Source organism: Yersinia sp. IP36721, from assembly GCF_003634395.1.
Taxonomy (GTDB): Bacteria; Pseudomonadota; Gammaproteobacteria; order Enterobacterales; family Enterobacteriaceae; genus Yersinia; species Yersinia entomophaga.
This window is the reverse complement of record NZ_QCZL01000016.1, coordinates 1-57,671: the sequence shown is the minus strand read 5'-3', so window position 1 is coordinate 57,671 and position 57,671 is coordinate 1. Positions and strand designations below refer to the sequence as shown.

Below are 57,671 nucleotides of genomic sequence, written 5' to 3'. Positions count from 1 at the left end.
CAACGAACTCGCTCTGCTCTGCGCCGTAATCTTCATCCGGCAGATAATAGCCCCAATACCCCTGACGCACCGAGCTGATAAAAGGCTTAATGCCGCTTTCGCGCGCATGAATGCGGCCACCGAAACGCAGGCGAGCGCTGTTCCACAGATAATCTACCAGCGGGTTGCGCTGATGATGGAACATTCCGGCGACCGGTTTCCCCTGCCCGGCCAATAACATGGCGGGAATATCGATAGACCACGCGTGGGGCACCAGCAGAATAACGTTGCGCCCTTGCTGCTGGAGTTCATCTAAAACAGATTCACCATGCCAATGAACACGGGACAACACGTGCTTAGGATCGCGGAAACACAGTTCGGCCATCAGCATCATCGGCTGCGGCGCAGTGGCAAACATCTCATCGATAATTTGCTCACGTTCCGTCTCACTGATATCCGGCAAACAATAGAGAAGGTTTATCCGCGCGCGCCGACGAGCGCCTTTGGCGAATTTACCGGCCAAACGGCCTACACTGGCTAAAAAAGGATCGCGAATTCTTGCCGGTAAATAAGCCAGCGCTGCCATCACGCCAATGCCCAGCCATACGCCCCAAAAACGCGGATGAAGGAATGATTTTTGGAATACCGGAATAAAACCCGCGCTGTCGTTCTTCTCTTTTTGCATCAGGAAACTCTTCGAATAGGCCAATCAGCTAATCATAATTGCGAAGATAGAGAATGCAATTGTCCATCTGACTGTAAAAACTGATATCAGGCTAAAAAACCTGACCTGTTGATCACCAACGTGGCCGTTACAATGAATATCACCATAACGACCACATTAGATTTTATTTATTCCGCTCAAGAATTCCTGAGTGGAATTACCGGTTAGTCGAGCTGCAACTGCGGGATCACTTCTTTCGCAATAGCCAGATAATCGCTGCGTTCTTTACCGCTCAATCCTTCGGAACGAGGCAGTTTAGCCGTCAACGGGTTAACCGCCTGCTGGTTGATCCAGAATTCATAGTGCAAATGCGGCCCGGTGGAACGACCGGTATTTCCAGACAGTGCGATACGATCGCCCCGTTTTACTTTCTGACCCGGTTTAACCAGCAGCTTTTTCAAATGCATATAACGCGTGGTGTACTGGCGACCGTGACGAATGGCCACATAGTTGCCCGCCGCGCCGCTGCGTTTCGCAATCACTACTTCGCCATCGCCCACCGCCAGTACCGGAGTACCGACCGGCATAGCAAAATCGACGCCTTTGTGCGGCGCAACACGCCCGGTAACCGGGTTAATACGACGTGGATTAAAGTTGGAAGACACGCGGAACTGCTTCATGGTTGGAAAACGCATAAAGCCACGGGCCAGACCGGAACCCTGACGATCATAGAACTTGCCGTCTTCGGCGCGAATAGCATAGTAATCTTTGCCGCCGGAGCGCATACGCACGCCGACCAATTGGCTTTGCTCACTGCGCCCGTCGAGCACTTCCCGCGACATCAGCACGGCGAACTGATCGCCTTTACGCAATTTACTGAAATCTAACTGCCACTGTAAGGCTTTAGTCACAGCGCGAATTTCCGAGTTGTTCAATCCGGCTTTCTTGGCGCTGTTAACGAAACTGCCGTCCAGACGACCGGTCATTACGCTGTTACGCCACTCACCTTTTTGCAACTCTTTAGTTTCTTTAAAGGTATTGCCAACGCGATCGTAAGTACGCGTCTCACGGCGAGACACTTCCCAGGTCAGGCGTTGTAAATCGCCGGAATCGTTCACCGTCCAGGAAATTTGCTGCCCGATCTTCAGATTACGCAGGTCGCGGTTTTGCGAAGCCAGTAACGCCACATCGGACATCTCGATGCCGTACTGAGTCAGAATATTGCCAAGGGTATCGCCGGTGGAAACCACATATTCATGAACGCCACTTTCATTAACATCTTTAGCGTCCAGCTCGTCCTGAGGAATCTCATCGTCCGGACTCGGTTGGTCTAGCGGCTCACTGGCTTCGGGAGCCAAAATGTTCGCCTGGCTGGTATCAAGAATAACGCTCTTCGCGATGGGATCGTGTTCTGGGTGATAAACAAATGGCCGCCAAACGGCAACGGCCAAGGTCATTACGGTCAACGACCCCAACATCACTCGATGGGGCCGCGGTAAGTTGTTATACGCCAGAGCGATAGTTCGGACTATCTGCTGCACTTATGAGTATCCTTATAAGTCTTACTTCAGGCAGCTCTCGTATTGGTCAGACAACTGAGACAGAAACTCTGTGTAGCTGTCTTTGCCCAATGCGATGCCGCTACCCAATGGATCCAGCGTGCCTGAACGCACCTGAGTTCCCTTGGCAACGGCATTAATGACGGCCGGCCTGAATTGTGGCTCAGCAAAAACGCATACCGCCTTTTGCTCAACCAACTGTGTTCGAATTTGAAGTAAACGCTGTGCGCCGGGCTGTATTTCGGGGTTGACTGTAAAGTGACCCAATGGGGCCAAGCCAAAGTGTTTTTCAAAGTAGCCATAGGCATCATGAAAAACAAAATATCCCTTACCCTGCACAGGCTTCAGCATATTAGCAATTTTTTTGTCACTTTGCGCTAGTTGATCCTCGAATCGGCGCAGGTTTGCATCTAGTTTGTCCCGATTTTGTGGCATAAGTTCCAATAATCGGTCGTGAATAGCAATTGCCGTCAACTTAGCGATCTCTGGCGAAAGCCAAACATGCATGTTGTACTTACCGTGGTGATGTCCAGGTTCATCATTATTCGCTGCATGATCATCATGATGCGTGTCATGCTCACCTTCATGTTCATCATGCTCGTCGCCTTTCATTAAAAGCGCTGCAACCTGAGTCAATTGAGAAACAGCAATCTGTTTGCTGGCAGGGACTTGCGTCAATGGCTTTATCAGAAAGGCCTCCATTTCCGGTCCCACCCAAATTACCAGCTCAGCCTGACGTAAACGCTGGACATCGGACAGACGAAGGGCATAATCGTGTGGCGAAGCGCCGTCGGGCAGTAAAACCTCCGTTGGCAGCACGCCGTCAGCGATAGAAGCCGCAATAAATCCCAACGGACGGATGGAGGTGACTACCGCTGCTGATGCGCTATGTACCACACCTGCCATCAAAACGGCGCTGGCTAATAGGGTTCTTCGTAGCCATTGGTTTTTTTGTAACATAACGTTATTTCTCTTGAACATGGTAAGTTAACTCGTCCTTTCCGCTGGAAAAGCGGAATATTATAACATTCACTTAATTCTGCAAACGTAATCATCATGTCCACATTGGTAAGTCTGAACAAAATATCCGTTACCTTCGGGAATCGGCGGGTACTCGCTGATATTTCCCTCTCATTACAGCCGGGAAGAATCCTCACTTTGCTTGGGCCAAACGGCGCGGGAAAATCGACGCTGGTTCGTGTGGTGCTGGGATTGATCGCCCCTACCGGCGGTTCCGTGGTTCGGGAGCCTGGATTACGTATTGGCTATGTGCCACAAAAATTACATCTGGACGCCACTCTACCGCTGACGGTGAGCCGTTTTATGCGCCTTAAGCCCGGCGTGAAGCAAGCGGATATTTTACCGGCGCTGAAACGCGTCCATGCTGCCCATTTATTAGAACAGCCCATGCAGAAACTGTCCGGAGGGGAAAATCAGCGGGTACTGCTAGCCAGAGCCTTGTTGAATAAGCCGCAGTTGCTGGTGCTTGATGAACCGACACAAGGTGTCGATGTCAACGGGCAGCTGGCACTGTACGATCTGATTGAACAACTGCGTACCGAATTGGGCTGCGGCGTACTGATGGTGTCCCACGATCTGCATCTGGTTATGGCGAAAACCGACGAAGTATTATGCCTTAATCAACATATTTGCTGTTCCGGAGCGCCAGAAGTGGTTTCTACCCATCCAGAATTCATCGCCATGTTTGGCAACCGCGGTGCCGAAAAACTGGCCGTTTACCGTCATCACCATAATCATCGTCACGATTTGCATGGCAAAATTATTCTAAAAAACCCAGGGAGCCGTGACGCATGATCGAATTACTCTTACCCGGCTGGTTAGCGGGTGTCCTGCTGGCCTGCGCCGCTGGCCCGCTGGGGTCGTTTGTGGTCTGGCGTCGAATGTCTTATTTCGGCGATACTTTGGCTCACGCCTCGCTGCTCGGCGTGGCATTTGGCCTGCTGCTGAATGTGAACCCGTTTTACGCGGTGATCGCCATGACGCTGATATTGGCTCTGGTTCTCGTGTGGCTCGAACGTCGCCCGCAGTTGGCCGTCGATACCTTACTGGGCATCATGGCGCACAGCGCATTGTCGCTCGGTCTAGTCGTCGTCAGCCTAATGTCAAATGTGCGGGTCGACCTGATGGCCTATCTGTTTGGCGACCTGCTTTCAGTTACCCTCAATGATATCTGGATGATTGCCATCGGCGTCGCCGTGGTATTGCTGGTGCTACGCTGGCAGTGGCGGCCGCTGTTATCGATGACCATTAGCCCGGAGCTGGCACACGTTGACGGGGTTAACCTACAGCGGGTCAAAATGCTGTTGATGCTAATTACCGCGTTGACCATTGGTTTATCAATGAAATTTGTTGGCGCACTGATCATCACGTCATTGCTCATCATTCCCGCCGCCGCCGCCCGTCGTTTTGCCCGAACGCCGGAGCAAATGGCCGGGGTCGCCGTGGTGATTGGCATTCTCGCTGTAACCGGCGGCCTGACCTTCTCTGCGCTGTACGATACGCCAGCTGGCCCATCCGTGGTGCTCTGCGCCGCAATGATGTTTGTGCTAAGCCTGTCGCAAAAACCCAGAGGATAAAGCTCTGCGGAGGGAGCAAGTTCGCAGCTCCCTCCGTGCGTTGATTTGGACTTCTGACCTCTTATACTTTTCCTCTTACCTCCTGCTTTATACTTCCTGTTTCTTATTTCGCCTGCTTATTTATCCCGCATTTTGCTGATATTCACCTTTCCCTCCCAAATAGCCTTTGGGCGCAACCGCTTACGCCGTTGTTATTTCAGTTATATTTTTTTGAATTTGATAACATTCTGTACGAAATAAACATGTCGGATACAAAAACCACTCAGTAAGTTTTAATTAGTGTGATCAGCCACAAACATAATATTCACCCAGTGTAATACTCTGCCGTCGTTGCTTTTTGAGAAAACATTTTCACTATTCTATTCGGCTTTCTTTATCGCGCCGGGACGGATTTGTGCGCGCCCTACCCACTCATAACTATTATTCAGAGGCAAACCATCATGGATAAACCCACACCAACCGGTTTATTACAGCAGCCCAAACCCTTCTTTATGATCTTCTTTGTCGAACTGTGGGAAAGGTTTGGCTACTACGGCGTGCAGGGCATTCTCGCGGTTTTCTTTGTTAAACAGCTGGGCTTCTCACAAGAACAGGCATTTGTGACTTTCGGGGCTTTTGCCGCTTTGGTTTATGGCCTGATTTCCATCGGTGGCTACGTCGGCGATCATTTACTGGGAACCAAGCGCACCATGGTGCTGGGTGCAGTGGTGCTGGCCATTGGTTATTTCGCTACCGGTTTATCCTTGTACCGGCCTAATCTGATTTTTATCGCCCTAGGGATTATTGCTGTTGGGAATGGTTTGTTTAAAGCTAATCCAGCTAGCTTATTATCCAAGTGCTACCCGCCAAAAGATCCTCGCTTGGACGGTGCTTTTACCCTGTTTTATATGTCAATTAACGTAGGTTCGTTGCTTTCTCTGTCGTTAGCCCCAATTATCGCCGAACGCTATGGTTACACTGTCACTTACTATCTGTGCGGTATCGGTCTGATCTTTGCTCTGCTGGTTTATTTCTGCTGCCGTCATATGGTTCGCCATATAGGATCCGAGCCGGACGCCCAGCCGCTAAACTGGAAAAACCTGTTTCTGGTGCTGGCCGGTACGGTCATTATGGTATTTGTTTGTGCCTGGCTGATGAATCACGTCATGATCGCCAATCTGGTGTTAATCGTGCTGTCATTAGTGGTGGTTTTTATTTTCTTCAAAGAAGCATTCAAGCAGGATACATTGGGGCGCAATAAGATGTTTGTTGCCTTCATTTTGATGTTGGAAGCTATTGTTTTCTACGTGCTGTACGCGCAGATGCCAACCTCGCTAAATTTCTTCGCAATTAATAACGTTCATCACGAAATACTGGGTTTTGCCATTAATCCAGTCAGCTTCCAGGCACTCAATCCGTTTTGGGTGGTCGTTGCCAGCCCTATTCTCGCCAGCCTCTACACTCGTTTTGGTAGTAAAGGACGAGATTTGACTATGCCAGCCAAATTCACTTTGGGCATGTTCTTATGCTCGCTGGGATTTTTGACCGCTGCGGCAGCCGGTATGTGGTTTGCCGATGCCCAGGGCCTGACATCACCTTGGTTTATCGTTCTGGTTTATCTATTCCAGAGTCTCGGGGAATTAATGATTAGCGCCTTGGGTCTGGCGATGGTAGCAGCGTTAGTGCCTCAGTATTTGATGGGCTTTATTCTGGGGATGTGGTTCCTGACACAGGCAGCATCCTTCCTGATTGGGGGCTACGTTGCGACCTTCACCGCGACGCCGGAAGGCATTACCGACCCATTGGAAACCTTGCCTATCTATACCGATGTGTTCGGTAAGATCGGTTTGACTACGCTGGGGATTGCAGTCGTGATGGGGCTGATGATTCCATGGTTGAACCGAATGGTGAATACGCCAGTAGCCGAGAAAGCCACGGTTTAAAACCTAATTCAGGCACAGTCATTCGGCGGAGTTGTCTCATTCAGGCAGACTCCGCCGCTTACAACATTACTCTTCTCGATCGATACCAAAATGCTTGTAGGCATGATGCGTGGCAATACGCCCACGCGGAGTGCGTTGGATAAAACCTTGCTGAATCAGATAGGGTTCCAGCACGTCTTCGATGGTTTCACGCTCCTCCCCGATAGCCGCCGCCAGATTATCTAACCCTACCGGGCCACCCATAAACTTATCAATCACTGCCAGCAATAGCTTACGGTCCATGTAATCAAAGCCTTCCGCATCCACATTCAGCATATCCAAGGCTTTCATCGCCACATCACCATTAATGGCACCGTCGGCTTTCACTTCGGCGAAGTCCCGAACCCGTCGTAGCAGGCGATTGGTAATCCGCGGCGTGCCCCGTGATCGACGCGCCAGCTGATGAGCACCTTCCGGCGTTAATTCCAATCCCAGGCATTGGGCGCTACGGCTGACAATATGCTCCAGATCCGCAACCTGATAAAACTCCAGCCGCTGCACAATCCCAAAGCGATCCCGCAACGGTGAAGTCAGAGATCCGGCACGCGTCGTGGCACCAATCAAAGTAAAGGGCGGCAAATCCAGCTTGATAGAACGCGCCGCTGGCCCCTCACCGATCATTATGTCCAACTGATAATCTTCCATCGCCGGGTAAAGAATCTCTTCGACTACCGGAGATAGGCGATGAATTTCATCAATAAACAGTACGTCATGAGGCTCAAGGTTGGTCAGCATCGCCGCCAGATCGCCAGCTTTTTCCAGTACCGGGCCGGAAGTGGTACGCAGATTCACGCCCATCTCGTTAGCCACAATATTAGCCAGCGTAGTTTTACCCAGACCCGGAGGGCCAAATATCAGCAAATGATCCAGCGCATCACCGCGCTGTTTCGCCGCCTGAATAAAGATTTCCATCTGCTCGCGGACATGGGGTTGCCCGACATATTCGCTTAATAGCTTGGGGCGAATCGCTCGGTCAATGATCTCTTCTTCACTGATAACGCCAGCCGAAATCAGGCGGTCTGCTTCAATCATCCTCTACCTCTTGCTGTCACTACTATAAGGCTGCGCGCAACGCGTCACGAATTAGTGTTTCACAGTCTGCGCCGGGCTTGGCAATTTTGCTGACCAAACGGCTGGCTTCCTGGGGTTTGTATCCCAACGCCACCAGCGCTGAAACGGCCTCTGCCTCCGTGTCTGCCGCAGAAACCTGCGCCGAGGTGGTAGGCAACGGGATCTCACCGGTGTTATTAAACAGATCGCCGTTCAAGCCTTTGAAGCGGTCTTTCATTTCCACCACTAAACGCTCGGCGGTTTTCTTTCCTACGCCCGGCAGTTTTACCAACGTAGTGATATCTTCACGTTCAACGGCACCGACAAACTGCTGCGCCGACATACCGGACAGAATCGCCAGCGCCAGCTTTGGCCCAACGCCGTTGACCTTAATCAGTTCACGGAATAACGCACGTTCCTGTTTATCATTGAAACCATAGAGTAACTGCGCGTCTTCCCGCACGATAAACTGAGTAAAGATAATGGCTTCCTGCCCGATCTCCGGCAGTTCATAAAAACAGGTCATTGGCAGTTGGATTTCATAGCCAACGCCGTTGGTCTCTAGCAGCACCAGCGGCGGCTGCTTTTCCAGAATGATACCTCTGATGCGCCCTATCACCTTGACTGTCTCCTTGCCCGGCAGGTTTATCGATGAATATATTTTATAGCTGTTTATAACATAAAAAAGGCTGGATGGATATCCAGCCTTCAGCGATTAACCCGGCTTTATCGGGTCTTTGCGCGCCGTTGCACAAAATTAACGCAAACGGCCACGTGCCATGACCAATTGGTTATTACCCAATCGCACCGTATTCTGGCTGAGATGGCAGTGGGTAATCGCAATCGCCAAGGCATCGGCGGCATCGGCCTGCGGATTAGCCGGTAACTTCAGTAATGAACGCACCATATGTTGTACCTGGCTTTTCTCTGCCGCGCCGGTGCCAACAACCGTTTGTTTCACCTGTCTTGCCGCGTACTCAGACACCGGCAGATCCAGATTGACCGCCGCGACGATGGCCGCGCCTCTTGCCTGCCCTAGCTTCAACGCCGAATCAGCGTTTTTTGCCATAAACACCTGTTCAATAGCAAAAAAGTCCGGGTGAAACTGAGTAATGATTTCAGTCACACCGGCGTAAATCAATTTCAACCGGGTCGGTAAATCGTCCACCACGGTTCGGATACAACCACTGCCCAGGTAGGTCAGTTGGCGCCCTTCCTGGCGGATAACGCCATAACCGGTGACACGAGAACCGGGATCGATACCTAATACGATCGCCATACCAGTTTTCACCTTGTCCGTTATCGTTGGGAACCACACCCACCTAAAAATAGGCCGTGCCCAATAATGAGCACGGCGACTTTACTGCTTTAACGCTGTTGCCGCGATGACTTACATGAAATCACGCTGATTGCCGCTCATTACAGCGTAGCAGCGACTTCGTCGGAGATCTCACCGTTATGGTAAACCTCTTGCACGTCGTCAGAATCTTCCAGCATATCGATCAAACGCAGCAGTTTTGGCGCAGTCTCTGCATCCAAATCGGCTTTAGTTGATGGGATCAGCGACACTTCCGCCGATTCAGCCACCAGACCAGCCGCATCCAGCGCGTCTTTTACCTGACCCAGAGATTCCCACGCAGTGAACACGTCAATAGCACCATCGTCATACACGGTCACATCATCGGCACCGGCTTCCAGCGCCGCGTCCATCACGGTATCTTCATCCAGACCTGGGGCGTAAGAAATCACGCCTTTTTTGGTGAACAGGTAAGAAACGGAACCATCAGTGCCCAGGTTGCCACCGGTTTTGGTAAAGGCGTGGCGAACTTCAGATACGGTACGGTTACGGTTGTCACTTAGGCATTCAACCATTACCGCGGTGCCGCCCGGACCATAACCTTCATAAATGATGGTTTCCATGTTGTTATCTTCGTCACCGCCCACGCCGCGTGCGATAGCCCGGTTTAGGGTGTCGCGCGTCATGTTATTGGACAATGCCTTATCGATAGCCGCACGTAAACGTGGGTTAGCAGCCGGATCGCCACCGCCTAATTTGGCAGCCGTAACCAGTTCACGGATAATTTTGGTGAAAATCTTACCGCGTTTGGCATCCTGCGCCGCTTTGCGGTGTTTAGTGTTGGCCCACTTACTATGACCTGCCATAAGAATCTCCGAAAATAGCCTAATTAGACCTAATAAATAACAAACTCTTCAATCGCTTGCTTATTACTCCAGGACTTAGTCAATGCCGCCGCTTCCGGCGAGTTAAGCCACTGGTACGCATGATGTTCGGTAAGTTTGACATCACGCTCTTCGGGTAACGCCAGACAGAACCAGTGTTCTTTATTATGCGTAGTACCCGGTGCATAGCGAGGACGGAAATGCGCGAAGAGTTCAAACTCCACGCAGCGCTGACAGTCGAGCAGCGTCAGGTTTTCACCTGTGATATCAATGCCCACTTCTTCCTTTACTTCACGCTGCGCGGCAGACAATGGGGATTCCCCCTCCTCCAGACTGCCGGTAACCGACTGCCAGAATTCAGGGTCATCACGCCGCTGTAACATCAGCACCCGACCCGTAGATTGGGCATAGATCAGCGCCAAAATTGACTCGGGGCGTTTGTATTTCATTACTCTTTCTCTTCTGCCGGAGTATCGGCTGCGGTTTTCTTCGCTACGACGCTGATCGATAGCTCTTGCAAAGAGGCCGGGTTGGCAAAACTCGGCGCGTCGGTCATCAGACAGGCCGCGGCGGTAGTTTTAGGGAACGCAATCACGTCGCGGATGTTATCAGTACCGGTCAGCAGCATCACCAGACGATCCAGACCAAAGGCCAAACCGGCGTGCGGTGGAGTACCGAATTTCAACGCATCCAGCAAGAAGCCGAACTTCTCACGCTGTTCGTGTTCATTGATGCCCAGAATGCCAAAGACCTGCTGCTGCATTTCGGTGCGGTGGATACGCACGGAACCGCCGCCGACTTCATAACCGTTAATCACCATATCGTAGGCGTTAGCGATAGCAGAAGTCGGGTTCGCTGCCAGCGCTTCTGGCGTCATGTCCTTCGGCGCGGTGAACGGGTGATGCATCGCCGTCAGACCGCCTTCGCTATCGTCTTCAAACATGGGGAAATCAACCACCCACAGCGGCTCCCAGCTATCCAGCTTAGTCAGTTCCAGATCGCGGCCCAGCTTCAGACGCAGTGCGCCCATAGCATCGGTGACGATTTTGAAGCTGTCTGCGCCGAAGAACAGAATATCGCCGCTTTCAGCCTGAGTGCGAGCCAGAATGGCCTCCAACACTTCCGGACTAAGGAATTTGGCAATCGGGCTTTGCACCCCTTCCATACCGGCAGCACGGTCATTGACTTTCAACCACGCCAGACCTTTTGCGCCGTAGATACCGACAAACTGGCCGTATTCGTCGATCTGTTTACGAGTCAGTTGCGCGCCACCAGGTACACGAATAGCAGCAACGCGGCCTTTCGCATCGTTCGCCGGGCCGGAGAACACTTTGAATTCAACGTCTTTCACTAAGTCGGCAACGTCCACCAGCTCCAACGGGTTACGCAGATCCGGTTTATCTGAACCGAAGCGGCGCATGGCTTCCGCAAAAGTCATGATCGGGAAATCACCCAGATCAACGCCTTTGGTGGTTTGCCACAGCTGACGAATCATTTTTTCCATGATTTCACGCACTTGATCGGCGCTCATAAAGGAAGTTTCCACATCGATCTGGGTAAATTCTGGCTGGCGATCGGCGCGCAAATCTTCGTCACGGAAACATTTTACGATCTGATAGTAACGGTCGAAGCCAGACATCATCAGCAACTGTTTGAACAGCTGAGGAGACTGCGGCAACGCGTAAAATTTGCCTTTATGTACCCGGCTTGGTACCAGATAATCACGCGCACCTTCCGGCGTCGCCTTGGTCAGCATCGGGGTTTCGATATCAAGGAAACCGTGATCGTCCATAAAGCGGCGCACAAAGCTGGTGATTTTAGCGCGGGTTTTCAGGCGGTCGGCCATTTCTGGACGACGCAGATCCAAATAGCGATATTTCAAACGCTGTTCTTCGCTGTTGATCTGGTTGGAGTCCAGCGGCAATGGCTCAGAACGGTTGATAATATTCAGTGAGTTGGCAAAGATTTCCACTTCACCGGTAGACATATCTTTATTGATCTGACTTTCCGGACGCGCACGCACAGTACCGGTAATCTGAATGCAGAACTCATTGCGCAGCTCAGAAGCCTGCTCAAAGGCCGCTTTATGGTCAGGATCGAAGAACACCTGAACGATGCCGTCACGGTCACGCATATCAATAAAAATCAGGCCACCCAGGTCACGGCGACGATTGACCCAACCACAAAGTGTGACGCTTTGTCCCACGTGGGACAGATTCAACTGCCCGCAATACTCAGTACGCATACAATGTCCTTTTACTCAGCCGATGCCGCGCCCGTCGAGTGTTCTGAACTGTTCGCGCGGCTATTATTCTGGTGAACCCTTACTCTGGTGAACCCTGTTTTTTGGCACCCGGTTTGAAATCAGTGGCGTACCAACCGGTGCCTTTCAGCTGAAAACCGGCAGCAGATATCTGTTTCGATAACGCAGGCTTCCCACACGCCGGACAGTCTGTCAGTGGCGCATCAGAAAATTTTTGTAGTTTCTCTAATCGATGTTGGCACGCGCTACACGCATATTCATAAATTGGCATAGGTATTTTGGATTAAAGAGTGTTGAAAAAAGGGGGTCATTATAAAGGAAATTCATGGCATAGATAAGAGCGAACGCACAGGTCAGGGACGACAAAGTCACTCTCTGCGGTGATTTAACACATCATTTAACAAAATTCTCCCCGTGATAAGACTGTTCGGCAACATTTGTTGGCATAAACTCGGAGGCACCAGAGGCCATAAACCTCATTTAGCCCATGTCTGTTCGAGGCCAAAGATGATGAAAATTGAAGCAAAAACCAGCGCACTGGTGCTGATCGACCTGCAACAGGGAATTCTCCCTTACGCCGGCGGCCCGTACAGTGCCGAACAAGTTGTCAATCATGGTGCACACCTAGCCGAACAGTTTCGTCAATTAGGCGCTCCGGTGTTTTGGGTGCGCGTGGGCTGGTCGGGAGATTTTGCCGACGTATTGCATCCTCCGGTCGATCGCCCAAACCCGGCTGGCCGTTTACCTGCCAACTGGTGGGATTTCCCGCCGCAGTTGAAGGTTCGCGATAGCGATATTCTGGTGACTAAACGCCAATGGGGGGCTTTTTACGGCACTGAACTGGATCTGCAACTGCGCCGGCGCGGGATAAAAACCATCGTGTTGGGCGGGATTGCGACAAATCTCGGCGTTGAATCTACCGCCCGCTCCGCCTGGGAACACGGCTACGAGCTGGTGATCGCCGAAGACGCCTGTAGCGCTCCGGACACCGAGCAGCATCAGGCCAGCTTCCACCACATCTTCCCGCGTATTTCTCGCGTCCGTAGCAGCAATGAAATTATTGCCGCGCTAACCGCCTGACGTTAAGGTAAGGGTACCTTTTAGCGGCTTCGTTTGTGAGCTGAGCCGCGTTGTTTCTTTCTTTCGCAGCGGCTGACTTATGTATATTGGATTACCTCAATGGCAACATTCGGCATGGAGCCGGTTAGGTTTGCAGGATCTGGCGGATTACAGCCGCTATTTCAACTGCGTGGAAGGCAACACCACTTTTTATGCGCTGCCGAAACCGGAAATTGTGCTGCGCTGGCGGGATATGACACCGGAAAGCTTTCGGTTCTGCTTCAAATTCCCCGCCACTATCAGCCATCAGGCGGCACTCAGTCAGTGCGAGCAGGAATTATTAACCTTTTATCAGACGTTGGAACCGCTCAATCAGCGTATCGGCCAACTGTGGCTGCAATTGCCCGCCGCCTTTGGGCCGCGTGAATTGCCGCGGCTGTTTCACTTTCTCGACCGATTACCCCGTGACTTTAACTATGGTGTGGAGGTTCGGCATCCGGCTTTTTTTGCCAAAGGCGGGGAGGAACTGGCGCTCAATCAAGGTTTGCACCAACGGCAAGTTAACCGGGTTATTCTCGATAGCCGTCCGATCCACAGCGCCGCACCCAATACCGCCGCGGTGCGGGACGCGCAAAGTAAAAAACCCAAACTGCCGGTACATGCCGTGGTTACCGGTCATCAACCTCTGGTGCGGTTTATCGGCGGCGATAGGCTGGATGAAAATCTGAAACTTTTCGCCCCCTGGCTGCAAAAACTGCCGGTATGGGAGCATCAGCACCAGCCTTATCTGTTTATTCATACGCCGGATAATGGCGATTCACCGCAGCAAGCGCAAAAAATCTGGCAACGGCTAGCGGCGTTAATACCTTCTTTACCTCCCGCGCCGGATTGGCCAGAGCAAAACACATTGTTTTAGCAGAAAATTCCCTTGTCCAATCCCGGCAGTTTGTCATGATTTGCATCAAAATGAAGGGCGGCGAGAAGTCGCACATTTAAAAGAGTAGAAACGCCAGAAATCGGTGAAAAATGAGAACTGACGCTCATTTCGACAAAATGCAAGGCTGAATGGTGGCAGGTATTTATTTCTACTCTATAAACAACAGCGATCATAGATAGTAGACTTTCGATTTTTCTAGCGACAGTGACGACGTTGACGGTTATCATTATTCAGCCAGTTATGGTTGGGCTATGGAGTTAAAAATGGTTAGCTCGCTTTATGTTGTGTTGGGCGCACTATTACTAATTAAGCTTTCATTTGATGTGGTGAGATTAAGAAACCAGTACCGGGTAGCCTATGGCGACGGTGGGTTTTATGAGTTGCAAACGGCCATACGGGTACACGGCAATGCCGTAGAATATATTCCGATCGCCGTGGTATTGCTGGTTATGATGGAAATGAACGGCGCAGAGACCTGGATGATTCATCTGTGTGGATTAATGCTGATTGTCGGTCGTTTATTACACTATTACGGGTTACGTCACCGGGAAATTCGCTGGCGACGTTCAGGGATGAGTGCAACTTATGTTTCATTGATACTAATGATAATCGCTAATATCTACTATTTACCGTGGGAACAGATTTTTAGCTTAACTTAATCCCCGGTTTCACTGTTTATGCGTTCTTTTATCGGAACCACAGTTAGTTCGGGCGGTTTATCACCGCCTTCATGTTCCAGCTTTCTCACCGTAGCTTATCCGGTTTTCCCCTTCCCGTGTTACCCCGCCTCTTTCCCTCCCGCTGTTCAGACACGCTTTCATGCGGTCAACCACGATTCTATTTTCAGTTTTTATCCAAACAGAATTGGGTCCACACCGCGGAAAAACTTTCGGTTTGCAGCTGTAAAAAGGTGCCGGATGGTGTGCCATTGGAAACATAGCGATAATAATCATCGTCTTCACCTGCGGGATCCTGATAGTTCAGGTAGCCGCAAATCACTCCTAACCCCTCGGAGGGACTGATATAATCTCCGAGGAATTCAGCTCGTTCTGGATGTTTGACTTTCTTCAATACCGCATTATGCACCTGGGCAATTTTCCGGCTAGTGGTGGACAGCGTATGCGTCTGATAGCCGTTGCTATCTTCCTGATACCAAGGCTTGGTCGACATATAATAAGCCCAGCCGATGGTTGAACTACACGTCACTAAGATTAAAAATAAGACGCTCAAAGAGACCGCCGTCGCACCATTGATCTGACATTTCTGCCCAAGGTGCCAGTTTGAGGTCGTTAATCTGGGGTTAAGGTAGATGCCTGCGCCATAAATTATCAAGCAAATAAAAAGCATGAATACCAGGTAAAGCGGCATATAGCGCAGTACATAGCTGCTCAAAACCACCACCACTAAGCCGATTAAAAAGATAATCTTTCTCATCATCCATCCCTGAATTATTCCCGCAACGGATAATAACACCAGACATCACTGGTTGCTGTTAAATCCACCGGTTATATATTCAACGATAACCGAACCCATATAGCAGCGACTCAGGCCGCTATAGCCACGGAATAACCAGGAGTAAGCGACCAATCCCTTTAAATTATCAAGGACAAATTTTCCTGTCACTCAGGTTTAACCGGTTTTAGCAAAAACCGGTCGTTTCTGTTAGAATACGCGCCTTCATTTTCCAGCAATCTCAATGACCGTCATGCCAAATCGCGATACCAAACCAGCAACTGATGCTATGCCGGCAAGCCAGCCGCACACAGAATCCACGCAACCGCCGCGGGATAGCCTGTTTTCTGCGCCCATTGCCAAATTGGGTGATTGGACTTTCGACGAACGCGTCGCGGAGGTTTTCCCCGATATGATCCAGCGTTCGGTACCCGGTTATTCCAATATTATTTCGATGATTGGCATGTTGACTGAGCGCTTTGTACAACCTGATAGTCAGGTTTACGATCTGGGCTGTTCTTTGGGCGCGGCAACCTTGGCCATGCGTCGTAATATTCAGGTTCCCGGCTGTAAAATCATTGCCGTGGACAATTCCCCTGCCATGGTTGAACGCTGCCGTCGCCATTTAGACGCTTTCCGCGCCGATACCCCGGTGGAAGTGGTCGAGGCGGATATTCTGGATGTGAAACTGGAAAACGCCTCAATGGTCGTGCTGAATTTCACTCTGCAATTCCTGGAGCCAGCCAATCGCCAGCGCTTGCTGAATCAGGTGTACGCGGGGCTGCGTCCCGGTGGTGCACTGGTGTTATCGGAAAAATTCAGTTTTGAAGATGCCAACGTCGGCGATCTGCTGTTTAACATGCACCACGATTTTAAACGGGCGAACGGCTACAGCGAGCTGGAAATCAGCCAAAAACGCAGCATGTTGGAAAACGTTATGCTGACCGATTCGGTGGAAACCCATAAAGCGCGTTTACGCCGCGCCGGTTTTGAACACGCCGAAGTATGGTTCCAGTGCTTTAATTTTGGTTCGTTGATTGCTCTGAAAGCAGGAGAAGCCCAATGATTGAATTCGGTGATTTTTACCGACTGATTGCCAAAGGGCCACTTAGCCCGTGGCTGGAAACCCTGCCGGCGCAGCTAAGCTGCTGGCAGCGTGAATCCCTGCACGGTAAGTTCAAAACCTGGTTTAACGCCGTTGAGCATCTGCCGCTGTTGACACCTACCGAACTGAATTTGAAAGACGGCGTGCGCGCGGACATCACCCCGCCGCTGTCAGCCGGTCAGCGCGAGGGCATGGAAAAAATGCTGCGCGCGCTGATGCCGTGGCGCAAAGGCCCGTTTTCATTATACGGGCTGGATATCGATACCGAATGGCGATCAGACTGGAAATGGGATCGCGTTCTGCCCCATATCAGCCCGCTGGCAGGTCGAACGATTCTTGATGTCGGCTGCGGCAGCGGCTATCACATGTGGCGCATGATCGGCGAAGGCGCGCATTTGGCCGTAGGCATTGACCCAATGCAGCTGTTTTTATGTCAGTTCGAAGCGGTACGAAAACTGCTGGGTGGCGATCAGCGCGCCCATCTGCTGCCGCTAGGCATTGAGCAATTGCCGGAGCTGGCGGCCTTTGACACCGTTTTCTCTATGGGCGTGCTGTACCACCGTCGTTCACCGTTAGATCACTTATATCAGTTGAAAAATCAGTTAGTCAGCGACGGCGAATTGGTGCTGGAAACCATCGTAGTCGAAGGCGATAGCCAGCAGGTTCTGGTGCCGGGCGATCGTTACGCGCAAATGCGCAACGTGTATTTCATCCCGTCAGCGCTGGCGCTGAAAGGCTGGCTGGAAAAATGCGGTTTTGTCGATGTGAGAATCGCCGACGTGGCGCTCACAACCACCGACGAGCAGCGTCGTACCGATTGGATGACTAGCGAGTCACTGGCTGAATTCCTCGATCCCAACGACAGCAGCAAGACCGTTGAAGGCTATCCGGCACCGATGCGAGCGGTACTGATTGCCCGTAAGCCTTAATCACAATCGGCTCTCTTCCGGCATAAAAAAAGCCCCGAACATCACGCGTCGGGGCTTTTTTATTTAGGACTATCAGGCGGAACGTGGCAGCGGTTCGGTAATACATAACAGGCTTTTCATCGCCTCCACCACTTCTTCATCCACGCAATAGCGAGCAAATTCATCCACATCGTTATCTGCACACATAGTGACACCGGCTTTACGGTAACGCATGGTGGAAGGACGTGTGCGGCCTGCGGAACTGTGTAATTCCGTGACGCCAATTTCTAAGAATTTCTGCATATTTGACAAGCGCACACCGGCACCGGCCATAATAATCGGCCCCTGGGTCGCGTTCACCAGATCGCGCAGTAAGGTTAACCCCAACTCGGCATTTTGCTGTTGGCCGGAGGTCAAAATCCGCGCCACGCCCAACTGCGTTAACTGTTCCAACGCCACCATCGGATTCAGACACATATCAAATGCCCGATGGAAAGTGACCGCCAGCGGGCCGCTGATCTCCATGATTTCACGCATTCGCGGCAAATCAATGTGCCCTTCTTCATCCAGTACGCCGACGACAACTCCGGCAAACCCCATATCCCGAATTTGTGCGATATCATTTTTCATGATCGCAAAATCACTCTCGCTATAGCAGAAATCACCACCGCGCGGCCGGACTATCGGGTGGACCGGAATGGTTACCGTGGCACGCGCTTGCATCAGCGCGCCCAAACTTGGCGTCAGGCCGCCTTCAGACTGACCTGAGCACAACTCAATTCTATCGGCTCCAGCGCGCTCAGCGGTCTGCGCGCAATCGACGCTATAGCAACAAATTTCTAACTTAGTCATTATCTCTCCCCTTTTGACAAACACATCTGCTACAGCTCATTTCACCACCCGTAAATCAATCATTCCGCCGTCTGATAGATTGGATGCAGAACTTATCACTCAAGCCCAAAGGTCATCTCATCAAGACTGCCGAAAGCCTTACTATGGCATTCAATTCAAAATAATGACTAGAGGTCAGTCACAGTGATAACCATAAGTGATAATCCTGAGCGAGATAAATAACCTAAACACGTTAACTATTGTGCTCACTGTCAATAATTTGCCTTAATGTATAGGGATGGAACTTAATGGTAATCGCGCCGTTGCTTACCGCCAGCGTGGGGTTAGCCAAACGTTCGGCTTCCCCTTTTGGCGAACTGAATTTGAAGGTCACGCCTTCCGGTAGGTCAGACTCTGCCGGTAGCAGGCTCAACGCCCGCGAGTACAGCGTTTCCGGGGTGCCGGCCAATACCAGTTCAATATGCTCCCAGCCTTCATGGGGATAACGCTTATTTCCCGGATAAGGCAATTCTACGCAATCAATTCCCCAAGGCCCAACGGACAACGGCAGCGCTAAATCAAACAGGCAGATAGGGCGGCCATTGATAAGATTTTCTGACATCAGGCTACCGCACTGAAGCAAACCGCTGCGCCAGCGATCGGCTGTAGCGACCTGGTGACAGCGTAGAGAAATGTGGTCGGCGGTGAACTGGCTGAGGTCCAAATTGAGCCGTTGCGCAAAATCCGTCAGCTGTTGTTCAAAACGGGGTAAATCCTGTACCAAATCCTGTAATTCGGTAATGTGTGCCAAGGCTTGCATAAGGTTTTCTCTCCGTTCATCGGGGGGGAAAGCGAATCGGCCATAATTTACCGTTTTCAGCGGCGAACAACAGAGTTTTGTCGATGAATCTCCGCTATTGCTGTTGAAATAACCGATAAAAGCACTGTTTTTGTTCGTTAGGAACATAGCGCTGAGATAGCACAAGCGGAAGGCTTTCCCCCTGCTGACGTCGGCGGGCAAATATGATATAAACCCAGCAGTTTTGTGGTTGGCCCTCCCGCGTAGAGAAACCGCGTGCGTGACGCCAGACCCGTTGATATTAACAGGGCGCATTTTTGCGCCTCATGTCCGTAATTAAGGTAACCCGGTGAATATTCAGGCTCTTCTTTCAGATAAAGTCAGCCAGGCGCTGATTGCAGCAGGTGCCCCCGTCGACAGCGAAGCGCAAGTTCGCCAGTCCGCAAAGGCCCAATTTGGCGATTATCAAGCAAATGGCGTGATGGCCGTTGCCAAAAAACTCGGTATGCAACCCCGACAACTGGCTGAAAAAGTGGTTGAGCTGCTGGATCTTGAGGGTATCGCCAGCAAAGTCGAGATCGCCGGCCCCGGTTTTATCAACATCTTCCTCGACCGCCAATGGGTTGCCGAGAAAGTCGAGTTTGCCCTGGCTGCGCCAAAACTGGGGATTGCTCCGGTTGAGCCTCAGACCGTGGTTATCGACTATTCTGCGCCAAACGTAGCGAAAGAAATGCATGTGGGTCACCTACGCTCCACCATTATCGGTGACGCCGCCGCGCGAACGCTTGAATTTTTGGGTCACAATGTCATTCGCGCTAACCACGTCGGAGATTGGGGCACCCAATTCGGGATGCTGATCGCCTATCTGGAAAAAATGCAGAATGAGAACGCCAGCGATATGGGTCTGTCAGATCTGGAAGCTTTCTATCGCGAAGCGAAGAAAAATTACGATGAAGACGAAGAATTTGCGGCTCGCGCTCGCGCTTACGTCGTAAAACTGCAGGGCGGGGATGAATATTGCCGCGCCATGTGGCGTAAATTGGTGGATATCACCATGACGCAAAACCAGATTTCCTACGATCGTCTGAATGTCACTCTGACCAAAGACGACGTCATGGGTGAAAGTCTGTACAACTCAATGCTGCCGGGCATTGTGGCCGATCTAAAAGCGAAAGGTCTGGCGGTTGAGAGCGAAGGCGCTACCGTTGTATTCCTCGATGAATACAAAAATAAAGAAGGCGAGCCTATGGGCGTCATTATCCAGAAAAAGGATGGCGGCTACCTTTACACCACCACAGATATCGCCTGTGCCAAATATCGTTACGAAACGCTGGGTGCCGACCGGGTGCTGTATTACATCGATTCCCGGCAGCATCAGCATTTAATGCAAGCCTGGACCATCGTGCGTAAAGCCGGTTATGTTCCAGAATCCGTGCCGTTAGAACACCATATGTTCGGCATGATGCTGGGCAAAGATGGCAAACCATTCAAAACCCGCTCTGGCGGCACCGTTAAGCTGTCTGAACTGTTGGACGAAGCTATCGAACGCGCAGGTAAGCTGATCGCGGAGAAAAACCCGGATATGCCTGCGGATGAACTGGCCGAAGTGGTAAATGCGGTCGGTATCGGCGCGGTGAAATACGCCGACCTGTCGAAAAGCCGGACGACCGATTACGTCTTCGACTGGGATAATATGCTGGCATTGGACGGCAATACCGCGCCTTACATGCAATATGCTTATACCCGCGTAGTTTCAGTGTTTAAACGCGCTGGTGTGGTAGACGCGAGCAGCCTGACGCTGCCGTTAGTCATCACCGAAGACCGCGAAGCCGCACTGGCAACCCGTTTGCTTCAATTCGAAGAAACCATTACTAACGTCGCCCGCGAAGGCACTCCGCACGTTATGTGTGCCTATCTGTACGATGTGGCCGGTTTGTTCTCCAGCTTCTACGAGCACTGCCAGATTCTGAACGCCGATAGCGAAGAAAGCCGTCAAAGCCGCCTGAAACTGGCGATGCTAACCGCCAAGACGCTGAAGCAAGGTTTGGATACTTTGGGTATTGAAACGGTAGAACGGATGTAAAACCGATGGTGCGCGGGCATTGATTGTCTGCGGAAAATTGGTGATGTAACGATTGATCATGTGATCATGTAAGAGAAAATAGCCCACTTAACGAATAACTCCGTTAGCGTGGGCTATTATTTATTTGATCTAAAAAGAATAACCTCTTATCGCTCCCGCTTATTTAACCGTTTTATGGCTGATAATCGCGCCGCGAGCATCGCTGACCTCGGTCGTCCCTTTATCCACTTTAATGAACGGTGAATCCCCAGAAAGAATATCTTTGGTGCTGCCGCTCAACAGGCTGCCTACGGTGGCTGCCACATCGGCGCTGCCGCCGCCGTGATAGCGTTTGCCATTCATATCACTTTGCTCAAGACCGCCGCTGTTCAGGTCAACTTGCCCTTTCTGGCTACCGATCTGGCCGCCGATCAGCTGAGTTTTACCTTGTACGGTCAGGTTCACGCCCTGCTTGCCACTTAGCGCAGTTTGTTCACCAACGGCATCGTTTTTCACCACATCGGCGGTAACCTTAAAGTGCCCATCACGGCCTGCCGGGCCTAAAAGACTCTCTTTGGCCACATTGCCCGCTTTACGTGCACCTTTATCCCACAGCGCGCTGCCCTCTTTCTCATTGGCGAGCGTTTCCGGCAAGGTCACTTTATCCTCGGCTTTACTGAAGCTGACGCCGTTGGTGGTATCTTGTTTGCTGTCCAGACCGCGAGCGGTTTGGTTATATTTCTCCTCGGCTTTATCGAAGACTTTGTTCGCGCCGCCTTCCAGCGTTTCTTTTACTTTATCCGCGTAACGTGGCGTACCGACTTTAGAGACTTTGGAAACCACGCTGCTGTTCGGATCGTTGGTATGACTTAATCCAACGTCAACGCCAACTTTCAGACTTTGTTCGGTGTCTCTGCGGCTTTCAATACGCAAATCGCCGCCCACGCTGCCGTCCACTTTATCCGCTTTGACTTTCGCGCCGGCCAGAACCGTATCCGCATCGCTGGAGAAGCTCAGATCGCCGGTCGCAATCTGGGTATTTTGCTGAGTGCCTGCCTGTTTACGATCGAGACCGAAGGTCGCGCCGACGCCCGCCGTGTGGGTTTTCTTCCCGCTGGCGCTGTCTACCGCGCCCTGCTCATCTTTACCGAAACTTTGGCCGAGTTTACCGTTGGCTTTGCCTCCCAGATTCCAGTTATCTTTGTGCTCTCCGCTTTTAGCAGATTCCAGCACAATTCCGCCATTATCCGCATTCAAAACGGTATTTTTGCTGCTCACCTGCGTACCTTCCAGGTGAATGGCTTGCTCATTATCACCGTTGGCCTGAATATTCAGGTTGCCGCTGCTAGTGATACCACCGCCTTGAGCGTCGTTGGTCGATTGATCGACTTTGGCGTAATCTGCGGCAAAGCCGAAGTTACCGCCAGCGCTGGTTTTTTTATCGGTTTCCCCTTTGCTGCCACCGGCGTCCAGATTGCCGGAGAACTTAGTGCTTTTCTCCCAATGGCTGGACTGTGCGGCCTGCAAATCAACTTTATTCCCGTTCAGCGTGACATCGCCCACCGGCCGATCTTTGCTGCCGATTTCACTGCCTTGCAGCGTTAAATCCTGTCCGGCATTCAATTCTACGCCTTGCAAGCCCTGTAATTGGCTCACGTTAGCGTGAGACGTCTTGCTTTCCCCTTTGTCATAGTCACCGCCCAAACCGCCGCCGAAGCTTTTGCTATCTGCGGTGAAACCACCTTTGCCAGAAGCCTTCACGTTGAAGCCGCTATGACTTTCGGTTTCGCGGTCGGTCGCCTGTTCAAAAGCTATATCGCCACCGGCAGTGACGTTGACTTTACCTTTTCCAGCGTCGAGAGCGGTTCCGGTATAGCGCGCGTCGTCTTTAACCCGAATCGTGATACCGTCTACCGCGCTGATGCCACCGGCAACGGCTTGCTCATTGATTTTATCGCTGCGAGTCGTCCCTCCCTGACCTTTAGCATCCACGACCACATCGCTACCGGTCGTGGTGTAAACCCGCACGCCGGCGCTGCCATTCGTTTCACGACTAACGGTCTGATCGCGATTCACCGCAGCTTCGTGGCTATGGCTTTCTGCATCCAAGGTGACGCCGCCCTGATTAGCTTTGTATTGCGTTCCCTGATCGCGGATTGCTCCCCCTGCATTGATAGAAATATCACCGGCATTCACCGTATTCACTACCGCTTGCTCGCTGTTTTTACGCACATCACTGCTGCTACCGCTGGCGTTAACATCAATCCCAACGTTCGGCGCACCTATTCCGCCGATATCATTAAGCGTACCGCCAGCATCCAGGCTGGCAACCTTGCCACCGGCGCGCTCTAACGGGCGAGTGATGGCGCTATAATCGGCGTTTACACCGATATCTACGCCCACTTTCAACGTTGTGGTTGTGCTGTTATCGCTATTTTTAGCCGCCAGATTGTGGACATTATCGGCATCAACCTGATATTTCCCACCAATCTGTTGCTGGGTGCCCTGATGAGTCAGGTCGCCCTTGGCCGCAATCACCAAATCTCCGCTGACCTGAGTCCCAGAAACCAGCGCTTTGCTGCCATCGCTGTGAGTTTTGCTGCTTTCATGCCCCACCTGAATACCACTGCCGGCTTTATCCATCCCGCCCACGTAATAGAAACCGCCGCCGGTTTTGGCGTGGCTGCTTTCACTGGTGGTTTGATCTTCTGCTGCTGTAAAGGTGACATTGTTGCCGCTGACTTTGGCATCGCCGTGATGAGCGACCAGCTGAGAGCCAGTGAAAGTGACATCTTTACCCGATGCTAACGTCACGCTCCCCCCGCTCAGGGTTGAAGATTTGTTTTCACTGCGTTCGGTATTTTCGGTATCGCGAGTGTGATCCAGATTAACACCCGCGCGATATTGCTTATCTCCGGTTTTCTCCGCGTGGCCTTTCAGGCTTAAAGCGGTTTTCTCTTCATCGATTTTGTGTTGCAGTTCGGCTGCTTTCACATTGACATCACCCAGAGCGTCAATGCCCAGCTCGCCCGCGCTTTTCACCAAACTGCCTACCACGGTAATATCCTGCTGGCTGAACAGTTTTAAATCCGCATCGGATTTCAGTTCACTGCCTACAGTCTGCTGCATGGAGTTATTGGTCTTTTGTGAACCCTTGGTGATGTTGAATACGGTTCCGGTGCGGCTATTCACTTTATCGGTAGTGGTACTCACGGCATTATCAATCACCAAATCGCCGTGTTGGGTTTGCACAAAACCGCCCTGCGTCCCTTTTACTTTACTACCGGTAATAGTGACGCCCTGATTACCGGACACCAAAAGTTTACCGCCCGCCGTCAGTTCTGAAGCCTGGCTGATTTCCTGTAAATTGGCATTGTCTTTATTATCACCGCCGCCAATTCCGCCCCAGGCCGTTTTATTATCTTTCTGAGTTTTTCTATTGGCGGTTTTCTGCACGTCAATCCGCACCTTTTCCGCCGTGACCAGCAAATCTTTACCGGCTTGCACATTGCCTGCGCGACTGACCACCGCGTTGCCGGCCGTTAACCCCAGATTATCGCCCGCTCGTAGTTGGCTTTTCTTCAGACTTTCACTTTCGCTGCTTTCCTGCCAGTTTCCCGTCAGTAAGCTGGCCGTGTGATTTTTGCGATAGCCAGTTTCGGTGGATTTCTTCTGCTCCACCAACCCCGTCAGCTGAATGTCGCCGGTAGCGTTGAGTGCCAGATTGTTACCCGCTTCCACGCTACTGCCTTTCAACTGAATATCACCAGCCGTGGCCTTCAGAGTCGCGTTCTCACGGGCTTTGACCGACGTCCCGATCTGCTGACGCTGTTCGCTTTCTGTCGTGACATTGTGCCGCCAGGTAAGCTTATCCTGATTGTGCGTATGACCCTGAGTCTGGGTCAGCATCTGCCCGTCCAACGTCAGTTCACCACCTTGCAGGGTGACATTATCCCCTTGAATATCTGTCGCCGTCAGTCGGTTACGATCGCTGGCGTTCAGCGTGATATTTTTGCCGGTTAATACCGTACGCTGTAATCGTTGCGTGGTACTGCGGTCATTGACGTACTGGCCGCTCCAGGTGCTGTTGTAATTCTCACTGCCGTCGCGATTCGTACTGCTGTTTTTCACGACGCCTTGAGCATCGATGTTTTTACCCTGTAGACCGATATCACCACCGCGCAGATTCGCTGCCTGTAAGCCCAAATTGCCCTGAGAGCTTACGTCAATGCCTTCCAACCCGGTGAATTCCCCGGCCAGATTTACGCCACTGCCCACAGTAGTATTCACCAAACGAATGCGACCCGCCTGCATACTGCCGAGATAGTAGCTGTCCAGACTACTGTTCGGGACATCCTCCGCTCGCACTAAACTGCCGTCGGCTGCGGTTTGATTGTGCCCACTGAGCGCGTTAATTTGCTGCGTGGCAATCACTTTCCCGCGACTGTCAATTTTGGGCGCGATCAGATCCAACACGCTGTTGGCCTGTAATCCGCCGGAGCGAATGCTCAAAGTATTGTCATTGCCGAAAGTGTTGAAACCGGTTAAGGCTCCTTTTTCAAGCAGCGGGTTTCCCACCACTAAAGCGGAGCGATTGGTGTTGATGAACCCGCAACCATCACAGGCAATACCGTTCGGGTTAGCCAGCACATAATCTGCCGCCATACCGAATATTTCCTGCTTACCCAGCAATAACGATGGGTTGCGGCTAATGACCTCGTTCAAAATGACGTTAGCGGCCTGTCCGTTCAGGTTGGGGTTAGCGTTCAGCTGACCGGCTAACTGAGATTGTCCGTCGTTCAAGGCGTTATTCAGCACCGCCCCCGGTTTGTTAACGTTGAAATCCTGATATTGGTTATGAGACAGGCCCGAGGCGTTCGGGGTGACGATATTCACCACCGCCGCACCGTTTGCCGCCTGACTGATGCCCGGATTATGCCCGGCATCGCCCGCACCGATAATATCTGCTGCCTGAGTTGCGGTTAGCGAAGTAATGATAATCGCCAGCGACGCGGCAAGCTTTCCTGAGGGGGAAAGGCGGAACTTACTTTTTTTCATCCATGTTTCTCCAAATATTTCCATTCATTGAAAGGTAAAAGCACTGCAATACTGACGAATGGAAAGTCAGCTAAAAGCTGTAGCTCAGGCGAGCTAACACCTGAATCGGGTCGGTGGGACTTTTTTGATCGGAAAGCAGCCATCCTCGGCTCACATCCAGATCAACCACCGCCTGCGAATATTTGAAGGACACACCGGCACTCAGCCCCATATTGCTCTGCCAGCCAACGGCATCGCGATGGGCTTGAACACGCCCTACGTCAACGCCTATGCGCGGCGTCAAGCTGGCATTACCGAGCGTCATCGGCCGTGATAATGTATTTTGCAGATACCAGCCGTTATCCGCCGAAAGGGTATTGCGGCTAAAACCGCGCACCGCGCTGCGATCGGTCAGGCTTAGCCATTCGACCCCCGGCAAGGGATCGCGACTGTACTGGCCGTAAAACAGGTGAGTGAGTTGGTAAGGCTGCTCCCACAGGCTAAAACGCTGGCTGAGAGTGGCAAACATTTTCGCTTTGGTGAATTGGGCATCAGGGTAGTTAGCCGACCGATGCGAACTGGCTTTATCCGCGCCAAACCAACTGAGTCCCCGTTCTACGCTGGCATTTAGGCTGAGCACGCCGCGCGGAAGAATTTGCAAATGATTGGCACCCAACTCCAATACCGTCAGGGTGGTACTGCTGATACCTAAACGGGAAGACTCAAGGTAGTTATTCACGTTCTTATAGGTCAGCTGAACGTTCAGGGCATCGATCTGCTCCTGGTCGCGATAAAACATATAATCTGCGCGCCCGCCGTACTGCTGGGTATTGCCATCCAGTTTCACGGTATTAAGCGGTAAGCGCTGGTAATTCAGGTATTCGGAATAACTGGCAAAACTGCTGAATGTCCAAGCTCCGTAGGGCAAAGAATAAAGTAAGGTATAAGCCCGGTTATGATGCCGCGATTCATCTTTGATCGTGCTGCTGATATTCATGCTGACAAAGTCAGATAAACCAAATGGGCTATCTACGCTAGCGGTAGTACGGACCAACCACTCTCCGGTATTTTTCTGACCATAGTTATCCAACGTGCCTGTGAGCAACCAGGGCTTTTTATGCGTATTGTTTAGACGAATAATAGAACCGCCGGTGCTCCTCCCTGGCAAAATATCTAATTTCGTCTGATTGGATTGCAATCGATTGGCCTGGTCTAAACCTTGATCAAGCTGCGACAATTTGAGCGGCTTACCTACAACATCAGGGAATAATAACCGGCTATTCACCCAATAATCGCCCCCTTCTATTTTCTCTACCACGCCCTCAATAACATTGATGCCCAATTCGCCGTCAGCATTCAGCGGAACAAAATTCACGCGAGCGGTGATATAACCCTGCCTAACATAGAGACGGGTTAATTCATGAGTCAGGCGATTGATATCATTGCTGGTAATGCAATCCGAAGGTAAAGCGGTCAGTTTATTCAGTTCACCCATTCCTAAAAGGGTTATTCCCTGTAAATAAACGCCCTTTATCGCCAGACAACGATCGGATTCCGGCAACGCCGCCTGAGCAGGAATAACGTCCTCTTCAATCGCCTTAGGTTGGCGCAACTGTTGGTAGCGACGCTGTTCCATTAGCTCATTAACCTCACGGGCGCTGTTCTGCAAAGAGCGGCGCGCTTCGCTTTCACCTAGCGGTAAAAAATTCCCCATAGCGGGCTGAGTCGCCGCCTGGACGGGGCTACTGACGAGCAGAAAATAGAGTCCGATTCTTTTTATCATAGATTCCATTATGAGAAATAGCCCAAGCTATTTAGTAAATAACCTGCCCTACTCATCCTTGAGTTAAATATATGTAAATATATTTCATTCTAAATTGACTGAACCCTGAATTCAGCAGGGCGCAAACGGTTATATCGCTGTTGTCTAGTCAGACTTAAACGCAATCAGAATGTTATTAAACCAGTAAATAAATCAATTATCCTTCAACACTAAGTCAAATTAATGTGTACAGCATTCCTAATGAAAATCATCATTTAGAAGATTCTTATAAAATATCAAATCTTTCAAAAACCCCGACTTAATACACTTATCGGCATGAATAAGAAAAATATTAGCTTTAATTACCAACCTCGCTAGCATAGTTCTAAGAAATAATGGGGATAATTAATATAAAAGAATTTTGGCGGGAACTTGTAGTGCAGGAAATAAAACTGAGATATTGATCTCATTTGATATAAAAAAACACCCTGTCAGCGTACCGCTAACAGGGTGGAGGTGACTATTTCACGTAACCCCGAGAAGAATCGGGCTTTACATAGAGATGATATGAGCATTTTTGCCCATTTAGTTATCAGGCAACCCGGCGGGCAAAGTCGCGCAGTTTGAAACCGAGTAGCGCCAGAACGCCAAAGTAGGCCACCACGCCAGCAACCACGACCGCAAACAGACGTAACAGACGGTAGGCCATTCCGCCGACGTCCCAGGCTGGCATTAACCACAGCATACCAATCAGTACGGCGGACATTGCAACCACGCCTACAATCAGTTTGGTCATAAATATCCCCCAACCCGGCTGAGGCTGGAAGATTTTCTGTTTACGCAACTGCCAGTACAGCAGGCTGGCGTTCAGACAGGCGCCCAAACCAATAGACAGAGACAAACCAGCGTGCTTCAGCGGCCCGATAAACATCAGGTTCATCACCTGAGTCATGATCAACGTGGCGATGGCAATTTTCACCGGCGTTTTAATGTTTTGACGAGAATAAAAGCCGGGCGCCAATACCTTCACCACAATTAGCCCAATTAAACCAACCGAATAGGCCACCAGCGCACGTTGGGTCATTACCGCATCAAAAGCGTTGAATTTACCGTACTGGAACAGGGAAACCACCAGCGGCTTGGCCAAAATACCCAAGGCGACCGCGCTGGGAATAGCCAGCAGGAAGCACAGGCGCAGCCCCCAATCCATCAGGCGAGAATACTCATCGTGGTTGCCGCTGGAGAAACTTTTCGCCAGCGATGGCAACAAAATAGTGCCTAACGCCACACCCAACACGCCGGAAGGAAACTCCATCAGGCGATCGGCGTAATACATCCATGAAACCGAACCAGACACCAGAAAAGAAGCAAAAATGGTATTGATGATCAGGGATATCTGGCTAACGGAAACCCCTAAAATTGCAGGTCCCATCTGGCGCATCACCCGCCACACGCCAGCGTCGCGCAGCGCCAGACGAGGCAACACCAGCATACCGATTTTCTTCAAATGCGGCAGCTGATAGCCCAATTGGAGTACGCCACCCAAAACGACAGCCCAGGCCAAAGCTAAAATCGGCGGATGGAAATACGGTGCGGCAAATAAAGCGAAACCGATCATGCTGACGTTCAATAACGTCGGTGCAAAGGCCGGAATGGAGAAACGGTTCCAGGTATTCAGTATCGCCCCCACCAGCGAGGCCAGTGAGATCAATAGGATATACGGGAAAGTAATGCGCAACAGTGCAGAAGTCAGAGCAAATTTATCCGGCGTATCGGTAAAACCAGGGGCAGTAATGTAAATCACCCAAGGCGCTGCCAGCATCCCCAATACCGTGACCACTGCCAATACCAGCGTTAACAGGCCGGAAACATAAGCCACAAAGGTGCGGGTCGCCTCTTCCCCCTGCTGACTTTTGTATTCTGCCAGAATCGGCACGAAAGCCTGCGAGAACGCCCCTTCAGCAAAAATGCGTCGCAACAGATTAGGTAATTTGAATGCGACAAAAAATGCATCGGTAGCCATACCGGCACCAAAAATTCGCGCGACAATGGCATCCCGGGCAAAGCCCAACACGCGCGAGAACATGGTCATCGAACTGACCGCAGCCAGTGATTTAAGTAAATTCATATATTTTCTGATTCGTTACGCTGGAAATATCAACGCCTGCAATTAGCAGGCGTCAGCTCAACCCGATGACGGGTTTTTAGTATGACAATAGTCTACGTATCCGCCGACTAATAGCCACTTCTTGTTGTAACAATCTGCATCTCGCCACCTTGCGGGCTTCTCAACGCTTTTCCAGCATTTTTTCCACCCTTCGCTGAGCGCTAATAGCCTGTTCACCGGAAATCAACGGCGGGGTTTGATGGCTGACGGAATCGATAAAATGACGTACCGCGCCGACGAAGCCGCGCTGTTCTAACGTTGTTTGCCAGCCCGGTGCCGGAGTTTCAATCATCTGTCCGGCAGACTCCTGCTGCCAGCGCCGCATATCGGTGATCTGGTAGCAATGCCCTTCCGTCAATGCCTGAACACTTTCCCGCTGGGTTCCCGCCCGACGATGCATACTGCTGGTAATCAGGCAGTTTCCAGCCTGAAAATGATGTTCGGCATACAGCATCTGACCCGCGTCATTAGTGGCGATATGCCCTCCCAATAGGCTGGCGTTTTCGCCTCCCAGCCACAGGACGGTATCCAGCACGTGCAGATAATCATCCAGCAGGGTAAACCCTAGCCCGTTTGGGCCAACGCTATCCTGTCGGTGTTTTTCCATGCGCAGGGAAGCCGGCTGATTCATTTCCAGCTTAAGTTGCTGATACAGCGGCGCAAAACGGCGATTGAAGCCAACCATCAGCGCCTTGCCCTGTTTTTCCGCTAGTTCAATTAACTGTTCCGATTGTTCCACGGTTTCAGCGAGTGGTTTATCCACGTAGACGTGAACGCCAGCGCGCAGCAGTTCGCCGATCACCTGAAAATGGCTGGCGGTGCTGCTGTGAACAAAAATCGCGTCGCAGGCCGTCGCGAGCTCATTCAACCGGGGGAAATACGCTATTCTGTAGCGGTCACACAGCGGCTGAGCCTTGGCCTGACTGGGCGAAAAAGCGCCTGCCAGCGTCCAGTCATCGGCACGGCTTAAAATCGGTAAATAGGCTTTTTGCGCAATACCGCCAAGCCCCACCATACCCACGCGAAGTTTTTTCATAGTGACCTTATTAGTCATCCAACTGGGTCATGACTTCATCCAAACGGCGAGTCAATTCAGCTACCTGATATTCAAGTTGAGCAATTCGGGTTTCCAGCACGCCGTTGACCGGCTCGCTTGCCAGCTCGTCCGCAGAGGCGGCGGCAACCTCACCGCTAAACAGATGCATATAGCGGCTTTCTCGCTTGCCTGGTTCGCGCGGCAAACGCACCACAAAAGGCCCGTCCTCACGTGTAGCAAGACTTTCCAGCGTTGCCTCTACCTCACTCACGTCGCTGAATTCATGCATACGATTGGTGCGGGTACGCAACTCTCCCGGCGTTTGCGCGCCGCGTAGCAATAATGTGGTGACTATCGCGACTTCCGCGGAAGAAAACTTCAGATGACCGAACTCCGAGTTGCAAAATCGGTGTTCATATTTCATTACCCGGCTATTCACCAGACTTTGGCTCCGAATAACGTGTTTTTTCGTTAGCAGATCGAGCGTTTGCTGCACTTCGCTCTCGGACAGTTCCATCACCGGCTCACGGTTGGTTTTCTGGTTACAGGCGGTGGCGATACCGTTTAGAGACATTGGATATTGCTCCGGTGTTGTCACCTGTTTTTCCAGCAAACAGCCCACTACACGGGCTTCTAACGGGCTTAAACTGTATTTCATCCTAACCTCAGCGCGTTGCTTTCCATTCAGTATCGGTCAATGCCGTCAGCACGTGATCGCGCCACTGACCATCGATGAGCAAATAATCTTTCGCATAACCTTCACGTTCAAAGCCCAATCTGGCCAACAGATCGCCACTGCGGCGATTATGCGGCATATAGTTAGCCATGATTCGGTGCATTTTTTCCTGTCGCTGCATATAGCGAATCAGCGGTTGCAGCGCTTCAAACATTAAGCCCTGTCCCTGCCAGCGTTCGCCAAGAGAATAGCCGAGGAAACAGGCGTGGAATGAACCGCGCATCACATTGCTGAAATTGGCGACGCCGCGCACCTCATTCTCTTCCGGATCGAGCAGAATAAAATAATAGGCGCTGCCCTGTTTATGCATCTCGGCAATCATGCTGAGCCGCGCTTGCCAACCGGAAGGCACGCAGTGGCTTTGATCCCGCACAGGCTCCCAAGGTTTAAGGAATGCCTGATTCTCGGCGTAGTACTCCGCCATCCGGTACGCATCCCGCTCATGAACCAAACGCAGCGACATACGATCGGTTGTCAGGCGTACTTTTGGTGATACTGAATGATAGCCAAACATCGACTCCCCTTAGTTCAGGCGGAACATTAAAAGTGACGATTAATATAACCGTTGCAATGGTCGCGGGTAAAACCGCTATTGACGAGTTATTGCGCAATCAATTCGCAAAAACGATTTTTTTTACCAATTTGCCCGCTAGCTAACATATTGACGATAAAAAAATATTATCAACTCACCATCTATCGCTTCCATCAATTTGGGTACAAACTATCAGGGTAATAATTACCCTTCCTCTCTTTCTATTTTCTGACGGTGAAACATGTCTCTGGTATCGCAAGCGCGCAGCTTGGGTAAGTACTTCTTATTGTTTGATAACTTATTAGTCGTGCTGGGGTTTTTCGTGGTGTTTCCCCTGATATCCATCCGATTTGTCGATCAATTAGGCTGGGCGGCGGTTGTTGTCGGTGCCGCACTGGGATTGAGACAGTTTATTCAACAAGGCCTTGGCATTTTCGGCGGCGCCATTGCCGATCGTTTTGGCGCAAAACCAATGATCGTGATTGGGATGTTGCTGCGCGCGGCGGGTTTTGCCCTGATGGCCATCGCGGATCAGCCGTGGATTCTGTGGCTCGCCTGCGCATTGTCCGCGCTGGGCGGCACATTGTTCGATCCGCCGCGCACCGCGTTGGTGATCAAACTGGTTCGCCCTCATGAACGTGGCCGTTTTTACTCTATTCTCATGATGCAAGATAGCGCCGGTGCAGTGATCGGCGCTCTGCTGGGCAGTTGGCTGCTCCAGTATGATTTTCATCTGGTGTGTTGGGTTGGTGCATTTATTTTTGTGTTGGCCGCGCTGTGGAACGCCTGGCTGCTCCCCGCCTACCGTATTTCAACGGTGCGCACCCCAATGCGGGAAGGCATGCTGCGAGTGATTCGCGACAAACGCTTCCTGACCTATGTCCTGACGCTCACCGGTTATTACATGCTGGCGGTCCAGGTGATGTTGATGCTGCCTATCGTTGTAAACGAAGTGGCCGGTTCTCCGGCGGCGGTAAAATGGATGTATGCCATTGAAGCCGCGCTGTCATTGACGTTGCTGTATCCGATCGCCCGCTGGAGCGAAAAGCATTTTCGTCTGGAACAACGGCTGATGACCGGCCTGTTTATTATGAGCATCAGCATGTTCCCTATCGGGTTAACCGACAGTTTGCAAACATTATTAATGCTGATCTGCTTCTTCTATTTGGGTTCCATTATTGCCGAGCCAGCGCGGGAAACCCTGAGCGCCTCGCTGGCAGATGCGCGTGCCAGAGGTAGCTATATGGGCTTTAGCCGTTTAGGTTTGGCATTGGGTGGCGCACTAGGCTACACCGGTGGCGGCTGGATGTACGACACAGGCAAAAGCCTGTCTTTGCCGCAGCTCCCTTGGTTCCTACTCGGAATCATCGGCCTGATTACGCTGGCTGGATTATATTGGCAGTTTAATCAACGGCGTATCGAACCGGCAATGTTAAGTGGCAGCTAATCTTGCCACAAGTGACCGAATCAAATGGATAGCCAGGCTTAAACAGTGAGTTATTCCTATGTTGAAAGTGATTGCGCAAGATTTTGTTCATCCTGAACATATCGATAAAGTCATGCCGCTATACCGGGAATGAGTAGGAAAAACCTTGCAGGAGCCGCTTTGTCACGCTTATGAGTTGTGTATCAACCAAAAAGATCCCGGCCATTTCCTTTTTATCGAGCAATGGCCGGATCGCGTCGCGCTGGATACCCACTGCAAAACCGAGCATTTCAGGCGTCTGGTTCCGCAAATAGACAGTTACCAACGACAGGCAGGCACTTTTTTGCTGATGGACACTTTCGAGAATCAGGAATAAACGCGCCTAAAACCGGGTCTGGTTAATTAAATCATCGGACACAGAGTTATCCGATTGGCAGTTTCTCCCCGCTCCCGCACTATCCAGCCTTATTTCTGAACGCCACCAATGGCGTTGCAACGGCAGAAACCGGTTACAAATTCCAACCCAAGGTCTAACCGGTTACTATTAGCCAAATTTGCGGTTCAACGAGGTCATAATGAGAAAGCTACTTTGGGGCGCTGCCGCTCTGATTTTTGTCGGTGCCATTGCCGGCTGCAACCCACTGACACAGTACACGCTAACCGAGCAAGAAATTAACGAGTATCTGCAAAAACACAATCATTACGAGAAACAGATTGGCGTGCCGGGGCTGGTGGATGCCCATATTACCCTGAGCCAATTACAGAGCCAGATAGGGCGCGCCGAGCCGGGTAAAGTGACGCTAACCGGCAATGCGCAGGTGAAAATCAGTTCGATCCTCGGCCCGCAGAACGCCGATATGCAGCTGACGCTGAAAGCGCAGCCGGTATTCGATCGCGAGAAAGGGGCTATTTTCCTGAAAGATATGGAAGTGACCGATTATAAAGTCCAACCAGAAAAAATGGATTCGGCGATGAGTATGTTAAAACCCTATTTGAATCAGTCACTAAAATCGTATTTTGACCAACAACCGGCCTATGTATTAGATGCTGACAAAAGTAAAACCGAAGCTATGGCGAAAAAACTGGCTAAAGGACTGGAAGTTAAACCGGGGATGTTAATCGTACCCTTTACTGACTAAAACCTGCGTTTACTGAACAATCATACCAGCCCGCCGATCGGCGGGCTTTTTGATCGTCCAGGCTAGGCAAACCTACGGTTTATTCTGCCTCGGGCTCGTCTTCTTCTTCCGCCAGCTCATCGCGCATAGCCTGAAGCGCTTCGCGAGTTAACTGCGCTAGCGTGCGGTAAAAACCGGTCGCCGCATGGGCTTCCACTTTACCGAGGAAACGCCCGCACCACGGGAACAGGAAATCATCAAACAGAGCAATCTGCGCCTGAACTTCGTCTTCCTGCGCCTGATCTTCCAGCCAGGAGGCGGCCAGTAGCAGAGAGCCAAAGTGATCTACCGGCCCGTCGTTTAACGGCATACCGCGTTGTTGCAAGAAAGCGCGTAACTCTGCTTCCGGACGTGCGTCTTCCCATTGAGAAGCAAAAGGCGAAACGCTGCATTCACTGCCGGTAAATAACGCGGCATAATCATCGGCCAGCGCCTGCGGCTGATATTCCTGCTGCAAACGCGCCAGCAGATCGCCTTGCTCCAGCGGCCAATGTTGCTCCAGCTTCCCCTGTTCAATCAGAGTAAACAGCGGCGCTAACAGCGGATCTTGTGGTTGACGATAAAACAGCGAACCCAAAACCCGGCAAACCAGCGAAAAATCATTCATAAAACTGTCCTAATCCATTTGTCTATGGGTCTACGGCGGTAAATGTTTTTCGCAGCAAACGCTTTTACTACGCTGACCATTTACTACGGTAACTATTTTTCTGCGCTAACATTGGGCGTGACGATGTCACATATCGGCTAATTCCGCAATGGCCGGGCGGCCTCGCAGTTCGAGGAAATTCAGTAAACGGCGCGGGCTTACGTTCAAAATGCGATCTTCTGGGAACCCCACATCAGCAATTATGCGTTCGCAGTGATCAAAAATCCCCAGCGAAAATGCCACGTGAGAATCAGACCCCAGCGCCAGCCAGCCCCCCGCATTCCGCACCGCTTCGGCAATAGCGCGGCAGTTGGCTTCACTGCCTTTACGGGAATGAGTAAAGGATGAATTGTTCAACTCCAGCGCCACCTGATATTTTGCTGCCGCCGCCGCAACGGCGGGAATATCGACCGGAAACTTCGGATTTCCCGGGTGGCTGATAATGTGCACATCGCCCTGCGCCATCGCAGCAATCATTGCCTGGGTATGAGCGGCTTTGTCCTGCGGCGGAAAGACCGGTTCATGGAAACCGGCGATCACCAGATCCACCGCGTCCAGCATCGGGCCGGTGCAATCAATATCCCCGTCCAGATTTTTAATATTCGCTTCAATACCGCGTAGAATACCCACGCCATCAACCAAGCGTGGCCACACTTTCATATTCATAAAGTGCCAATAGTGGGGAGCATCAGCCATATCTGGGCCGTGATCGGTAATCGCAAACAGCTGAATATTCTTTTGTTTCGCTTCGGCGATGTAATCATGCAGGGTACTGTAAGCGTGGGTGCTGGCGACTGTGTGCATATGCAAATCAACTGGATACATAACTACTCCGCGGGTTCTTATTCTCAGTTTGTCAGGCAAAACATAGTACGCTAAGCATAGCAGGAATCCCCCGCGCAGCCGAGCTGAAACCCATGTTTTGCCTGCTGGAATCAGTAACCACGCGCCACATCCACCAGACCCTGCGGTTGCTTGCCCGCTTCAATCAGCTTGATATTCTCGGCCACCTGATCCATCGCCACTTCAGGTAAAGTAATGGCGGCAATATGCGGCGTAATGGTCACTCGCGGATGCGTCCAGAATGGATGCATACTCTGTAGAGGTTCTTCGGCAAAAACGTCCAGCGTAGCGGCCGCAACTTGCCCTTCACTCATCGCCGCCAGCAGATCCCGCTCCAGCAAATGCACGCCGCGAGCCAGATTGATCACATAAGCCCGCTTATTCAATTGGGAGAACAGCGAACCATTGAGAATGCCCACAGTTTCCGGCGTATTCGGCAACAAGTTGATCAACAATTGCGTCCCTTTGAGAAAATCGCCCAGTTGCGCACCACCGGCATAGCTTTCAATGCCGTCAATGTGTTTTGGCGTTCGGCTCCAGCAACGCACGTTAAAGCCAAAACCCGCCAGCTTTTGTGCCACGCTTTTGCCCAACACGCCCGCCCCCATGATCCCCACAACGAAATTATCATGCTGATGAGGCGGCAGAGGCAGCCACAGTTTTTGCTCCTGCTGCAACTGATACTCATCCATCCGGCGGAAATAACGCAGCACGCTACTCACCGCATATTCCTGCATCTGCAACGCCATGCCGGTATCTTCCAGTCGCACCAACGGCACTCCGGCAGGCAAAGTCCCGGGGTGACGGCGCTCCTGATCCAAAATGGCATCCACGCCTGCGCCCAACGCAAACAGGCCTTTCAGTTGTTGGCGCTTAGCCAGCATTTCGTGAGGCGGATTCCATACCAGGGCATAATCTGCCGGTTGGTTATCACCCCGCTGCCATTGACGAATATTTGCCTGCGGTAAACGAGTCTTCATGCCCGTTAGCCACAGTTGGGCATCGAAAAAGGGGTGATAAAAAATAATATTCATGATCTGTAGGCTCCTAGCATAAGTCACCCTAGATTTCCGCGATTAGCGGTGAGATGCAAGGGCGAAACCGGAGAAATTTCGCCCTAAATCTGAATAATGCCAGTGGGTTAACGGTTTTGCGCTGTCAGCTTGCTTTGCGCAGATAATTGCCCTTCCTGAATCAGACGACGCAACAACGGAATCAGCACAATTAGCACCGCGCCGGTCAGCAAAGAACCCCAGCCCAGCATGTTGAAAATATGGCTGTAGCCCGGATTGGTTTCTATCGGCGTGCTGCCGCTATTAGTCGGCATCATGCCAGAGACATAGCCCGCCAAAACTGATGCCACGCCGGTCACCATCATCCAGCATCCCATCATTACACCCTGATAGCGCGGCGGAGCCAGTTTGCCGATCATGGCGTATCCGATCGGTGAAATCAGCAATTCCCCCGTACTTTGCAGTACATAACTCAGCGCAATCCATTTAAACGCCACCAGCCCGTCGCCTCCCGCCAGTTGAATTCCCAGCGGCAGAACCAGCATGCCCATCCCCATGCACAAAAGCGCACCAGAAAATTGAAGAGGAACATCAATAGAGAAACCGCGTTTACGCAAGCGACTAAACCACAGCGCCATCAGTGGCCCACCGATCACAATCACCAATGTATTGATGTTCTGAATCCATTGCGGAGCCACGCGCCAGCCGTAAACGTTCAAATCGATATTATGTTCAGCAAACAACATCAGCCCCATCGGAGCCAACTGGTACAACGCCCAAAAGACCAATGAGCCTGCGGCCAGCAACATGTAGGCCACCATACGACGGCGCTCGACGTGAGGATGATGGCGAGCCGTGACTACGCCTAGCATCACAAAAACAGCGACGCCGATGGCGATAACAAAATAGCTGCTAAAACCGGCGTGAGTCAGCAACAAACGAATGATGGGAACCAAAGCAATCAGCACCAAAATACCCACCAGCATTCGCCATTTGGCCTGCTTTGCTCCGGCCTGCTGTAGCGGCGTATTGGTGTCTCTCAATATGTGCCAGCGAGATAAAGTAATCACAATCGCCAGTAGGTTACCCAAAGTGGCAAACAGGAACAGTGCTCGATAGTTTTCACTCAGTTGGAAATAACCGGCAACGGCAAAACCGAGGAAGAAACCCAAATTCATGCCGGCGTAATTCCACAGGAAAGCCGATTCGCGGCGATCGTCATCCGGCATAAATCTCTGAGTCAGCATCATATTCAGGCAGGTTACATTCAGGCCGCTGCCGGTCAGGAACATCGCCAGCCCCCAATACAGTCCCCACAGGCCATAAACCGCGATCAGCCAGCAACCAATAACCTGTAGTACCATGCCCAGCACAAATAGATTTCGATTGCTCAGGTAGCGCCCACCCAAATAACCACCGAATAAATGCAGCCCATAGTTAAATGCGCCGAATACGCCCATGATGGCATTGGCGTTGCTCTCACTGAACCCCAAACGCTTGGTGGCATAGAGCACCAGCGTGGAATAAAGCACGGCAAAACCTAACGTGGCAAAGGTTTGGATGAAGAATAAAGTCCCGGTTCCGGCTGGAATCGGCTGCGGTAGATCATCACTGAGCTGCGGTGCGGAATCTGACTGTTCCAAAATTTACCCCTAATACTAATCCGACTAAAGATACTATTTCGACTAAAGATACTATTTCGACTAAAGATGCTATTTCGACTAAAGATACTATCTCGACTAAAAGTGCTCTTCCGACTAAAAATACTATTCCGACCAAAAGTACGACTGGCCGTAGTTTTGCTCAGATAGCCGCGCAGGCAGAGGTACTTTCGTTCGGTATTTCAATCCCATCAAGCCGATTATTTAGCGACATTTTTGACTATAACTCCAGTAACAAAGCCCGTTAACCTCATAATTAAGCACTAATTGTGCGAATTAATCGCCTAATTATGCACAAAAGTACAAATAATCATCTATTTGTCTGACAAAAATATTTTCTGCGAGAGATTTACAACGACGCGACGGTTTTGTGGAAATAAATGCCGATGAAATCAGCAAATTGATGCAACTTTAGCTAAACAGTCATAAACAATACACAAGAGGGTTGACGCTGAGCTTGGTTTTCCCTACATTACGCCGGTCGACAACGTTTGGCGTTGGCGACAACAATACGGTGAGGTGTCTGAGTGGCTGAAGGAGCACGCCTGGAAAGTGTGTATACGCGCAAGCGTATCGAGGGTTCGAACCCCTCCCTCACCGCCATATTGAGTACCGGATGATGCAGTTAGTCCTCCGCAAGAAGAACGGCAATCCACAGTAGGGAAAGCGATTTCCCACTGAATGTGATTGCCGTTTTTTTTTATCTAAAACCAGCCAAACCTGACGCTTCCCCATTCCCTGTGCTTTTCCCTGATTAATCACTTTTCGCTACCGTTCTGTTGAATAAGAAATAGATAGAACCTGTTAAATTTGATTATGCCAACCCCTAATTCCGCCATGCTAAAACATCTGAGCCAAAACATCGCTTGGCGACAAAATGCTATGCGTTTCAACATCTCTATGGACAGGGGTATTCTCATGAAATTACGCACGTTATTTTATCTCTCTTCCCTCACACTGTTGCCCAGCCTGCTCCCCGCTCAGGCGGCACCGTTAATCGTCGCTCATCGCGGCGGTACAGCGGATTTGCCGGAAAACACCGTAACAGCGATTCAACACGCACTGGAACATCATGCGGATATTATCTGGATTAGCGTCCAACTCACTAGCGATAACATTCCCGTACTTTTCCGTTCGAAAAATCTGAATGCCACAACTGATGGAGAAGGTACCGTGGCTGAATTAACCCTTGAAGAGCTCCAAAAGCTGGATGCGGGTTATAAATTTAAATCTGAAGGAGAATACAAATTCAGAGGGTTGGGAATAAAAATCCCCACGCTGGCCAGCGTATTAAACAAATTTCCTACGACAAAATTCTTTATCGACATAAAAGATCATACAAAAGACTTTGGTCGCGTGGCTCAATATATCTCGGCGGTCATTACGGACAGCAACGCGGCGGGCAGAACCCGAGTTTATTCAACCAAGCATCGGTTTTTCAAAGAGCTGGGGCCAGAGATCAGAACATTTGCACCGCGCAGCCATACGCGTAAAACGCTGGCTAATGTACTAATGGCTGATGATTGTCGGGTTGACGACAGAATGGAAGCGCAGAAACTGGAATATCATGCTTTTGAATTACGTGCGCCGGTATCTGTGGTTGAAACCTTAACGCTGGGTAGAGGGCAATCAGCAGCGACTATGGTGTGGAATCAAAAAGTGACTCATTGTTTTAAACGCAATTCATTGAGCAAATTGATGTTAATAGGTATTAATTCGCAATCTGATTATAATTTAGCGAAAGCGCTTCAGGCCGATTTTGTGATGGTAGATTCGCCACAGCAAGCGGAACTCTGGCAAAAATAACGCGGATTTGCGGGGTATTTCCGCAAGTTGACGGTGAATTAAGCAAGCGAATGGTTTCACGTAAATTCTTCTTGACCCTCAAGGCCCCTATCCCTATAGTACCGCCCCGTTGCAGTGTTTAACGCTGTAACAACACGGTGAGGTGTCTGAGTGGCTGAAGGAGCACGCCTGGAAAGTGTGTATACGCGTAAGTGTATCGAGGGTTCGAACCCCTCTCTCACCGCCATATTCGAGCTAAAGGCTCCGACGAAAGTCGGGGCCTTTAACTTTTGTGCCATCCCCAAAAAGTACCTGGTAGTACTCATCGGCTATAACGGGCTATTACGCCGCGGCTGTCGCTTTCCAACGCCCCTGATGCAATCTCCCAACGGAGAGAATGGCATCAGTTTGCTATAAACCACCTGATTTCGTCCCTGCCGTTTAGCCTGATACAGCGCATCGTCCGCCATTTTTATCGCCTTCACCATCGACATTCCCGGTAAATACAGCGAAACGCCAATAGAAATAGTGATCCTGACTTTGCGTCCATCGCTTAACGTCACTTCTAGCTGTTGAATATTTTCTCGAATGCGCTCCGCCATCACTTTCATATTTTCCGGATGGTGGCTTTCGGTAATAATGATAAATTCCTCGCCCCCGAAGCGGCCAACAAAATCGAGACTTCTCACGGATTGCTTCAAAATCTCACCCACACTGGAAAGAATCAAATCTCCCGCGCCGTGACCGTAATTATCGTTAACCGATTTAAATTTATCCAGATCCAGTATTAATAACCCACAGGCGCGCCTTAACGTACTTAATTGCTTTAAGTGGAAATCAACGCTAGCGCGGTTATTTAAGCGGGTAAGATTATCGACGTTCGCTCGCTCTTTCATAGCAAAATAAGCATGAATATGGCGTTCTTTAAAATTCAATGCGTGAAAACAAATAGCCAGACACAAAGCAGATGACGCCAGATAAATCAATGTAGACGGCCACAAATGTCCATAGTTGAGAAAAGTCGCGCCGACGCAGATACGGTAAACGGCAATAACTGCGATAGTGAGATAGAAAACCCGATTGCTCTTTCTTTCCCACACTTTGGATAACAGCAGCGGAAAGATGATTAAGACAATCAGTATATTATCCAGCGTAAACAGACCGGTAAAAATAATGTTAATGGCTAAAGCCACTAAACCACTGAGCCAGCCGCCGTAAAATGTCGCCAAAATGATCGGTAATATTTCAAAACTATAAAAGAAGCTGTTGATGATAATGAATTTGTCCTGATTCAAATACAGCGATATCAGGCCGGAAACCAGACCAAACAGCAAACGTTTCCATCTTTCACCGTCATAGGAAAACGGCGTATTTTTACTCAAAGCGAAATAGCTGATAGATAGCGATGCGTAAGTGACACTAGCATCGTTAAACAGCGATGAGAGAGTTGTGGTGAAACTCACGGAAAATGAAACTTATGCTGTATTGTCATCATTATGTTCACTTTACCTATAGCCATCAGCGCGACCCGTCGTCTTCAAATAATATTGCTTTCTGCCCTCGTTATAACCTAATCATGCCAGCATAATATAGATTACCTCAAGGGCTTCTCATTTAAATCTTAGCTACGTAAAGCAATTCCACAGGGAAATTTTCATTATTGCTGCTCTCTTACACTTTCCTGCCACATTACCCAGCGTTTTTTACGCCACCCACGCCCCCCAAATATTGAGTGCAAAGTAATCATTATTATTCTCTTTTACTCATTAGTAATAAATATTCATCTATAACTGATAAAAGTTCATAAAATGAATAAATATCGATGCTTTAATCCGTTATCTGACGTGCTTTTTACGCTTATAAGGACATTTTAAAACCCCCTGTTATCCTTATTCCGATCAGAGATTGATATACATCTAGATCTCTGCCCCACATTTGGCGTATCGTTGATATTCACTACTCGAGACGGACCCCTATTGGCCCGCCATTTATTTTGTCTTTTCCTTATTTGGTTTGCACCTTAGATGAAAACGCACGGAATTAACGGCATTAGGCCGTTCAGCGCGCTTATTGAAGCTTGCTGGCGAGAAACCTATACACTTCAACGATTTATTAAAGACATAATTGCCGGCATCACCGTCGGGATTATTGCCATTCCTTTAGCGATGGCCTTGGCTATTGCCAGCGGCGTACCTCCGCAATATGGCCTGTATACCTCCGCTATTGCCGGTATTGTCATTGCAGTCAGCGGCGGTTCGCGTTACAGCGTCTCCGGCCCTACCGCCGCTTTTGTGGTGATCTTATTCCCGGTCTCACAGCAGTTCGGCCTCGCGGGATTATTGCTAGCCACGCTGATGTCTGGTCTGTTTTTACTCTGCATGGGATTAGCACGGCTGGGACGATTGATTGAATATATTCCGCTATCGGTAACGCTCGGATTTACTTCCGGGATTGCCATCACCATTGCCACCATGCAGGTAAAAGACTTTTTTGGTCTACAGATGGAGGTCGTGCCGGAAAATTATATGAGTAAAGTTTCAGCGCTGGTGCAGGCGCTTCCGAGCCTTAATTTCAGCGATACCTTAATCGGCAGCGTGACGCTGCTGGTCTTGATTTTCTGGCCGAGGCTTGGGATTAAGTTACCGGGTCACTTACCTGCGCTAGTGGCAGGCACCGCTGTCATGTGGGTTTTGTCTCTGTTCGACCAGCAAGTGGCAACCATTGGTTCAAAGTTCAGCTATATGCTGGCCGATGGTACCTACGGACAAGGAATCCCACCGATTCTGCCGCAGTTCGTACTGCCGTGGAACCTGCCGGCCGCTCATGGGCAAGAGTTTACTCTGAGCTGGGCCACGGTATCCGCTCTGCTACCCGCCGCCTTCACCATGGCGATGCTCGGTGCCATTGAGTCGCTGCTATGCGCTGTCGTGCTGGACGGGATGACCGGCCAGAAACACCGTCCAAACAGCGAGCTGGTGGGCCAAGGCCTGGGAAATATGATTGCGCCATTCTTCGGCGGAATCACGGCAACAGCGGCCATCGCTCGCTCAGCCGCCAACGTGCGCGCGGGAGCGACTTCCCCGATTTCTGCGGTGGTACACGCCCTGCTGGTGCTGCTGGCGTTATTGATATTGGCGCCAATGCTGTCTTATCTACCGCTGGCGGCAATGGCCTCCCTGCTGCTGATCGTGGCGTGGAACATGAGCGAAGCGCACAAAGTGGTAGATTTACTGCGGCGGGCGCCAAAAGACGACATTATCGTCATGCTGCTGTGTATGAGCCTGACGGTGCTATTCGATATGGTTATCGCTATCACCGTTGGTATCGTGCTGGCTTCCCTGCTGTTTATGCGCCGCATTGCCCGTATGACTCGCCTCAGCCCGTTGTCCGGCGCTCAGGATAATCAAACGCTGATTTTACGAGTCAACGGCCCGCTGTTTTTCGCCGCTGCTGAGCGTATTTTCAATGAGTTGCTAGAAATGAGCGAGAATCGACGAACCATTGTCTTACAGTGGGACGCAGTTCCGGTGCTGGATGCTGGCGGTTTGAACGCCTTCCTGCGCTTTGTGGAAGCCCTACCAGAAGGCCGGGAGCTGATAATTACCGATACGCCGTTCCAGCCATTGAAAACGCTGGCGCGGGCTAGAGTGAAGCCGATTCCAGGCAAGCTGAGCTTCTACGGCTCTCTACCCGAGGCGCTCGCAGCGCTGAAACAACGTTAAAACCGAATTGGTCACAACAGAAAGGGCAGCATAGTTATCCACCACGCTGCCCTTTTGTATCGCTTTAGTGCGCGAAATAACTCAGCTTATTTGCTGGTATCCAGCTCTGGGAAGCTTTTAACCAGATCGTCGATGGCTTTCATCTGCACCAGGAACGGCTCCAGTTTATCCAACGGCAGTGCGGAAGGACCGTCACATTTCGCGCTGTCAGGCTCTGGATGAGCTTCGATAAACAGGCCAGCCAGACCCACAGCCATACCGGCACGCGCCAGTTCGGCGACCTGCGCACGACGACCGCCGGACGCGGCGCCAAACGGATCGCGACACTGCAGGGAGTGAGTGACGTCGAAGATAACCGGATGACCGCCGGTAGAGTTCACCATCACATTGATACCTAACATATCAACAACCAGATTGTCATAACCGAAGTTACTGCCGCGATCGCACAGGATAACCTGATCATTACCGGCTTCTTTGAATTTGTCGACAATGTTCCCCATCTGACCTGGGCTGACAAACTGCGGTTTTTTCACGTTGATCACGGCACCGGTTTTCGCCATGGCTTCCACCAGATCGGTCTGGCGCGCCAGGAACGCAGGTAACTGAATCACGTCTACCACTTCAGCGACAGGCTGGCACTGACTGATTTCATGCACGTCGGTGATGACCTTCACGCCGAACTGTTGCTTCAGTTCCTGGAAGATTTTCATGCCTTCTTCCAGACCCGGCCCGCGGTAAGAATGAATCGAAGAACGGTTGGCTTTGTCAAACGAGGCTTTGAATACGTAAGGAATACCGAGTTTTTGAGTCACGGTGACGTAATGCTCGCAGATGCGCATCGCCAGATCGCGAGACTCCAGCACGTTCATGCCACCAAACAGCACAAAGGGTAGGTCGTTCGCTACCTTGATATCGCCAATGCTAACCACTTTTTGTTTCATGCTTATGCCTTTAATGATGGTAAATCGGAATAAATCACGACGCCTCAGCGCCCTATCAAATTATGTTAATGCAGAGTAATACGCTGCTGCTCAATGGAGTGAATCTGCATTTTTATCATTTCAGCGATAGGATCTTCCGGGCACTGTTCGACAAAATAGCTTAAATCAGAGATGGCAATATGATTGCAGTCCAGCTGAGCGTAAATCAAACCCCGATCGCGGATCTCGTAGGGATCATCGGGATCGAACGCCAGCACCGCTTCGCTGGCACGCAGCGCCAGCTCCATTTGTTTCTCTTCCATTAACGCCGCTTTCAGCGTATCCAACATCTTACGAATAATCAGGGTATGTTCCGCTTCTTCCAGATCTTCATCTTCCAGTTCCGCAGACAGCCCCAAATTACCTTTAATCCAGACTTCCAGCATATGCTCGTTCAGCGTTTCCCCGTTTAACGGATTAATCAGCCACATTTCTTCGTCTAGCCAATCGGCACGAAGAATGAGCTGAGTGGGAAAAATCACTGGCATCAATGGCAAATCCAGTTGATGGGCGATATGCAGAAAAATGACGCCCAATGAAACCGGTGTACCCTGACGTTTCGCCAGAACTTTATCCAGCCAGATCGCATCGGACAGCCGGTAAACCCCACTCGCCCCACCGAATTTCCACTTGCGGTAGAACAAATCAATAAGCACTTCCAATTGCTGATCTTGATTGAGGTCACTGGGCATCGCCGCGCGGGCATCATCAACCAACTGTTGCAGTTGGTTGCGAACGTCAGCCATTGGAAAGTTCGGTCGGATTTCCTGGGTAACCAGTAACACCCCTTCACTCAAAGGCGCGGTGTTGAATTCGAAATCAGCAATGGTACTCATAAATATCCCATCAGCAGAGGTAATTTAGTCGTTGCCAGTTTAATAATCAGGTACAGACAACCCAGTGCGAGGATAAAGGCCACACAACGCGTCTTTTGGCTACGGTCGCGTTTACCTAAAGCAACATAGCCCAACACGATGTAGAGAATCACGCCGAACAGTTTTTCCGTAAGCCAGGTACCCTGCGGGCTGAACGGGTAAAACCCGGTGATAAATATCAGTGCAATACCGCTGACAAACAATAACGTGTCGTTGATATGTGGCGTTATCTTCACCCAACGTTTGTCTATCATAGCTGAACCGCGGCATTTCCAGAAGAACCGCAAAACAAACAGACTAATGCTGATAACCACCGTCGCCAAATGTAGATATTTCATGGCGATATAATCAATCCACATGATGAGTCACTCCATTTTCATTCTAATTATGTGTCATCTGCGGCAACCACTGCCCCAAAGTAACCCTATCGTTGTTACCGTAATCTTTACAGGTTGCCACCGTGCTAAAACCGGCCTGCAACAACAGTTTCTCTACCGCTGTCGCCTGTTGCCATCCGTGCTCCAGCAATAACCACCCTTTCGGTTCCAGATAATCGGGTGCCTGCCGGATAATGGCCGCAAGATCGGCCAGACCTTCATCTTCAGCCACCAGCGCGCTGTGTGGTTCATAGCGCACATCCCCCTGCTCCAGATGAGGATCATTGGCATCAATATAAGGAGGATTACTGGCGATCAACGCAAAACGCCCGGTGAGGGGTGAAAACCAGCTGCCTTGCAGAAACTCTACGTTGTTTAGACTCAGTTTTTCCGCGTTATGGCGCGCCAACGCCACCGCATCCGGTTGGAGATCGACGCCGGTGACCTGACAATCTGGCCGCTCGCTGGCCAACGCCAGTGCTATCGCCCCGCTGCCGGTGCCTAAATCCAGAACCCGACAAGGTTGTTCAGGTAAACGCACCAGCGCCTGTTCCACCAGACACTCGGTGTCAGGGCGAGGAATCAACGTGGCCGAAGACACGCTTAACGGCAGCGACCAAAACTCGCGCTCACCGACCAGATAGGCGATAGGTTCGCCCTGCTCTCGCCTGGCGGCTAATAGTTCCAGTTGTTCTTTCTGCTCTTCGGTCAATTCGGTTTCACCGAAGGCCAGCAAAAAAGTACGCTGACGCCCGGTGACAAGACCCAACAGAATTTCCGCATCGCGCTTGGGACTGTCACTGTGCTGAAAGCGTGCCGCAGCCTGCGCCAGCCAGCGTTGGTAATCCATCAATCTTGCTCGGAAAGTGCGGACAGCTGATCGGCCTGATATTCCTGCACAATCGGCTGAATTAACATATCCAGTTTGCCTTCCATCACCTCATCCAGACGGTACAGTGTCAAGTTGATACGGTGATCGGTGACACGCCCCTGCGGGAAGTTATAGGTGCGATTACGGTCGGAACGATCGCCAGACCCTAACAGGTTACGACGCTCAGACGCTTCGGCCTGCTGACGTTTTTGCACTTCGGCAGCGCGAATACGCGCACCCAGCACTGACATCGCTTTAGCTTTGTTCTTATGCTGTGAACGCTCATCCTGACATTCCACCACAATCCCGGTCGGAATATGGGTAATACGAATAGCGGAATCGGTGGTATTAACGTGCTGGCCACCTGCACCCGAGGAGCGGAAAGTATCGATGCGCAGATCGCCCGCGTTGATTTCTGGCATTTCAGCTTCAGGTATTTCCGGCATCACCGCTACGGTACAGGCCGACGTATGGATACGCCCCTGAGATTCGGTTTCTGGCACGCGCTGGACGCGATGACCGCCGGATTCAAATTTCAGCTGACCGTAAACGCCCTCGCCGGATACTTTGGCAATAATTTCTTTATAGCCACCGTGCTCGCCATCGCTGGCGCTCATTACTTCGATCTTCCAACGACGAGCCTCAGCGTAACGGCTGTACATACGGAACATATCGCCGGCGAAAATCGCCGCTTCGTCGCCGCCGGTTCCGGCGCGGATTTCCAGGAAACAACCGCGCTCATCGTCGGGATCTTTCGGCAATAACAAGACCTGAAGCTGCTGTTCCAGCTCTTCGCTACGGGCTTTGGCTTCTTTCAGTTCTTCCTGCGCCATTTCACGCATTTCAGGGTCTTCCAGCATCATTTCTGCCGCTTCGAGATCGTCCTGAACGCCCTGCCACTCTTTAAAGCAACGGGTCACATCGGTCAACTGGGCATATTCGCGCGATAACGCACGAAAACGCTCCTGATCGGCAATCACATTGGCATCGCCAAGGTGTGCTTCCACTTCTTCGTGGCGCTCTTGTAACGCTTCCAGTTTGGCAACAATAGAAGACTTCATCCGCGGTTTTAAATCCTGTTAATTGAGGAAACTAATGCTGATCCAGCCCAAGGCTGTCGCGTAATAATTGTAACCGCTCCATATCGCCATCGCTGGCTGCTTGTTGGAGGGATTTGGTTGGAGCATGAATCAGGCGGTTGGTCAGCTTGTGGGCCAGTTCATTGATCACTTGCTCCACATTCGCACCCTGCTCAATGGCCGCCAGCGCTTTGGCGGTCATTTCACTACGAATCTGTTCAGCCTGAGAACGGTAATCCCGAATGGTTTCTACCGCCCCCTGTGAACGCAGCCAAGCCATAAAATTCATGCTTTCCTGCTGTACTATCGATTCAGCCTGCACCGCCGCAGCCTTACGCTGCGCCAGATTGTGCTGAATAATTGCCTGTAAATCATCCACACTGTACAGATAGGCGTTAGCCAGTTTGCCGACTTCGGGCTCGATGTCCCGCGGCACGGCAATATCGACAAACAGCATCGGCTGATTACGGCGCGCTTTTAGCGCACGCTCGACCATACCTTTACCGATGATCGGTAGCGGGCTGGCCGTTGAACTGATAATGATATCGGCGTCGGCCAGGCGGGCATCGATTTCCGGCAAGGTAATCACCTCGGCGTTCACTTCGTCCGCCAGAGACTGCGCCCGCTCACGGGTGCGGTTAGCGATAATCATATGTTTAACCTGATGTTCACGCAGATGACGCGCCACCAATTCGATGGTTTCACCTGCGCCTACCAGCAACACATTCAGTTCGGAAAGGGATTCGAAAATTTGCCGCGCCAACGTACAGGCGGCAAAAGCCACCGACACCGCACTGGCACCGATATCGGTTTCAGTACGCACCCGCTTGGCTACGGAGAAAGTTTTTTGGAACAAACGCTCCAATTCACCAGAGAGGGATTGACCCCGCTGGGATTCAGCAAACGCCTTTTTAACCTGCCCGAGAATCTGCGGCTCGCCTAACACCAGCGAATCCAGACCACTGGCTACCCGCATTAAGTGGCTGACGGCCTCATTATCATGATGCCAGTACAGGCTTTTTATGACCTCATCGCGGCTGAGGCGGTGGTAATGACACAGCCAGTCAACCAATTGCTCATGCAGATTTTCTTGCTGTTCTACACTGAGGTATAATTCGGTGCGGTTGCACGTAGACAACACCACACCGCCCTGCACCAGCGGTTGCTGGAGCAAGCTATTAAGCGCCCGGTCGATCGAGTCAGGTGAAAATGTCACCCGTTCACGTAACGAGACAGGAGCGGTTTTGTGATTAATGCCTAATGCGAGCAGGGTCATGAGAACGGCTTAGAGTAATACTTGTCTTAGTATGGATTCTCGTCTGAGTCGCATTCTACTTGATGCGCGAGAGCAATTAAAGTCACACCGCATTATCCGTCCTAATATCACGGATATCGTGGGTAAATTGCTCACGGCATAAACAAGATATTGACGCTCCGCCTTACCACCGTTAGCGTGAGCACCTTGGCTGCAACTTTGCAGCACCCAAATGCCTCGCTGGTGAAAACCACGCTTTTAAAGGATTGATATTGATATGCCCATGCGCAAGGTCACTTTTTATCGCCTGCTTCCATTAGCCAGCCTGATGCTAGCCGCCTGTACTACCACCACCTCGACTGGCCCGGCGACGAGCCCCACCTCGCCGCAGTGGCAACAGCATGAGCAACAATTGCAGCAACTCAGCCAGTTCCAGACCCGCGGCTCTTTCGCTTATATTTCAGATAAACAGAAGGTTTATGCCCGTTTCTTCTGGCAACAATATTCAGCGGATCGTTACCGTCTGCTGCTGACCAATCCGCTGGGCAGCACCGAGATGGAGCTGGTCGTGCAGCCGGGCGTTACTCAACTGACGGATAACCAGGGCAAACGCTACGTTAGTGATAACCCGGAAGAAATGATTGCCAAACTTACCGGCATGGACATTCCTATCAATAGCCTGCGCCAATGGATTCTCGGCCTGCCCGGCGAAACCAACAATTTTGTCCTCGACGATAAATATCGCCTGAAACAGCTGACTTATAAGCAGGGAAATCAAGTGTGGACCGTTGATTATCAAGAATATAACACCAAGGTGACCCCAGTTTTACCGAGTCGTCTGGAGCTAAAGCAGGATCAGCAACGCATCAAACTGAAAATGGATAACTGGACTGTCAAATGATTCACACCTGGCCTTCTCCGGCAAAACTGAATTTATTCCTTTATATCACCGGCCAACGCGCCGATGGTTACCATGAATTACAGACGCTATTTCAGTTTCTCGATTATGGTGACAGCCTCACTATCACACCGAGAAATGATAACCAGATTTGTTTACTTACGCCGCTTGAAGGGGTGGAAAACGAACAAAATCTGATCGTGCGGGCAGCACGTTTATTGCAGCAACATACGGCAGGTTCCGATACCCCCCACGGAGCGGATATTTCGATCGAAAAATACCTGCCAATGGGAGGCGGTTTAGGCGGAGGTTCCTCCAACGCGGCGACGGTATTGGTCGCCTTAAATCACCTGTGGCAATGCGGATTGAATGATGAAGAATTAGCCGATCTTGGCCTGCAACTGGGTGCCGACGTACCGGTATTTGTGCGCGGCCATGCCGCCTTCGCCGAAGGAATTGGCGAAAAATTGCAGCCCGCGCAGCCCATTGAGCGCTGGTATTTGGTCGCACACCCCGGCGTTAGCATCCCAACGCCAATTATTTTTTCCGATCCGGATTTAACAAGAAACACGCCAGTTCGCCCCTTGGCGGCACTTTTAGCCGCTCCTTACGCAAATGATTGCGAACCGATCGCAAGAAAACGTTTTCGCGAGGTTGAACAGGTTCTTTCATGGCTGTTACAATACGCCCCGTCGCGCCTAACCGGGACCGGCGCTTGTGTATTTGCTGAATTTGATACCGAGTCATCGGCCCGTCAGGTGTTAAGTATTGCCCCGGAGTGGTTACAGGGTTTTGTGGCTCGTGGCGTTAACGTCTCACCACTGCATCTTGTACGCTCTGGAAAAGTTGAGAAATAAGCAGCGATTTGCGTGGCAACTCAGGTTTTTCCATAGCATTACGGTTTATCCTGCGTCGCCAACACGTTGCCTTCTTAACTGAATTAAAAGCCGGCTCATAACGCTCTTTTAGGTTAACAATGTTTTGGTTTTAAATACCCGTATGTATATTGCAATCAGTAGGATGAATCGCCCCTGACTACTGGCTGACAATATCTTCTCTGGACGCAAGCCTGAGGTTCTTCTCGTGCCTGATATGAAGCTTTTTGCTGGTAACGCCACCCCGGAACTAGCACAACGTATTGCCAACCGTTTGTACACCAGTCTTGGTGACGCCGCTGTAGGTCGTTTTAGCGACGGCGAAGTGAGCGTGCAAATCAACGAAAATGTACGCGGTGGTGATATTTTCATCATCCAGTCCACCTGCGCACCCACGAACGATAACCTGATGGAATTGGTTGTCATGGTTGATGCCCTGCGTCGCGCCTCCGCAGGACGTATTACTGCCGTTATCCCTTACTTCGGTTACGCTCGTCAGGATCGCCGTGTGCGTTCTGCTCGTGTGCCTATCACTGCCAAAGTTGTTGCCGATTTTCTCTCAAGTGTTGGGGTTGACCGTGTATTGACAGTGGACCTGCATGCTGAACAGATCCAAGGCTTCTTTGATGTGCCGGTTGATAACGTATTTGGTAGCCCAATCCTGCTGGAAGATATGTTGCAGCAGAATCTGGAAAACCCAATCGTTGTTTCACCAGATATCGGCGGTGTTGTTCGTGCACGAGCTATTGCTAAACTGCTGAATGACACCGATATGGCCATTATCGACAAACGCCGTCCGCGTGCTAACGTTTCCCAGGTGATGCATATCATCGGCGACGTTGCTGGCCGTGACTGTGTGCTGGTTGACGATATGATCGATACCGGTGGCACGTTGTGTAAAGCTGCTGAAGCCTTAAAAGAACGTGGTGCCAAACGCGTATTTGCTTACGCGACACACCCGATCTTCTCTGGTAACGCAGTGGAAAACATCAGAAATTCAGTTATTGATGAAGTGATTGTTTGCGACACCATTCCGCTGTCTGCGGAAATCAAAGCGTTGAAAAACGTTCGTACTCTGACGCTGTCCGGTATGCTGGCTGAAGCCATCCGCCGTATCAGCAACGAAGAGTCCATCTCTGCGATGTTTGAGCATTAATCACTCTCTGCAGCGCTTAGGCGCTGCAAGTCTGGCATAGGTTGTATCTGACTTATCGCCGCACTGACAGTGATTTGCGGTTAAACGCAGAAAAAGAAAAACCCGTTGAAGCGCAAGCAACAACGGGCTTTCTACTCTTGGGCTGTCATTTAATTCCCTACCCTCAGTTTGAATTATTCAGCTGCATTTTCGGTAACATTTTCTGGCATCACACTTCACTGACGATAAATACGTCAATATTATGAGTGTCGCTCATTACGGCGGCAGCGTTTATCGAAATGCTTAACCCACCAATAGCGATCCGCCACCTCTTCCCGGCCACCGATTCTCGCCCCGACCAGCCAGAGCAAGGCACCCACAAAAATGCTCATGACCGCACCGTGGGAGAAGAACTGCGGTAAACCAAGTTGAGAAACTTCGGTCAGGATAGAGTAACCTACCCCAACAACCATAGTGACCAGACCCAGCCCCATCAGCGCGTTACCTAACGTTGTTGCGGTTTTGCGTTTCATATGCCACCTCCTGCATTCACTTCCTTTAAACAACTCTTCCTATTGAATTGTTCACCTGTACTTAATGACTTAGTATAGTCAGGGAAAGCATAAGGGTATTGCGGAGACGATCACATCTGGCAAAGATATTTCTATAAATCTTTACATTAAGCGATTATTTGGCCTAATTGTTGAATAATTAACCATGGTTAGTATTTACCTTATCCGCTAGTTTTACCTTTATTCTCCCCCTTATTTTTGTGATTCTACGCGGCGACGGGTAAACTAGGGTTCTTTCATCTCTGAGTAATAGCGAATAACGAAGTGAGCAGCATTAAATTGATCGTTGGCCTGGCAAATCCAGGCGCTGAATATGCCCAAACCCGCCATAACGCCGGTGCCTGGTACGTAGATTTACTGGCTGAGCGTAATAATCAATCTCTGAAAGAAGAGAGTAAATTCTACGGCTACACTGCCCGTTTAAATCTGGCCGGTCAGGACGTTCGACTGCTTGTTCCCTCTACCTTTATGAATCTCAGCGGCAAAGCGGTTTCTGCCATGGCCAGCTTCTATCGTATTTTACCGGAAGAAATTTTAGTTGCGCACGATGAACTGGATATTCCGCCCGGCGTGGCTAAATTAAAGCTGGGCGGCGGTAACGGGGGCCATAACGGTTTAAAAGATATTCAAAGCAAATTAGGTAATAATCCCAATTTTTACCGCTTGCGCATCGGTATTGGTCACCCGGGAGATAAAAGTAAAGTGACCGGATTTGTCTTAGGGAAACCACCGGCGAGCGAACAAACGTTAATTGATGATGCCATCGATGAAGCTATTCGTTGTACCGAGGTTTTATTAAAAGAAGACGTGACCAAGGCTATGAATCGCCTGCATTCATTTAAAGCCAACGCATAATATTCCCCTTGCCCTCATATTCATCACCGAGGGCAAGGATAATTATTATAAAAAACGCCAATACACTTTAATTTATTAGGATTGAGACTATGGAATGGGGTTCAATTTCAGATATCGTCATTGCGATTTCCAGTGCCATTATGGCAATCACTGCGGCCGTAGTCGCGATAAAATGGTTTGATAATAAAAAAACGGAGCAAACTGCTCTGCTAGTCGAGCAGTTTTTGAAACTGACTTACGATACAGTCAGAAGTATCAGAGCGTTAAAAAGAGTTTGCGAAAACCGCAGCATAAAGAACTTTGATTATCAATCGAAGAAAGTGGGTGAATTTAATAAAGCCATACGGCTGGCCTGTATTTCACTCGATTTTTGGGGGGAATATAAAACCAGCGCCGAATTTAATGAGTTAAAAGATAAATTAAAATCCGCGTGTTATAAATGCCGAATGTCCAGCCGAAGAGCCATTTCAGCAGAAAACACGATCGATGAAGAAAAATATGAAGAAATCATTCAATGTTGCGAAAATTATATCGTACTGCACAAAAAACTAAGAAAACTCTCACTCAAAAACATGTTAAACAAATAATTAGCTAATTAATATAGCAGGCCGTCGCGCTGCCACGGGCTCCGGTCTTGCTGTAAACCGCACCTGGCACCATCACTTTGACCCGACGATTCTTATACTGGCCGATAATATTCTTTAATCCATCAGTACAGAAAAACTTATCCCACTCATCCGATTTTTTCTGATTAGCGACTTTATTACCGTTAGTTTCATAGCGATCGGTTAATGCGCTAAAACGCATTAAATAGCTGTCCATTTCTGGCGAAGTCATCACCTTTTTCACTCCGATATATTTAATGCTTTTATCGGAGCGACGCTCGACTAATTTTCCGTAATTATCGATTTGCTCTAACCAGGTTAAAGGACGCTCAGTGTCCACTCTGGTTAAATAATGCGTGATAGTGATGCCCAGCAAAGAGCCAAATAAGATCACCAACAACCATTTAAAGCCGCTCATCACCATATTTAATACCCTATCAGAACAGTAAGACGCCATAGTTGGCATCAGGTGTAATCACTGGTTATCGGCAGCAAACCGGTAATGCTGTAGATTTTTATTCGGCGTTCCCTTGTTTACTTCTCACTCTCACCGAAAGCGATAAATTCAACAAACCAAGATTATATGCAATAACAACAAATTATGACCGACTCTCGGGATCCCAGATAAAGATAGACCGGTAAAATACAGAGGCTAAACCGCAGTTAAAATCACTGCGTCAAACAGTAGGATCGAGATAAATCATCATTATGTGTATAATGGCGGAATAAATTTTGATTACATCGGCTGGTTAAACCTAATTGGCTGATTTTTAAGTTATTTAAGGTGATATAAACATGGGATTCAAATGCGGTATCGTTGGTCTGCCAAACGTTGGTAAATCCACCCTGTTCAACGCGTTGACACAAGCGGGTATCGAAGCAGCGAATTTCCCCTTCTGTACCATTGAACCTAACACGGGTGTGGTACCCATGCCGGACCCGCGTCTGGACCAATTAGCTGAAATCGTTAAACCGCAGCGTATTCTGCCAACCACGATGGAATTCGTCGATATTGCCGGTCTGGTAAAGGGCGCATCCAAAGGCGAAGGCCTGGGCAACCAGTTCCTGACCAACATTCGCGAAACTGAGGCGATTGGCCACGTAGTACGTTGTTTCGAAAACGACAACATCATCCACGTTGCAGGTAAAGTCGATCCGGCTGACGATATTGAGACCATCAATACCGAATTGGCGCTGTCCGATTTGGACACCTGTGAGCGTGCCATTCATCGCGTACAGAAAAAAGCCAAAGGCGGCGATAAAGACGCTAAAGCTGAGCTGGAAGCGTTGGAAAAATGTCTGCCACACCTCGAAAATGCCGGTATGTTGCGTGCATTGAAGACTCTGACTGCTGAAGACAAAGCAGCAATCCGCTACTTAAGCTTCCTGACATTGAAACCAACGATGTATATCGCCAACGTTGATGAAGATGGCTTCGAAAATAACCCGTATCTGGATCAAGTGCGCGCAATTGCCGCGGCTGAAGGTTCCGTAGTGGTTGCCGTATGTGCGGCCGTTGAATCTGATATTGCCGAGATGGAAGACGAAGATCGCGCTGAATTCATGGCCGAGTTAGGTATCGAAGAACCGGGTCTGAACCGCGTTATCCGTGCCGGTTACGAACTGCTGAACCTGCAAACTTACTTCACCGCAGGCGTAAAAGAAGTTCGTGCATGGACCATCCCTGTCGGTGCAACGGCTCCGCAGGCCGCAGGTAAAATCCATACCGATTTCGAGAAAGGCTTTATCCGCGCTCAGACCATCGCTTTTGAAGACTTCATCACCTACAAAGGTGAGCAAGGCGCGAAAGAAGCCGGCAAAATGCGTTCAGAAGGTAAGGACTATATCGTTAAAGATGGCGATGTCATGAACTTCTTGTTTAACGTCTAAGTTAATTTTGTTGTCTCTTGGGATATCAATGCATCGCATGAAGACAGACAAACATCATAAAATCCACGCAATTGCGTGGATTTTTCTTTTCATGGCGTCTCACATAACCTCATGACAATGCAGTGAAAAATGATTATAGGGATGAGTACAATCGCGGTATAAGAACTAGACAAAGACTCGCTATGCTCACTGATACACAATGCCGCACAGCCAAGCCGAAAGAAAAACTCTATCGGCTCAATCATTTCAATGGTCTCTACCTCGAAGTGAAACCCAATGGCAAAAAGGCATGGCGCTATCGGTTTAAACTCAACGGTAAATCCAGCATGTTTGCGCTGGGTGATTATCCGACGGTCAAACTTGCCGAAGCTCGCGATGTAAGTATCCCAGCTTTAGTTCCACACACTTTTTGAGATTTCCGGTTTCTCAGCCATCAGCCGATATTCTTCCGGC

Annotated in this window: 52 protein-coding genes, 2 tRNA genes and 2 pseudogenes (1 of these 56 running past the window's edge); 23 read left to right on the top strand and 33 right to left on the bottom strand. The window is 50.4% G+C overall.

Annotated features, from left to right (window positions below):
- From lpxM to znuA, 3 genes are all read right to left on the bottom strand, one after another.
- A protein-coding gene (lpxM, locus tag DBA33_RS13805; RefSeq protein ID WP_064513484.1) for a lauroyl-Kdo(2)-lipid IV(A) myristoyltransferase crosses the window boundary here: on the bottom strand, positions 1-664 show its 5' portion. Its footprint begins 299 nt before the window's first position; the window shows 664 of its 963 coding nt (coding positions 1-664); it begins with the start codon at positions 662-664; its stop codon lies beyond the left edge, outside the window.
- A gap of 203 nt (positions 665-867) precedes the next feature.
- A complete protein-coding gene (gene mepM, locus DBA33_RS13800) occupies positions 868-2,184 on the bottom strand; it encodes a murein DD-endopeptidase MepM (protein WP_064513481.1) in 1,317 nt (438 codons plus the stop codon).
- Positions 2,185-2,205: 21 nt separating this feature from the next.
- On the bottom strand, positions 2,206-3,162 hold the full coding sequence (gene znuA, locus DBA33_RS13795; RefSeq protein WP_064513479.1) for a zinc ABC transporter substrate-binding protein ZnuA: 957 nt from the start codon (positions 3,160-3,162) through the stop codon (positions 2,206-2,208).
- Positions 3,163-3,258: 96 nt separating this feature from the next.
- Between znuA and znuC the strand changes: the two genes are divergently transcribed.
- From znuC to dtpB, 3 genes are all read left to right on the top strand, one after another.
- Positions 3,259-4,017, top strand: coding sequence for a zinc ABC transporter ATP-binding protein ZnuC (znuC, locus tag DBA33_RS13790; protein WP_064513477.1), 759 nt, complete (start codon positions 3,259-3,261; stop codon positions 4,015-4,017).
- Entirely contained in the window at positions 4,014-4,799 is a 786-nt protein-coding gene (znuB, locus tag DBA33_RS13785) for a zinc ABC transporter permease subunit ZnuB (protein WP_064513475.1), read from the top strand. Before znuC ends, znuB begins: the two co-directional genes overlap by 4 nt.
- A 440-nt stretch (positions 4,800-5,239) precedes the next feature.
- Positions 5,240-6,721 (top strand): dipeptide/tripeptide permease DtpB, encoded by a 1,482-nt coding sequence (gene dtpB, locus DBA33_RS13780; protein ID WP_120806655.1) that lies wholly within the window; start codon positions 5,240-5,242, stop codon positions 6,719-6,721.
- Positions 6,722-6,787: 66 nt separating this feature from the next.
- Here the strand turns inward: dtpB and ruvB are convergent, their stop codons facing one another.
- The 7 genes from ruvB to DBA33_RS13745 all read right to left on the bottom strand — a co-directional run bounded on the left by ruvB (position 6,788) and on the right by DBA33_RS13745 (position 12,525).
- The gene (ruvB, locus tag DBA33_RS13775; RefSeq protein WP_064513472.1) at positions 6,788-7,792 is read right to left on the bottom strand and encodes a Holliday junction branch migration DNA helicase RuvB; all 1,005 of its coding nucleotides are present in this window, start codon (positions 7,790-7,792) and stop codon (positions 6,788-6,790) included.
- 22 nt (positions 7,793-7,814) lie between these two features.
- Entirely contained in the window at positions 7,815-8,429 is a 615-nt protein-coding gene (ruvA, locus tag DBA33_RS13770) for a Holliday junction branch migration protein RuvA (protein WP_064513470.1), read from the bottom strand.
- 138 nt (positions 8,430-8,567) lie between these two features.
- On the bottom strand, positions 8,568-9,089 hold the full coding sequence (gene ruvC, locus DBA33_RS13765; RefSeq protein ID WP_049597683.1) for a crossover junction endodeoxyribonuclease RuvC: 522 nt from the start codon (positions 9,087-9,089) through the stop codon (positions 8,568-8,570).
- Between the two features lie 140 nt (positions 9,090-9,229).
- Positions 9,230-9,973, bottom strand: coding sequence for a YebC/PmpR family DNA-binding transcriptional regulator (locus DBA33_RS13760; protein WP_004719779.1), 744 nt, complete (start codon positions 9,971-9,973; stop codon positions 9,230-9,232).
- Between the two features lie 29 nt (positions 9,974-10,002).
- Positions 10,003-10,440, bottom strand: coding sequence for a dihydroneopterin triphosphate diphosphatase (nudB, locus tag DBA33_RS13755; RefSeq protein ID WP_064513468.1), 438 nt, complete (start codon positions 10,438-10,440; stop codon positions 10,003-10,005).
- Positions 10,440-12,236 (bottom strand): aspartate--tRNA ligase, encoded by a 1,797-nt coding sequence (aspS, locus tag DBA33_RS13750; RefSeq protein ID WP_064513466.1) that lies wholly within the window; start codon positions 12,234-12,236, stop codon positions 10,440-10,442. Before aspS ends, nudB begins: the two co-directional genes overlap by 1 nt.
- A gap of 79 nt (positions 12,237-12,315) precedes the next feature.
- Complete coding sequence (locus tag DBA33_RS13745; RefSeq protein WP_049597679.1) at positions 12,316-12,525, bottom strand: zinc ribbon domain-containing protein; 210 nt, start codon at positions 12,523-12,525, stop codon at positions 12,316-12,318.
- A gap of 239 nt (positions 12,526-12,764) precedes the next feature.
- On the opposite strand from DBA33_RS13745, the gene DBA33_RS13740 reads away from it, so the two are divergent.
- The 3 genes from DBA33_RS13740 to DBA33_RS13730 all read left to right on the top strand — a co-directional run bounded on the left by DBA33_RS13740 (position 12,765) and on the right by DBA33_RS13730 (position 14,909).
- On the top strand, positions 12,765-13,334 hold the full coding sequence (locus DBA33_RS13740; RefSeq protein WP_162975209.1) for a hydrolase: 570 nt from the start codon (positions 12,765-12,767) through the stop codon (positions 13,332-13,334).
- A gap of 79 nt (positions 13,335-13,413) precedes the next feature.
- A complete protein-coding gene (locus tag DBA33_RS13735; RefSeq protein WP_064513462.1) occupies positions 13,414-14,229 on the top strand; it encodes a DUF72 domain-containing protein in 816 nt (271 codons plus the stop codon).
- 284 nt (positions 14,230-14,513) lie between these two features.
- Positions 14,514-14,909, top strand: coding sequence for an MAPEG family protein (locus DBA33_RS13730; protein WP_049597676.1), 396 nt, complete (start codon positions 14,514-14,516; stop codon positions 14,907-14,909).
- 184 nt (positions 14,910-15,093) lie between these two features.
- Here DBA33_RS13730 and DBA33_RS20655 read toward each other — a convergent pair whose 3' ends face one another.
- Positions 15,094-15,420 (bottom strand): hypothetical protein, encoded by a 327-nt coding sequence (locus tag DBA33_RS20655; RefSeq protein WP_162975208.1) that lies wholly within the window; start codon positions 15,418-15,420, stop codon positions 15,094-15,096.
- Between the two features lie 130 nt (positions 15,421-15,550).
- The gene (locus tag DBA33_RS20650) at positions 15,551-15,730 is read right to left on the bottom strand and encodes a hypothetical protein (protein ID WP_162975207.1); all 180 of its coding nucleotides are present in this window, start codon (positions 15,728-15,730) and stop codon (positions 15,551-15,553) included.
- A 261-nt stretch (positions 15,731-15,991) separates the two neighbouring features.
- On the opposite strand from DBA33_RS20650, the gene cmoA reads away from it, so the two are divergent.
- A complete protein-coding gene (cmoA, locus tag DBA33_RS13720; protein ID WP_235601029.1) occupies positions 15,992-16,768 on the top strand; it encodes a carboxy-S-adenosyl-L-methionine synthase CmoA in 777 nt (258 codons plus the stop codon).
- Positions 16,765-17,736, top strand: a complete 972-nt coding sequence (cmoB, locus tag DBA33_RS13715) for a tRNA 5-methoxyuridine(34)/uridine 5-oxyacetic acid(34) synthase CmoB (protein WP_064513458.1) — start codon at positions 16,765-16,767, stop codon at positions 17,734-17,736. The genes cmoA and cmoB overlap by 4 nt, the downstream gene beginning before the upstream one ends.
- Before the next feature lie 72 nt (positions 17,737-17,808).
- Here cmoB and cutC read toward each other — a convergent pair whose 3' ends face one another.
- Both cutC and DBA33_RS13705 read right to left on the bottom strand, forming a co-directional pair.
- Positions 17,809-18,567: a copper homeostasis protein CutC gene (gene cutC, locus DBA33_RS13710; protein ID WP_064513456.1), complete on the bottom strand. Its 759-nt coding sequence runs from the start codon at positions 18,565-18,567 to the stop codon at positions 17,809-17,811.
- 232 nt (positions 18,568-18,799) lie between these two features.
- Positions 18,800-19,366 carry a VOC family protein gene (locus DBA33_RS13705; RefSeq protein WP_120806652.1) on the bottom strand — a complete coding sequence of 189 codons (567 nt, stop codon included), beginning with the start codon at positions 19,364-19,366 and terminating at the stop codon, positions 18,800-18,802.
- Between the two features lie 328 nt (positions 19,367-19,694).
- Here DBA33_RS13705 and argS point away from each other — a divergent pair, with 328 nt between their 5' ends.
- Positions 19,695-21,428, top strand: a complete 1,734-nt coding sequence (argS, locus tag DBA33_RS13700) for an arginine--tRNA ligase (protein WP_120806651.1) — start codon at positions 19,695-19,697, stop codon at positions 21,426-21,428.
- A 159-nt stretch (positions 21,429-21,587) separates the two neighbouring features.
- Here the strand turns inward: argS and DBA33_RS13695 are convergent, their stop codons facing one another.
- From DBA33_RS13695 to rimJ, 6 genes are all read right to left on the bottom strand, one after another.
- Positions 21,588-26,465, bottom strand: coding sequence for a hemagglutinin repeat-containing protein (locus DBA33_RS13695; protein ID WP_120806650.1), 4,878 nt, complete (start codon positions 26,463-26,465; stop codon positions 21,588-21,590).
- 70 nt (positions 26,466-26,535) lie between these two features.
- Positions 26,536-28,227 carry a ShlB/FhaC/HecB family hemolysin secretion/activation protein gene (locus DBA33_RS13690; protein ID WP_064513448.1) on the bottom strand — a complete coding sequence of 564 codons (1,692 nt, stop codon included), beginning with the start codon at positions 28,225-28,227 and terminating at the stop codon, positions 26,536-26,538.
- 571 nt (positions 28,228-28,798) lie between these two features.
- Complete coding sequence (gene murJ / locus DBA33_RS13685; protein WP_064513446.1) at positions 28,799-30,334, bottom strand: murein biosynthesis integral membrane protein MurJ; 1,536 nt, start codon at positions 30,332-30,334, stop codon at positions 28,799-28,801.
- A gap of 160 nt (positions 30,335-30,494) precedes the next feature.
- Complete coding sequence (locus tag DBA33_RS13680) at positions 30,495-31,409, bottom strand: Gfo/Idh/MocA family oxidoreductase (RefSeq protein WP_120806662.1); 915 nt, start codon at positions 31,407-31,409, stop codon at positions 30,495-30,497.
- A gap of 10 nt (positions 31,410-31,419) precedes the next feature.
- Positions 31,420-32,067, bottom strand: a complete 648-nt coding sequence (locus tag DBA33_RS13675; protein WP_064513442.1) for a YceH family protein — start codon at positions 32,065-32,067, stop codon at positions 31,420-31,422.
- A gap of 7 nt (positions 32,068-32,074) precedes the next feature.
- The gene (gene rimJ, locus DBA33_RS13670) at positions 32,075-32,659 is read right to left on the bottom strand and encodes a ribosomal protein S5-alanine N-acetyltransferase (RefSeq protein ID WP_064513441.1); all 585 of its coding nucleotides are present in this window, start codon (positions 32,657-32,659) and stop codon (positions 32,075-32,077) included.
- Positions 32,660-32,918: 259 nt separating this feature from the next.
- Here rimJ and mdtH point away from each other — a divergent pair, with 259 nt between their 5' ends.
- The 3 genes and pseudogenes from mdtH (at position 32,919) to DBA33_RS13655 (ending at position 35,242) form a co-directional block, all read left to right on the top strand.
- On the top strand, positions 32,919-34,124 hold the full coding sequence (gene mdtH / locus DBA33_RS13665; protein ID WP_064513438.1) for a multidrug efflux MFS transporter MdtH: 1,206 nt from the start codon (positions 32,919-32,921) through the stop codon (positions 34,122-34,124).
- A gap of 58 nt (positions 34,125-34,182) precedes the next feature.
- Positions 34,183-34,479, top strand: a pseudogene (locus DBA33_RS13660) (putative quinol monooxygenase).
- A 199-nt stretch (positions 34,480-34,678) separates the two neighbouring features.
- Complete coding sequence (locus DBA33_RS13655; protein ID WP_064513436.1) at positions 34,679-35,242, top strand: lipoprotein; 564 nt, start codon at positions 34,679-34,681, stop codon at positions 35,240-35,242.
- Between the two features lie 79 nt (positions 35,243-35,321).
- Here the strand turns inward: DBA33_RS13655 and DBA33_RS13650 are convergent, their stop codons facing one another.
- From DBA33_RS13650 to DBA33_RS13635, 4 genes are all read right to left on the bottom strand, one after another.
- Positions 35,322-35,888 (bottom strand): molecular chaperone, encoded by a 567-nt coding sequence (locus tag DBA33_RS13650; RefSeq protein WP_049597661.1) that lies wholly within the window; start codon positions 35,886-35,888, stop codon positions 35,322-35,324.
- 126 nt (positions 35,889-36,014) lie between these two features.
- Positions 36,015-36,752 carry a phosphatase gene (locus DBA33_RS13645; RefSeq protein ID WP_064513433.1) on the bottom strand — a complete coding sequence of 246 codons (738 nt, stop codon included), beginning with the start codon at positions 36,750-36,752 and terminating at the stop codon, positions 36,015-36,017.
- Positions 36,753-36,862: 110 nt separating this feature from the next.
- Entirely contained in the window at positions 36,863-37,804 is a 942-nt protein-coding gene (gene ghrA, locus DBA33_RS13640) for a glyoxylate/hydroxypyruvate reductase GhrA (RefSeq protein WP_120806649.1), read from the bottom strand.
- A gap of 107 nt (positions 37,805-37,911) precedes the next feature.
- Complete coding sequence (locus DBA33_RS13635; RefSeq protein WP_120806661.1) at positions 37,912-39,375, bottom strand: oligopeptide:H+ symporter; 1,464 nt, start codon at positions 39,373-39,375, stop codon at positions 37,912-37,914.
- A 582-nt stretch (positions 39,376-39,957) separates the two neighbouring features.
- On the opposite strand from DBA33_RS13635, the gene DBA33_RS13630 reads away from it, so the two are divergent.
- From DBA33_RS13630 to DBA33_RS13620, 3 genes are all read left to right on the top strand, one after another.
- Positions 39,958-40,047, top strand: a tRNA-Ser gene (locus DBA33_RS13630).
- Positions 40,048-40,362: 315 nt separating this feature from the next.
- On the top strand, positions 40,363-41,250 hold the full coding sequence (locus tag DBA33_RS13625; RefSeq protein WP_064513428.1) for a glycerophosphodiester phosphodiesterase family protein: 888 nt from the start codon (positions 40,363-40,365) through the stop codon (positions 41,248-41,250).
- 136 nt (positions 41,251-41,386) lie between these two features.
- Positions 41,387-41,476: transfer RNA gene (locus tag DBA33_RS13620), tRNA-Ser, on the top strand.
- A gap of 82 nt (positions 41,477-41,558) precedes the next feature.
- On the opposite strand, the gene DBA33_RS13615 is transcribed toward DBA33_RS13620, so the two are convergent.
- On the bottom strand, positions 41,559-42,692 hold the full coding sequence (locus DBA33_RS13615) for a GGDEF domain-containing protein (RefSeq protein WP_120806648.1): 1,134 nt from the start codon (positions 42,690-42,692) through the stop codon (positions 41,559-41,561).
- A gap of 561 nt (positions 42,693-43,253) precedes the next feature.
- Here DBA33_RS13615 and dauA point away from each other — a divergent pair.
- Positions 43,254-44,951, top strand: coding sequence for a C4-dicarboxylic acid transporter DauA (dauA, locus tag DBA33_RS13610; RefSeq protein WP_064513424.1), 1,698 nt, complete (start codon positions 43,254-43,256; stop codon positions 44,949-44,951).
- A gap of 86 nt (positions 44,952-45,037) precedes the next feature.
- Here dauA and kdsA read toward each other — a convergent pair whose 3' ends face one another.
- From kdsA to hemA, 6 genes are all read right to left on the bottom strand, one after another.
- Positions 45,038-45,892 carry a 3-deoxy-8-phosphooctulonate synthase gene (gene kdsA, locus DBA33_RS13605; RefSeq protein ID WP_064513422.1) on the bottom strand — a complete coding sequence of 285 codons (855 nt, stop codon included), beginning with the start codon at positions 45,890-45,892 and terminating at the stop codon, positions 45,038-45,040.
- Between the two features lie 65 nt (positions 45,893-45,957).
- The gene (sirB1, locus tag DBA33_RS13600) at positions 45,958-46,767 is read right to left on the bottom strand and encodes an invasion regulator SirB1 (RefSeq protein WP_064513420.1); all 810 of its coding nucleotides are present in this window, start codon (positions 46,765-46,767) and stop codon (positions 45,958-45,960) included.
- The gene (locus DBA33_RS13595) at positions 46,764-47,165 is read right to left on the bottom strand and encodes a SirB2 family protein (RefSeq protein WP_064513418.1); all 402 of its coding nucleotides are present in this window, start codon (positions 47,163-47,165) and stop codon (positions 46,764-46,766) included. Before DBA33_RS13595 ends, sirB1 begins: the two co-directional genes overlap by 4 nt.
- Positions 47,166-47,187: 22 nt before the next feature.
- Entirely contained in the window at positions 47,188-48,033 is an 846-nt protein-coding gene (gene prmC, locus DBA33_RS13590) for a peptide chain release factor N(5)-glutamine methyltransferase (RefSeq protein WP_120806647.1), read from the bottom strand.
- Entirely contained in the window at positions 48,033-49,115 is a 1,083-nt protein-coding gene (gene prfA / locus DBA33_RS13585; protein WP_049597649.1) for a peptide chain release factor 1, read from the bottom strand. The genes prmC and prfA overlap by 1 nt, the downstream gene beginning before the upstream one ends.
- A 31-nt stretch (positions 49,116-49,146) precedes the next feature.
- Positions 49,147-50,409 (bottom strand): glutamyl-tRNA reductase, encoded by a 1,263-nt coding sequence (hemA, locus tag DBA33_RS13580; RefSeq protein ID WP_064513413.1) that lies wholly within the window; start codon positions 50,407-50,409, stop codon positions 49,147-49,149.
- 256 nt (positions 50,410-50,665) lie between these two features.
- Here hemA and lolB point away from each other — a divergent pair, with 256 nt between their 5' ends.
- The 3 genes from lolB (at position 50,666) to prs (ending at position 53,317) form a co-directional block, all read left to right on the top strand.
- Positions 50,666-51,289, top strand: a complete 624-nt coding sequence (gene lolB, locus DBA33_RS13575; RefSeq protein ID WP_120806646.1) for a lipoprotein insertase outer membrane protein LolB — start codon at positions 50,666-50,668, stop codon at positions 51,287-51,289.
- Positions 51,286-52,143 carry a 4-(cytidine 5'-diphospho)-2-C-methyl-D-erythritol kinase gene (gene ispE / locus DBA33_RS13570; protein ID WP_120806645.1) on the top strand — a complete coding sequence of 286 codons (858 nt, stop codon included), beginning with the start codon at positions 51,286-51,288 and terminating at the stop codon, positions 52,141-52,143. Before lolB ends, ispE begins: the two co-directional genes overlap by 4 nt.
- Positions 52,144-52,369: 226 nt before the next feature.
- On the top strand, positions 52,370-53,317 hold the full coding sequence (prs, locus tag DBA33_RS13565) for a ribose-phosphate diphosphokinase (protein ID WP_012006410.1): 948 nt from the start codon (positions 52,370-52,372) through the stop codon (positions 53,315-53,317).
- A 239-nt stretch (positions 53,318-53,556) separates the two neighbouring features.
- Here the strand turns inward: prs and ychH are convergent, their stop codons facing one another.
- Positions 53,557-53,829: a stress-induced protein YchH gene (gene ychH, locus DBA33_RS13555; protein ID WP_064513408.1), complete on the bottom strand. Its 273-nt coding sequence runs from the start codon at positions 53,827-53,829 to the stop codon at positions 53,557-53,559.
- Positions 53,830-54,132: 303 nt separating this feature from the next.
- Between ychH and pth the strand changes: the two genes are divergently transcribed.
- Complete coding sequence (pth, locus tag DBA33_RS13550) at positions 54,133-54,723, top strand: aminoacyl-tRNA hydrolase (RefSeq protein ID WP_049597644.1); 591 nt, start codon at positions 54,133-54,135, stop codon at positions 54,721-54,723.
- A gap of 89 nt (positions 54,724-54,812) precedes the next feature.
- Complete coding sequence (locus tag DBA33_RS13545; protein WP_064513406.1) at positions 54,813-55,310, top strand: hypothetical protein; 498 nt, start codon at positions 54,813-54,815, stop codon at positions 55,308-55,310.
- A 4-nt stretch (positions 55,311-55,314) separates the two neighbouring features.
- Here the strand turns inward: DBA33_RS13545 and DBA33_RS13540 are convergent, their stop codons facing one another.
- Positions 55,315-55,785 (bottom strand): hypothetical protein, encoded by a 471-nt coding sequence (locus tag DBA33_RS13540; RefSeq protein WP_162975206.1) that lies wholly within the window; start codon positions 55,783-55,785, stop codon positions 55,315-55,317.
- A 338-nt stretch (positions 55,786-56,123) separates the two neighbouring features.
- Between DBA33_RS13540 and ychF the strand changes: the two genes are divergently transcribed.
- On the top strand, positions 56,124-57,218 hold the full coding sequence (gene ychF, locus DBA33_RS13535) for a redox-regulated ATPase YchF (RefSeq protein ID WP_064513402.1): 1,095 nt from the start codon (positions 56,124-56,126) through the stop codon (positions 57,216-57,218).
- Between the two features lie 182 nt (positions 57,219-57,400).
- Positions 57,401-57,595 (top strand): annotated as a pseudogene (locus DBA33_RS13530) (Arm DNA-binding domain-containing protein); the annotation flags it as partial.
- Positions 57,596-57,671: the final 76 nt, after the last annotated feature.

Excerpts from the sequence above, each read along its gene's own strand:
- znuA (WP_064513479.1), bottom strand. The coding sequence starts at position 3,162 with ATGTTACAAAAAAACCAATGGCTACGAAGAACCCTATTAGCCAGCGCC.
- znuC (WP_064513477.1), top strand. The coding sequence starts at position 3,259 with ATGTCCACATTGGTAAGTCTGAACAAAATATCCGTTACCTTCGGGAAT.
- znuB (WP_064513475.1), top strand. The coding sequence starts at position 4,014 with ATGATCGAATTACTCTTACCCGGCTGGTTAGCGGGTGTCCTGCTGGCC.
- dtpB (WP_120806655.1), top strand. The coding sequence starts at position 5,240 with ATGGATAAACCCACACCAACCGGTTTATTACAGCAGCCCAAACCCTTC.
- ruvB (WP_064513472.1), bottom strand. The coding sequence starts at position 7,792 with ATGATTGAAGCAGACCGCCTGATTTCGGCTGGCGTTATCAGTGAAGAA.
- ruvC (WP_049597683.1), bottom strand. The coding sequence starts at position 9,089 with ATGGCGATCGTATTAGGTATCGATCCCGGTTCTCGTGTCACCGGTTAT.
- DBA33_RS13760 (WP_004719779.1), bottom strand. The coding sequence starts at position 9,973 with ATGGCAGGTCATAGTAAGTGGGCCAACACTAAACACCGCAAAGCGGCG.
- nudB (WP_064513468.1), bottom strand. The coding sequence starts at position 10,440 with ATGAAATACAAACGCCCCGAGTCAATTTTGGCGCTGATCTATGCCCAA.
- aspS (WP_064513466.1), bottom strand. The coding sequence starts at position 12,236 with ATGCGTACTGAGTATTGCGGGCAGTTGAATCTGTCCCACGTGGGACAA.
- DBA33_RS13745 (WP_049597679.1), bottom strand. The coding sequence starts at position 12,525 with ATGCCAATTTATGAATATGCGTGTAGCGCGTGCCAACATCGATTAGAG.
- DBA33_RS13740 (WP_162975209.1), top strand. The coding sequence starts at position 12,765 with ATGAAAATTGAAGCAAAAACCAGCGCACTGGTGCTGATCGACCTGCAA.
- DBA33_RS13735 (WP_064513462.1), top strand. The coding sequence starts at position 13,414 with ATGTATATTGGATTACCTCAATGGCAACATTCGGCATGGAGCCGGTTA.
- DBA33_RS13730 (WP_049597676.1), top strand. The coding sequence starts at position 14,514 with ATGGTTAGCTCGCTTTATGTTGTGTTGGGCGCACTATTACTAATTAAG.
- DBA33_RS20655 (WP_162975208.1), bottom strand. The coding sequence starts at position 15,420 with ATGTCGACCAAGCCTTGGTATCAGGAAGATAGCAACGGCTATCAGACG.
- DBA33_RS20650 (WP_162975207.1), bottom strand. The coding sequence starts at position 15,730 with ATGTCTGGTGTTATTATCCGTTGCGGGAATAATTCAGGGATGGATGAT.
- cmoA (WP_235601029.1), top strand. The coding sequence starts at position 15,992 with ATGCCGGCAAGCCAGCCGCACACAGAATCCACGCAACCGCCGCGGGAT.
- cmoB (WP_064513458.1), top strand. The coding sequence starts at position 16,765 with ATGATTGAATTCGGTGATTTTTACCGACTGATTGCCAAAGGGCCACTT.
- cutC (WP_064513456.1), bottom strand. The coding sequence starts at position 18,567 with ATGACTAAGTTAGAAATTTGTTGCTATAGCGTCGATTGCGCGCAGACC.
- DBA33_RS13705 (WP_120806652.1), bottom strand. The coding sequence starts at position 19,366 with ATGCAAGCCTTGGCACACATTACCGAATTACAGGATTTGGTACAGGAT.
- DBA33_RS13695 (WP_120806650.1), bottom strand. The coding sequence starts at position 26,465 with ATGAAAAAAAGTAAGTTCCGCCTTTCCCCCTCAGGAAAGCTTGCCGCG.
- DBA33_RS13690 (WP_064513448.1), bottom strand. The coding sequence starts at position 28,227 with ATGATAAAAAGAATCGGACTCTATTTTCTGCTCGTCAGTAGCCCCGTC.
- murJ (WP_064513446.1), bottom strand. The coding sequence starts at position 30,334 with ATGAATTTACTTAAATCACTGGCTGCGGTCAGTTCGATGACCATGTTC.
- DBA33_RS13680 (WP_120806662.1), bottom strand. The coding sequence starts at position 31,409 with ATGAAAAAACTTCGCGTGGGTATGGTGGGGCTTGGCGGTATTGCGCAA.
- DBA33_RS13675 (WP_064513442.1), bottom strand. The coding sequence starts at position 32,067 with ATGAAATACAGTTTAAGCCCGTTAGAAGCCCGTGTAGTGGGCTGTTTG.
- rimJ (WP_064513441.1), bottom strand. The coding sequence starts at position 32,659 with ATGTTTGGCTATCATTCAGTATCACCAAAAGTACGCCTGACAACCGAT.
- mdtH (WP_064513438.1), top strand. The coding sequence starts at position 32,919 with ATGTCTCTGGTATCGCAAGCGCGCAGCTTGGGTAAGTACTTCTTATTG.
- DBA33_RS13655 (WP_064513436.1), top strand. The coding sequence starts at position 34,679 with ATGAGAAAGCTACTTTGGGGCGCTGCCGCTCTGATTTTTGTCGGTGCC.
- DBA33_RS13650 (WP_049597661.1), bottom strand. The coding sequence starts at position 35,888 with ATGAATGATTTTTCGCTGGTTTGCCGGGTTTTGGGTTCGCTGTTTTAT.
- DBA33_RS13645 (WP_064513433.1), bottom strand. The coding sequence starts at position 36,752 with ATGTATCCAGTTGATTTGCATATGCACACAGTCGCCAGCACCCACGCT.
- ghrA (WP_120806649.1), bottom strand. The coding sequence starts at position 37,804 with ATGAATATTATTTTTTATCACCCCTTTTTCGATGCCCAACTGTGGCTA.
- DBA33_RS13625 (WP_064513428.1), top strand. The coding sequence starts at position 40,363 with ATGAAATTACGCACGTTATTTTATCTCTCTTCCCTCACACTGTTGCCC.
- dauA (WP_064513424.1), top strand. The coding sequence starts at position 43,254 with ATGAAAACGCACGGAATTAACGGCATTAGGCCGTTCAGCGCGCTTATT.
- kdsA (WP_064513422.1), bottom strand. The coding sequence starts at position 45,892 with ATGAAACAAAAAGTGGTTAGCATTGGCGATATCAAGGTAGCGAACGAC.
- sirB1 (WP_064513420.1), bottom strand. The coding sequence starts at position 46,767 with ATGAGTACCATTGCTGATTTCGAATTCAACACCGCGCCTTTGAGTGAA.
- DBA33_RS13595 (WP_064513418.1), bottom strand. The coding sequence starts at position 47,165 with ATGTGGATTGATTATATCGCCATGAAATATCTACATTTGGCGACGGTG.
- prmC (WP_120806647.1), bottom strand. The coding sequence starts at position 48,033 with ATGGATTACCAACGCTGGCTGGCGCAGGCTGCGGCACGCTTTCAGCAC.
- prfA (WP_049597649.1), bottom strand. The coding sequence starts at position 49,115 with ATGAAGTCTTCTATTGTTGCCAAACTGGAAGCGTTACAAGAGCGCCAC.
- hemA (WP_064513413.1), bottom strand. The coding sequence starts at position 50,409 with ATGACCCTGCTCGCATTAGGCATTAATCACAAAACCGCTCCTGTCTCG.
- lolB (WP_120806646.1), top strand. The coding sequence starts at position 50,666 with ATGCCCATGCGCAAGGTCACTTTTTATCGCCTGCTTCCATTAGCCAGC.
- ispE (WP_120806645.1), top strand. The coding sequence starts at position 51,286 with ATGATTCACACCTGGCCTTCTCCGGCAAAACTGAATTTATTCCTTTAT.
- ychH (WP_064513408.1), bottom strand. The coding sequence starts at position 53,829 with ATGAAACGCAAAACCGCAACAACGTTAGGTAACGCGCTGATGGGGCTG.
- DBA33_RS13545 (WP_064513406.1), top strand. The coding sequence starts at position 54,813 with ATGGAATGGGGTTCAATTTCAGATATCGTCATTGCGATTTCCAGTGCC.
- DBA33_RS13540 (WP_162975206.1), bottom strand. The coding sequence starts at position 55,785 with ATGGCGTCTTACTGTTCTGATAGGGTATTAAATATGGTGATGAGCGGC.
- ychF (WP_064513402.1), top strand. The coding sequence starts at position 56,124 with ATGGGATTCAAATGCGGTATCGTTGGTCTGCCAAACGTTGGTAAATCC.